This is a genomic window from Pseudomonas sp. REST10, from assembly GCF_029542605.1.
GTDB classification, from domain to species: domain Bacteria; phylum Pseudomonadota; class Gammaproteobacteria; order Pseudomonadales; family Pseudomonadaceae; genus Aquipseudomonas; species Aquipseudomonas khazarica.
In genome coordinates this window covers 3,385,919-3,443,304 of sequence record NZ_CP035677.1, presented here as the reverse complement: position 1 = coordinate 3,443,304, position 57,386 = coordinate 3,385,919, and the positions used below count along the sequence as shown (strand labels likewise).

The following is a 57,386-nucleotide window of genomic DNA, read 5'->3' as shown; positions in this document are numbered from 1 at the left end:
CTCTATCTCTAGATAAATCCTTTTAAATCAGCGTCTTGTATTTGATTTATCCGTTTGGCACGGCGCTTGCTGTAAAGCATGCAAAGAGCCAAGGGCACGTCGCCCACTCGGAGAATTACCATGGACAAGATGCTGTACGTCTCCATGACCGGAGCGCAGAACAACACCCTGGGTCTGCGCGCCCACGCCAACAACCTGGCCAACGTGTCCACCTCGGGTTTCCGTCGTGATTTCGAGCAGGCGCGTTCGATGCCGCTGTTCGGCGACACCTACCCGGCGCGCGTGTTCGCGATGAGCGAGCGCCCGGCGACCGATTTCCGCCCGGGTTCGCTGCAGGAGACCGGGCGCGACCTCGATGTCGCCATCGGTGGCAAGGGTTGGGTCGCCGTGCAGGCTCCGGATGGCAGCGAGGCCTACGTCCGTACCGCCAGTCTGAATATCGATGCCCTCGGTGTGCTGCGCACCGGCAACGGCTTGCCGGTGATGGGCAATGCCGGGCCGATTGCCGTGCCGCCGGAGCAGAAGGTGGAGATCGGTCAGGACGGCACCATCAGCATTCGCGCCCTTGGCGAAAACCCCAACGTGCTGGCCGAGGTCGACCGCATCAAGCTGGTCAATCCCGATCCGAAGAGCCTGGAGAAGGGCGCCGACGGTCTGATCCGGGTCAAGGGCCAGCCCGAAGTAGAGGCCGATGCCACGGTGCAGCTCACCTCCGGCTTCCTCGAGGCGAGCAACGTCAATGCCGTCGAAGAGATGACGGCGATCCTGTCCCTGTCCCGTCAGTTCGAGCTGTCGGTGAAGATGATGCGTACCGCCGAAGACAACGCCTCGGCCATGGCGCGGGTTTTGCAGATTAGCTAATTACCAGTACGCGGCGCCGTAAAACCGGCGTCCGAGGAGAAACGATATGCTTCCGGCACTTTGGGTCAGCAAGACCGGTCTGTCCGCCCAGGACATGAACCTGACCACCATTTCCAACAACCTGGCCAACGTCGCGACCACTGGCTTCAAACGCGATCGGGCCGAGTTCGAAGATCTGCTGTACCAGATTCGTCGTCAGCCGGGTGGCCAGTCCAGCCAGGACAGCGAACTGCCGTCCGGCCTGCAGCTCGGCACCGGTGTGCGCGTGGTCGGTACGCAGAAGATCTTCACCGCCGGTAGCCTGCAGACCACCGAGCAGCCGCTGGACCTGGCCGTGAATGGCCGTGGTTTCTTCCAGATCCTGCAGCCCGATGGCACTGTCTCCTACACCCGCGATGGCAGCTTTCACCTGAACTCCGATGGCCAGATCGTCACCTCCCAGGGCTTTGCCCTGGAGCCGGCCATCGTGCTGCCCAACGAAGTGCGCACCTTCACTGTCGGCGAGGACGGCACCGTGTCGGTCACCACGGCCGGCAACCCGCAGCCGCAGATCATCGGCAACATCCAGCTGGCTGACTTCGTCAACCCGGCGGGTCTCGAAGCCATCGGCAACAACCTGTTCCTGGAAACCGGTTCCAGCGGTGCGCCGCAGGTCGGCAACCCTGGCCTCAACGGTCTGGGCACCACCCTGCAGAACACCCTGGAAAACTCCAACGTCAGCGTGGTGGAAGAGCTGGTGAACATGATCACCACCCAGCGCGCCTACGAAATGAACTCCAAGGTGATTTCCACCGCCGATCAGATGCTGTCCTTCGTGACGCAGAACCTCTGATCAATCCTGATTCTGTTGTGAACGCCGCGAGGTAGTGGTTATGAACCGGCAAATACTCTGTTTCCCCCTGTTGGCTGGCCTGCTGCTCGGCAGCGGCTGCGTGGCGCCGACAGCCAAGCCGGATGATCCCTATTACGCGCCGGTACTGCCGCGCACGCCGTTGCCGGCGGCACAGAACAACGGTTCGATCTACCAGGCAGGATTCGAGAACGGCCTGTATGACGACCGCAAGGCGTTCCGCGTCGGCGACATCATCACCATCACCCTCAACGAGCGGACGCAGGCCAGCAAGAACGCCAACAGCTCGCTGCAGAAGGACAGCAGCGGCACCCTGGGCGTGCCCAATCTGTTCGGCATGGCGGTAGCACCGAAGAATCCGCTGAGCGGCCTCAGCGCCCTGGGCATGACCAACGACAAGCTGAGCCTGGATTCGAGCTGGGATTCGCAGCGCGCCAACACCGGCTCCGGCCAGGCAGGGCAGAGCAACAGCCTGTCCGGTTCGATCACCGTGACCGTCGCCGAAGTGCTGCCCAACGGCATCCTCGCCGTACGCGGCGAGAAGTGGATGACCCTCAATACCGGTGATGAGCTGGTGCGCATCTCCGGTCTGGTTCGCGCCGACGACATCGCCACCGACAACACCGTCGCCTCGACGCGGGTGGCGGATGCGCGCATCACCTATTCCGGCACCGGGGCCTTCGCCGACGCCAGTCAGCCTGGCTGGTTGAGCCGCTTCTTCATGAGCCCGCTGTGGCCGTTCTGACCCTGAGGGCGCGCAAATGAAAACCTGGTTGCCTCATCCTTCGTTCCTGGCGCTGAGCCGCCTGGCCCACTGGTATGCGCGATTCAGCGCGAGCGGTTCTGCGCGCAAGGCCTTCGCGGTCGACGCGGCGCGCAAGCCGGGCGGGCGCGTCCAGTCCTGCAGGGCGTCCAGCCGGCATGAGGGCGTTGCGGGCGGAGCCTGCCGCCGTCAGTTCGCCGTGGCCCATCGCGGCTACCGTCATCGCGGTGCCAACGACTGGCTGCTCCTGGCCACTCTGCTCGGCTGCATGCTGCTGAGCCTGCCGACCCAGGCCGAACGCCTGAAGGACCTGGCCTCGATTCAGGGCGTGCGCAGCAACCAGCTGATCGGCTACGGCCTGGTGGTGGGGCTCAACGGCAGTGGTGACCAGACTACCCAGACCCCGTTCACCGTGCAGACCTTTAACAACATGCTGGCGCAGTTCGGCATCAAGGTACCGGCCGGCGGCAACGTGCAGCTGAAGAACGTCGCCGCCGTGTCGGTGCATGCCGACCTGCCGCCGTTCGCCAAGCCGGGCCAGGTCATCGACATCACCATCTCGTCGATCGGCAACGCCAAGAGCCTGCGCGGCGGCAGCCTGCTGATGACCCCGCTCAAGGGCATCGACGGCAACGTCTATGCCATCGCTCAGGGCAACCTGGTGGTCGGGGGTTTCGATGCCAGCGGCGCCGATGGCTCGCGCATCACCGTCAACGTGCCGTCCGCCGGCCGCATCCCTGGCGGTGCCACCGTGGAACGCCCGGTGCCGAGCGGTTTCGATCAGGGCAACTACCTGACCCTGAACCTCAATCGCCCCGACTTCACCACGGCGAAGAACATCGTCGACCAGGTCAACAACCTGTTGGGCCCAGGCGTGGCACAGGCCATCGACGGCGGCTCGATCCGGGTCAGCGCGCCGCTCGACCCCAACCAGCGCGTCGACTACCTGTCGATTCTGGAGAATCTCGAGGTGGAGGCCGGGCAGGCCATCGCCAAGGTCATCATCAATTCGCGTACCGGCACCATCGTCATCGGCCAGAACGTCAAGGTTCAGCCGGCGGCCGTCACCCACGGCAGCCTGACGGTGACCATCACCGAAGACCCGATCGTCAGCCAGCCGGACGCGCTCTCGGGCGGCCAGACGGCGGTGGTGCCACGCTCGCGCGTGGGCGCCGAGGAGGAGGCCAAGCCGATGTTCAAGTTCGGTCCGGGTACCAGCCTCGACGAGATCGTGCGTGCGGTTAACCAGGTGGGCGCTGCGCCCTCCGATCTGATGGCCATCCTGGAGGCGCTCAAGCAAGCCGGCGCTCTGCAGGCCGACCTGATCGTGATCTGAGGAGGACTGCCGATATGGACTCTCGACTCTCGGCCGGCCTGCTCGGCAACGGCAAAAGCCCGATCGACAGCGGTGCCTTCACCGACCTGAACCGCCTGAACCAGTTCAAGGTCGGTGGCGACAGCGAGCAGAACATCCGCAAGGTCGCGCAGGAATTCGAATCGCTGTTCATGAACGAAATGCTCAAGGCCATGCGTTCGGCCAACGCCGCGTTCGGCGAGGGCAACTTCATGAACAGCAACGAGAGCAAGACCTATCAGGACATGTACGACCAGCAGCTGGCGGTGACGCTCTCCAAGGAAGGGCGTGGCATCGGCCTGGCCGACGTGCTGGTGCGGCAGATGTCGAAGATCAAGCAGCCGTCGAGCCGCCCCAATCCGTTCGCCCAGGTCGAACAGCCGGTGGCTGCGACGTCCGCCACGACGACTGACAAAACGGCAGACAAGGTGGCCAGCGCCGAAGGCTTCCGTGATGACGTGGCGCTGCTCAATCGCCGTCGTCTGGCCGTGCCCGGCAAACTGGCGGACCGCCTGCTGGCAGGCATCGTGCCGTCGGCCGGGGAGGGGGAGGGCAAGACCCTGTCCGGCAACGACTGGATTCCGGCGCAGAGCAGCGCCGCGCCCCGGGGCAAGGCCCTGAGCCTGGGCAACAGCGACGCCCTGACCGGCCGGCGTATCGCCCAGCCCCCGCTGGCGCCGGGCAAGGCGGCATTCAGTTCGCCGCAGGAGTTCGTCGCCACCATGCTGCCGATGGCCGAGGCCGCCGCCGAGAAGATCGGCGTGGACCCGCGCTACCTGGTGGCGCAGGCCGCGCTGGAAACCGGCTGGGGCAAATCCATCATTCGCACCGGCGATGGCCAGAGCAGCCACAACCTGTTCGGCATCAAGACCCACAACAGCTGGGATGGCGAGTCGGCGCGCGTGCTGACCACCGAGTACCAGGGCGGCAAGGCCGTGCGTGAAACCGCCAACTTCCGTGCCTACGACTCCTATGCGCAGAGCTTCGACGACTACGTCAGCTTCCTGCAGAATAACGGGCGCTACGAGAAGGCCCTGAGCAGCACCGACAACCCGGAGCGCTTCGTCAAGGAACTGCAGCAGGCCGGTTATGCCACGGATCCGCAGTACGCCCGCAAGATCTCCCAGATCGCGCGCAAGATGCAGACCTATCAGGCAATCGCCGCTGCCGACAGCGCCACCACAAGGACCTGAGGTTGACTCATGGCTGACCTACTCAACATAGGCCTGTCCGGGCTGGCAGCGAACAAGACGTCGCTGTCGGTGACGGGGCACAACATCGTCAACGTCAACACGCCCGGTTTCTCCCGCCAGGAAACCGTGCAGGCCACCCGCACGCCGCAGTTCAGCGGGGCGGGGTACATCGGCTCGGGCACCACGCTGGTCGATGTGCGGCGCATCTACAACGAGTTCCTCAATACGCAGGTGCGCAGCAGCACGGCGTTGAACAGCGACACCCAGGCCTACCTGAGTCAGATCAATCAGCTCGACTCGTTGCTCGCAGGCAGCACCACCGGTGTCACGCCGGGCCTGCAGAAGCTGTTCGCCGCGTTGCAGACGGCCGCCGAGGACCCCGCCAACATTCCGGCACGGCAGCTGGTACTGTCCGAAGCCGAGGGCCTGGCCAAGCGTTTCAACACGATCTACGACCGGCTGAACGAGCAGAACGCCTTCATCAACAAGCAGCTGTCCGCCGTGACCGATCAGGTCAATCAGCTGGCGACCTCGATCGCCGGTTACAACGACGCCATCGCCGTGGCGGCGTCCAACGGGCAGGCCCCGAACGACCTGCTCGACGCCCGTGAAGAAGCGGTGCGCAAGCTCTCCGAGTTCGTCGGCGTGACGGTGGTGCCGCAGGACGACAACACCTACAACCTGTTCATCGGCTCCGGCCAGCCGCTGGTGGTGGGCAGCAATGCCGCACGCCTGGAGGTGACGCCGGGGCAGAGCGACCCGTTGCGCAGTGAAATCCAGTTCGTCAGCGGCAACTCGCGGCAGAACGTCACTTCGCTGATCACCGGTGGCGAGATGGGCGGCCTGCTGCGCTATCGCCAGGACGTGCTGGACACCTCGCTGAACGCGGTCGGCCGCCTGGCGCTGTCGGTCACCGACCAGATCAACCGCCAGCTGGGCCAGGGCCTGGACCTCAACGGCGAGTTCGGCAACGAGCTGTTCAGGCCGCTCAACGATCCGCTGCTGCTCGCCCAGCGCAGCCTGGCCCGCGTCGGCAACAGCGACCCGACGGCCAATCTCAACGTCACCATCACCGACACCACGCAGCTGACCACCAGTGACTACGAGGTGCAGTTCACCAGCGCAACCGAGTACGTGGTGCGGCGTGTCTCCGATGGCACCCTGTTCCCGCCGACGCCGGCGACGTTCGATATCACCACCGTCCCGGCCCCGGAGGTCGATGGCTTCTCGCTCGGTGTGGCGGCGGGCACCTTCGCCGCGGGGGATCGCTTCTCCATCATGCCGACCCGCAATGCCGGCAGCCACATGCGTGCCGACATGAAGAACGCCGAAGAGCTGGCGTTCGCCTCGCCGCTCAAGGCCGAGACCAGCCCGGCCAATATCGGCACCGGCAAGATCACCCAACCGAGCCTGCTCACCGAGATCGACATCTACGATCCGGTCGCGCAGGCCGATCTGGAGACCAGCCTGCGCAATGCGCCGCCTCTGCGCATCGTGATGGGGGCGGGCGGTGGTGCGACCCAGAGCTACGACGTGGTCGACATCAACGGCAACGTGATCGACACCGGCAGCATCGTGCCGGGACAGAACAACACGGTCACCATCACCGTACCGGCCAACCCGCCGAACGTGCCCAGCACCTTCGATTACGAAGTCACCATCAGTGGCCGTCCCGAGGGCGGCGACAACTTCTCGGTGTCGTTCAACACCAATGGCGTGTCCGACAACCGCAACGCCCTGAAACTGACCGACCTGCAGAACAAGGCGGTGATCGGCATCAACCCGGCGGCGCCCGGCACGACCGGCGCAAGTTTCACCGACTCCTACGGTGATCTCGTCGAGCGTGTCGGTACCCTGACCAGCCAGGCGCGGGTCGACGGAGAGGCGACCGGTGCGATCCTCAAGCAGGCCACCGACAACCGCGATTCGGTCTCCGGGGTCAACCTCGACGAGGAGGCCGCCAAGCTGATCCAGTTCGAGCAGTACTACCAGGCGTCGGCGCAGATCATTCAAGTTGCGCGTAGCCTGTTCGATACCCTGATCAATACATTCTGATAGTCACCCTCCCGGCATCGAGAGGGTGTAGCCTGTTCAACTGACAGGCGTTGCAAGAGGCAAGCCCCATGGTCATGCGCATTTCATCCATCCAGGCGTTCAACAACGGCGTTTCCGGTCTGGGGCGCAACTATTCCAATGTGATCCGGACCCAGGAACAGATCAGCAGCGGCAACCGCATCCTCACGCCGGCGGACGATCCGGTCGCCTCGGTGCGCTTGCTGCAGCTGGAGCAGCAGCAGGCCGTGCTCAAGCAGTACAACGACAACCTGACGGCAGCGGAAAACAGCCTGGTGCAGGAAGAGACCACGCTCAACTCGGTCAACACCGTCATGCAGCGGGTGCGCGAACTGGCCGTGCGTGCCGGCGGCGGAAGCCTGTCGGCAGAGGATCGCCAGTCGATCGCCAAGGAGCTGGAGGAGCGCGAGGCCGAGTTGCTCAACCTGATGAACAGCCGCAACGCCCGTGGCGAATACCTGTTCAGCGGCAACCTGGGCAAGACCGAGCCGTTCGTCCGCAACCCGGACGGCACCTACTCCTACTTCGGTGACGAGGGCCAGCGCAGCCTGCAGGTCGCCAGCTCGACCAACGTCGCGATCAACGACAACGGCAAGCGTCTGTTCGAGAGCGTCACCAATGCCAACCGGGTGGCCAACACCGACGGGGTCAACAATCCGGCATTGCCGACGCCGCCGCTGCCGGCCACCAGCATTCCGGCGGTTCCCGCCGACGAGCAGCGCGTGTTCATCTCGCCGGGCCTGGTCGAGGACGACCGCGCCTTCAACTCCACCTTCCGCAGTGGCGAGCCCTATTCGCTGGCGTTCGTCAGCGGCAACGAATTCCGCATCTACGACGCTTCCGGGGCCGATGTCACGTCCGAGATTCCGGGCGGCGGCAAGATCGACCCGCTGGCCAACAGTGGTAACACGATCAACTTCCGTGGCATGCGCTTTCAGCTCGACGTGGTGCTGAAGGACGGCGACAACTCCATGGACCTGGACAACCTGCTGGCGGACATTCAACCGCCGGCAACGGCGGGTACGCCGGGCATCGGTACCCACAGCTTCACCCTGCAGTCGGCCGAGACCGAGTTCGCCGTGACCCGTTCCTCGACCAACGCCTCGGGTGCGGTGGTCTCGGGCGGCACCATCGTCAACCAGGCGACCTTCGACGCGCAATTTCCCACGGCCGGGGTGGTGGTGCGCTTCACCGATGCGACCAACTACGAGGTCTACGCCCAGCCGCTCGGGCCTGGCAGCCCGGTGCTGAGCACGGGTACCGCAGCGGGCCCCTATCCGTCGACCTTCAACGTCTATGGGGTCGACTTCAGCATTTCCGCCCCGGCCAACGCGGCGGGCGGCGATGAGTTCGGCGTGCAGCCGCAGTTCCAGGAGCAGCGCAGCATCCTCGACACCATTGCGCGCCTGCGCCAGACCCTGGAGTCCTCGCCGACCTCGCCGGCCGGCAACCTGGCGATCCGTGACGAGGTGGCCATTGCCCTGAAGAACCTCGACAACGGCATGGGCAACGTCGATGAGGTCCGCACCGAGATCGGTGCCCGGCGCAACCTGATCGAGACCACGCAGATCGACAACGAGGACGTCACCCTGGTGAACAAGTCCGTGCAGGCCGACCTGCGAGAGCTGGATTACGCCGAGGCGCTGTCGCGCCTGTCATTCCAGACCATCGTGCTCGAAGCCGCGCAGCAGAGCTACGTGAAGATTGCCGGTCTGAACCTGTTCAATCAGTTGCGTTAACTAGCCGCCTCCTCCCCAGTGCTGCTACGCTCCCGCCCCCTTCGGGCGGGACGGCCGTGGCGGTTCGCTTCACGTTTTCCCGTCATGTCTTGCTCCCCCCGTATCCTTCTGCAGTGCGGCATGCATTTTGCTCGAATGGTTCGTGGGAGTGGGGTAAGGTCAATGAATTGTCGGTCTGAGCGGACGACCTGGGCGAGTCTATGAAAACAGTCATTCTGGCCGGTGGGCTGGGCACGCGTATCAGCGAAGAGTCTCACCTGCGGCCCAAGCCGATGATCGAGATAGGCGGCAAGCCGATCATCTGGCACATCATGAAGATCTACTCCCACTACGGCATCAACGATTTCGTGATCTGCCTGGGCTACAAGGGTTACGTCATCAAGGAGTATTTCGCCAACTACTTCCTGCACATGTCGGACGTGACCTTCGACATGGCAGAGAACCAGATGCACATCCACAACCGGCATGCCGAGCCGTGGCGTGTAACCCTGGTCGACACCGGCGAGAGCACCGCCACGGGCGGTCGCCTGAAGCGTGTGCGTGATTACCTGGGCGATGAGACCTTCTGCCTGACCTACGGCGATGGCGTCGCCAACATCGACATTCCGCAACTGATCGATTTTCACCGTGGCCACGGCAAGCTCGCCACGGTGACGGCCGTACAACCGCCTGGCCGTTATGGTGCCCTGGATGTCCAGGGGCAGCAGGTGCGGGGCTTCCAGGAAAAGCCTCAGGGCGATGGCGGCTGGATCAATGGTGGCTTCTTCGTGCTCGAGCCGGGCGTGTTCGATTACATCGACGGCGACGACACCACCTGGGAGTACGAGCCGATGCGTCAGCTGTCCGAACAGGGGCAGCTGATGAGTCATCTGCATCGCGGCTTCTGGCAGCCGATGGATACGCTGCGCGATCGTGTGCTGCTCGAAGAGCGCTGGAAGAGCGGTCAGGCGGAGTGGCGTCTATGGTCGTGAGTACGGCGTTCTGGGCAGGCCGCCGGGTCCTGTTGACCGGGCACACCGGTTTCAAGGGCGGCTGGTTGGCGCTGTGGCTGCGGGAGCTGGGGGCAGAGGTCTGCGGTTATGCATTGCCGGCTCCCGACGGGCCTTCCCTGTGGCAGGTTGCGCAACTGCACGAGCAGGTGCCGGGGACCCTGGCCGACATCCGTGATACCCAGCGCGTGAGCGAGGCCGTTGCGACGTTCCGCCCGGAAATCGTCCTGCACCTGGCGGCTCAGCCGCTGGTGCGCGAATCCTACCGTGCGCCTGCCGAGACCTACGCGACCAATGTCATGGGCACGGTCAACCTGCTGGAGGCGGTGCGCCATTGCGACAGTGTGCGTGCAATGTTGGTGGTGACCAGCGACAAGTGCTACGAGAACCGTGAATGGCTCTGGCCGTACCGCGAAAGTGATGGCCTCGGTGGACATGACCTTTACAGCAGCAGCAAGGCCTGTGTGGAGCTGCTCTGCGCATCCTGGCGCGAGTCGTTCCTGCGTGAGTCGGGCATCGCGCTGGCCACGGCGCGGGCCGGCAATGTGATCGGCGGTGGCGATTGGTCGGCTGACCGTCTGCTGCCCGATATCCTGCGTGCCTGGCAGGCCGGGCAGTCACTGACGCTGCGCTACCCGCAGGCCGTGCGCCCCTGGCAGCACGTGCTCGAACCGCTGCACGGCTATCTGCGCCTGGCGCAGGCGCTGGTCGAGCAGGGCGATGCCGTGGCGGAGGCATGGAACTTCGGCCCCGACAACGAGGGGCTGGTCAGCGTCGGCGAACTGGTCGAGCGGCTGGCCCGGCGCTGGCCTGATGAGGCGCGCTGGTCGGTCGAGGCGAGTGAGCAACCGCACGAGGCTGGCCTGCTCGCGCTGGACTCCAGCCAGGCGCGTGTGCGTCTGGATTGGCGCCCGCGCTGGACCTTGCAGCAGGCCATCGAACGAACCCTCGACTGGCACCAGGCCTGGCAGGCCGGCGAGGACATGCAGTCATTCAGCCGTGCGCAGATCGCGGCCTATCAAGGCGAAACCCATGAGTGAACAGACGGCGCAGGCGCTGCGGCAGCAGATTGCCGAGCTGGTGGAACGCTATGCCGACCTGCAATTGGCTCCTGCTGCCTTCGAAGCCGGCCGCGATGCCGTGCCGCCGTCCGGCAAGGTGATCGGCGCGGGCGAGTTGAAAAACATGACCGAGGCCGTGCTGGATGGCTGGTTGACCACCGGGCGCTTCAACCAGGCCTTCGAGAAGCGCCTGGCCCGTTATCTGGGGCGGCGTGGTGTGCTGACCACCAACTCCGGCTCTTCGGCCAATTTGCTGGCGTTCTCCGCGTTGACCTCGCCACGTCTGGGCGACCGAGCGATCCGCAAGGGCGACGAAGTGATTGGCGTGGCCGCCGGTTTTCCTACCACGGTCAATCCCATCCTGCAGTTTGGTGCGGTACCCGTGTTCGTCGATATCGAGCTGGGCACCTACAACATCGATCCGGCTTTGATCGAAGCTGCCATCGGGCCGCGTACCAAGGCCATCATGCTTGCCCATACGCTGGGCAACCCGTTCAACCTCAAAGTCGTCCGCGAATTGTGCGACCGTTATGGCCTGTGGTTGATCGAAGATTGCTGCGATGCCCTCGGTGCAACCTACGAAGGGCGTCAGGTAGGCGGCTTCGGCGACCTGGGCACGCTGAGTTTCTATCCGGCCCACCACATCACCATGGGCGAGGGCGGGGCGGTGTTCACCGACTCGCCGCTGCTCAAGCGCATCGTCGAGTCGTTCCGCGACTGGGGACGTGACTGCTATTGTGCGCCAGGCGAGGACAACACCTGTGGCAAGCGCTTCTGCTGGCAGCTGGGTGAGCTGCCGGAAGGCTACGACCACAAGTACACCTACTCGCACCTGGGCTACAACCTGAAGATCACCGACATGCAGGCCGCCTGTGCCCTGGCGCAGATGGATCGCCTCGATGATTTCATTGCCGCACGCAAGCGCAACTTCGCCTGGCTCAGCGAGCGTCTGGCCGGCTGTGCCGAGCACCTGATCCTGCCGCACGCGACGCCAGGCAGCGATCCGTCATGGTTCGGCTTCCCGCTGACCCTGCGCGATGGTTGCGGCATCGAACGGGTCGGGTTGCTGCGCCATCTGGATGAGCAACGTGTAGGCACGCGCCTGCTGTTCGCTGGCAACCTGACGCGCCAGCCCTACATGCAAGGCCAGCAATACCGTGTGAGCGGTGAGCTGACAGTGACCGACAAGGTGATGCGTGACACCTTCTGGATCGGTCTCTGGCCAGGGCTCACCGAGGATCATCTGGAGCATGCCGCGCGCAGCCTGGAAACCTACGTGCGGAGGCTGCGCTGATGCGTGCCTATGTGCTCTGCGGTGGCTTCGGCACGCGCCTGCGCAGCGTGACCGATGCGCAGAAAGCGCTGGTGCCGGTGCACGGAGAGCCTTTCCTGGCACGCGTGCTGCGTCAGCTGGCACGCGCCGGTATCAGCGAGGCGGTGCTCTGCGCCCATTATCGAGCCGAGCAGGTGGCCGAGCAGCTCGCTGGCCTGGCGCGTGACGCAGGGCTGCCACTGACGCTGGTGGTCGAGTCCAGCCCGATGGGCACGGGGGGCGCGCTGCTCAACGCGTTGCGTGAGCAGCCTGCGCAGGGCCGCTACCTGGTGCTCAACGCCGATACCTTCGTCGATGTCGATGGCTACAGGCTGATGATGCAGGGACCCGGCAATGCGCTGCTGGGAGCACGTGTGGACGATCGCAGTCGTTACGGCAGCCTAGAAATCGACGCCGCTGGCCAGCTGCAGGCGTTGCTGGAGAAAGGTCGCGGAGGAGCGGGCCTGATCAACGCGGGCGTCTACGCTTTCACCTGCGATACCTTCGTCAGCGCTGCCGTGCGTGCGTGCTCGATGGAGCAGGAACTGCTGCCCGAGTTGCTGGCCCGAGAGGCCGTGAGTGTCATCGAGTACAGCGGTCGCTTCATCGATATCGGCACGCCGGAGTCGTTCGATCGCTACGCCAATGACTTTCGGATGGAGTCCTGATCATGAGCCTGCTCGTGCAAACCCTCAGCATCCACGAACGGCAGAGCATCCTCGACGCCATCGAATGCATCGAGGCTGGCGCTCTGCAGATATCCTTCGTGGTCGCTGATGACATGCGCTTGCTCGGCGTGGTGACCAACGGTGACGTACGTCGCCACCTGCTGCAAGGGGGCAGAACGGACGAGCAGGTGACCGCCTGCATGAATGAGGAATTCCACTCGGTGCAGGTTGGCGTGCCGCGGGAGGACCTGCTCAAGGCCTTCGACCTGGGCCACAACGCGCTGCCGGGGCTGGATGAGCATGGTCGCCTGGTGGAGGTGTATACCCGGCAGATGGCCGCCAGCGCCGAGGTGCCCGTGCTGGCGCGTGCTCGCGCGCCGGTGCGCATGAGCTTCTGCGGTGGCGGCGCGGACCTCACCTATTTCTTCATCGACCACTCGGCGGCGGTGCTCAGTTGCACCGTGGGGCTGTACGCCCATGCCACGCTGATCCCGCGCGACGATGGTCGGATCAGCATCTTCGCTGAAGACCTGAAGCGCGAAGAACACTACAGCTCCCTGGCCGAACTGCTGGCCGCAGGGGAGAAGAGCCTGCTGGCCACCATCATCGCAGTGATCAAACCCAAGTACGGATTCGACCTGTACCTGCGTTCGGATTTTCCAGTGGGGTCGGGGCTTGGCGGCTCTTCAGCGGCCACCACGGCAACCATCGCGGTGTTCAACGAGCTGCGCCAGGACCGCTGGAATACCTACGAGATCGCCGAGCTGGCGTTCCAGGCCGAGCGCTTGTGCTTTGGCATCGCCGGTGGCTGGCAGGATCAGTACGCCTCCGCCTTTGGTGGGTTCAACCTGATCGAGTTCGAGAATCAGCGCAACCTCGTCCATCCCATTCGGCTGGAGGACGCCATCCGCAACGAGCTGGAGTCCTGCCTGGTGCTGTGCGATACCGGCATCTCCCATGACTCCGGGCGCCTGCACCAGCTGCAGCGTGAGGAGATCGAAGCCGAGCTGTCGCAAACCGAGCTGCTCAGTGCCAGCGTCACCCTGTGTCGGCGCATGCACCACTTTCTCATTCGCGGCGAGCTCAGGGCGTTCGGCACTTGCCTGGACGAAGCCTGGCAGTTGAAAAAGCGTTTCTCCTCGGCCATCAGCGATGGCCGACTCGATGATATCTACGCAGCCGCTCTGGCCGCAGGGGCCTGTGGCGGCAAGCTGCTGGGTGCCGGCGGTGGCGGCTTCTTCCTGTTCTATGTGCAGCCCCAGCACCGCCAACGTGTGGTCGACGCCGTAGGCGCGTTGGGCTGTCAGACCCAGAACTTCCGCTTCGAATCGAGCGGTGTGACCTCATGGCGAACGAAAATTCAATGACCTCATTTCTGATCGACGGCTTCCCGTTGGGGGGCGATCGTGTCTACGTCATCGCCGAAGTCGGCAACAATCACAACGGCTCTTTGGAGCTGGCGCGGCGCCTCGTCGATGCCGCCATCGAGGCCGGTGCCGACTGCGTCAAGTTCCAGCTGCGCAACCGCGACGCCTTGTACCGCCGCAAGGCCGATGGCTCGCGCGCCGAGGACCTAGGCGTCGAGTACATCCAGGATCTGCTGGACAAGGTAGAGCTCAGCCTCGATGAACACCGCGAGGTGCGCGCCTATTGCGCGCAGAAGGGCATTACCTACCTGTGCACGCCCTGGGACGAGCCCAGTGTCGACGCGTTGGCCGGTTTCGACGTGGCGGCGCTGAAGATCGCTTCGGCAGATCTGTGCAATCCCTACCTGATCGCCAAGGCCGCCAGCCTGGGCAAACCCTTGATCCTGTCCACGGGCATGTCCTTCGAGCATGAGATCGTGCGGGCCATCGAGCAGCTCAAGGCGCTCGGTACGCCGTTCGCCTTGTTGCATTGCAACAGCGCCTATCCGGCTCCGGAGGCCGATATCCAGCTTGGCTATCTGCGGCGCCTGCAGGAATTGCACGGCCTGATTGGCTATTCCGGTCATGAGCGCGGCATCGCCATCACCCTGGGCGCAGTGGCGCTGGGTGCCAAGCTGGTGGAGCGGCACATCACCCTGGATCGGGGCATGGAAGGCCCGGACCATCTGGCCAGCCTGGAGCCGGGAGAATTCCGCCAGCTTGTCGAGGGCATTCGTCAACTGGAGCTGGCATTGCCCTGGCAGGGCCCGGGGCGCCATGCCAGTCAGGGGGAACTGCTGAACCGCGAGAATCTCGGCAAGAGCGTGATCGCGGCACGCGACATTACCCGTGGCACCGTCATGGACGCTTCGATGCTGCGTATTGCCAGCCCTGGCCAGGGCCTGCCACCGTATCGTTTGCCGGAACTGCTGGACAAACCGGCCGGGCGTGATATCGCCCAGGGCGATTTCCTCTTCGACAGTGACCTGAGCGAGCAGGCCCAGGAGCAACGCCTGGCGTTCGACCTGCCGATCCGCTGGGGTGTGCCGGTGCGCTATCACGACTTCCTCGACTACCGGCGGCGAATCAGTCCGGACCTGTTCGAATTCCACCTTTCCTACCGCGACCTCAGCCTCAAGCCGCAGCCGTTTCTCGCCGCAGTGGAGTGCTCACGGCTGGTGGTGCATGCCCCGGAACTGTTCGAGAACAGCGAGTTGCTGGACCTGGCTGCGGACGATCCGGCCTATCGCCAGCGCTCCATCGACAATTTGCAGCGGGTGGTGGATGCGACCCTGGAGATCGGCGAGTTCTTCCCTGACGCCGATGCGCGCCTGATCGTCGCCAATATCGGTGGTTTCTCCGCCGATGAGCCGCGTCCGCTGGCGATGCGTGCCGAGCTCTATGACCGTTTCCATGAGGCCTGCCGTCAGGTTGACTTCGCCGGCACCGAGCTGATCCCGCAGAACATGGCGCCGTTCCCCTGGCATTTCGGTGGCCAGCGTCACCAGAACATCTTCATGATGCCCGAAGAGCTGGCTGCGCAGGCTCGCGAGCATGACCTGCGCCTGTGCCTGGACCTGTCGCACCTGCAGATGACCTGCTTCCACTTCGACCTCGACTTCCAGCAAGCCCTGGCACTGTTGCTGCCGCATTCCGCGCACCTGCATGTGGCCGATGCCAAGGGCATCAACGGCGAAGGCGTGCTGATGGGCACCGGCGACATCGACTGGCCGGCCGCCTGGGCGCAGATCAAACGCCATCCCCATGTCAGCTTCATCCCCGAAGTCTGGCAGGGACACAAGGACCATGGCGCCGGCTTCTGGTCGGCCTTGCGTTATCTGGGCGCATTGGAGGTACGGTGAATACAGTCTATAGAGGCGATGCCGAGTCCCAGCTCGAACTCCTGCTGAGCGAGTCGCTGGAGTCGGTGCGTAAGCGTCAGCGCGAAACCCTGGGGCAGATCATCGGGGGAGAGCAGGCGCCCTTCGTGCTGTTCGGCGCCGGTGGTCTAGGTCGCCAGGTATTGCCCGTGCTGCAGGCGGCAGGTCTGTCGCCGCTGGCCTTTCTGGATAACAATCCAGCACTCTGGGGCAGCCGTATCGACGGTGTCGAGGTAGTGGGGCCGGCACAGTTGGCCGAGCGCATGGCGGGGCACTTGCCAGCCGTTGTCGCCAGTATCGGTGCCGTACGGGTTGGTACCTGCCACTTGGATCAATGGCGTGCTCCGTTACGCTCGCTAGGCTTCCAGCGCATTGCGCTGTTTGGTCACCTGGCCTGGCGTTTTCCGCAGTTGCTGCCCTATCAGTGTCTGGATTTGCCCGAGCGTGTGCTCGCGGAGGCAGACCGTATACGTGAAGCATTTCACTTGCTCGCCGATGAGGCGTCTCGACGCCTGTATGTAGCGCATGTTGCCTGGCGCCTTACCCTCGATTCCGAAGTCTTGCCGAGCGAGGACGGAGAGGCGATCTACTTCAGTGATCGTTTCAGCCGGCGCGACGACGCTGAAGTGCTCTACGACGTTGGAGCCTTCAATGGCGACTCTATCCTGGGGTACCTGGAAAGTGGCCGGCGCTATCGGGAGATCCACTCCTTCGAGCCCTCGACGGGGAACCTCAGCCAGTTGCAGGACACCATCGCCAGGCTTGCCGAGGCAGGCCATGGCAACCTGCATGCCCACCTGTTGGCGGTCGGCGATCATGAAGGCTCGATTGCCATCGACTCGGGTGGTGGGCATACGCTGCAGGTCGGTGAAGGCGATGAGATGGTACCGATGACCACGCTCGACGCACTGGCCGACAGCCTGCCCCCTCCAAGCCTTGTCAAGATGGACATTGAGGGTTTCGAGCCACAGTGCCTGGCTGGCGGTAGTCGATTGATCGCGCAGAAGCAGCCGATGCTGGCCGTGTGTGCTTATCACGAGCAGGATCATCTCTGGCGTCTCCTGCTGCAGATCCACTCGTATCGGGCCGACTATCGTTTCATGCTGGGTCAGCATCTTTATGACCGGGCCTGGGATATTGTGCTGTACGCCGTGCCGGAAAACCGCCTGCCAAGGGAGCCAAACGATGAGTGCTGAAACCCTTGAAAGCGAGCTGGAGAGGCTGCTCGCTGAACCCCTGAAGTCCGTGCGTGAGCGTCAAACCCATACACTGGAGCGCCTGGTAGGTGACCTAGAACGACCGTTTGCGCTGTTCGGTGCGAGCCATCTGGGGCGCAAGGCTCAAGCCGTGTTAAAGGAAATGGGCCTGGTACCCTGTGCCTTCATGGACAATAATCCGGCGCTGTGGGGAACCTCCATCGATTCGGTGCCGGTATACAGTCCCGCCCAGTTGGTCGAGCAATGGCAAGGGGCATTGCCGGCGGTTATCTGCACTATCTGGAGTGGGCATATCCACGATTGCATGGAGGACCGCCTGGCGCCTCTGCGCAGACTGGGATTCGAGCGCATTGCTCTGTTTGGCCACCTTGCCTGGCGCTATCCGCAGCCTTTACTACCGCATTACTGCATGGATCTGCCGGAGAAGGTGTTGCCCGAAGCTGATGCCATATGGCAGGCATTCGCCTTGCTGGGCGATGAGGCATCGCGTCGCTTGTTCGTTAATCATGTTGCCTGGCGTCTGCACCTGGATCACGATCTTTTGCCGGTTTCCTCGCCCTTGCAGATTTACTTTGACCCTCATTTCAGCACCGACTGCGCCGACGAGGTGGTATTTGACTTGGGGGCCTTTAACGGCGACACGCTGGAAGGTTACCTGGCCACGGGACGCGGCTATCGCGAGTATCACTGCTTCGAGCCTGTGGCGCGGAACTTTGCGGCGCTGCGCGACAGTCTGGAGCGCCAGGCCCGCCCTGGGCTCTACGCCCATCGTCTGGCTGTGGGCGACAGCAACGGTGAGGTGCTGATCGAGGCGGCCAACGGCCCTTCGTCACGGGTGGGATTGGGCGATGAGCGCGTGCCCATGACTACCCTGGACGATCTGACCAGCCAAGGACTACCACCGACCTTTATCAAGATCGATATAGAGGGTTTCGAGCCACAGTGTCTGGCAGGTGGCCGCCGCTTGATCGCCGAGCACCATCCGGTGATTGCGGTCAGCGTGTACCACGAGCAGAACCACCTGTGGCACATCCTCCTGCAACTGCACAGCTACTGGGATGGCTATCGCTTCAGCCTGTGTCCTCATGTCAGTGACGGCTGGGATCTGGTGCTCTACGCCGTACCTGCCGATCGCGTTCCCTCTTTCTCCCTTCGAGAGCAATGATTCATGCGTGTTGCCGACTACATCTTCGAATTCATCGCCAGTCAAGGTATCGGGCATGTGTTCTTCCTGCCGGGTGGCGGGGCGATGCACCTGAACAATGCCTTGCTGCGCCAGCCACGACTGACTGCGGTGAGCATGCTGCACGAGCAGGGTGCGGCCATCGCCTCCGAGGGCTATGCGCGAACTTCCGGCAAGTTCGGTGCTTGTCTGGTTACTTCTGGGCCCGGTGCAACCAACGCAATCACTGGCCTTGCCGGTGCCTGGTTCGAGTCGACCCCGGTACTGTTCGTTTCTGGTCAGGTCAAGCGTGCCGACCTCAAGGGCGACAGTGGCCTGCGTCAGCTCGGTACTCAGGAGCTGGATATCGTCAGTGTGGTCACGCCCCTGACCAAGTACGCTGTGTGCCTGCTCGATCCTCTGCGAGTACGCTACGAGCTGGAGAAGGCGTTGCACCTGATGCTCAGCGGGCGCAAAGGCCCGGTTTGGCTGGATGTCCCGCTGGATGTCCAGGCTACCGAGATTGACCCTGAACAACTGCAAGGGTACGAGATGCCGCACCATGTTGAGCCGACTGCTCCCGAGGCATCGGCATTGGCGCGATTGGCGCAGCGACTGCAGCAGGCGCAGCGTCCAGTGCTGCTGGTCGGTAATGGTGTTCATGGTGCAGGTGCTGAAGCGAGCCTGCGCCATTTGATCGAACAGCTTGGCATACCCACCCTGACGACCTGGATCGGCGCCGACCTGCTCGAGTATGACCATCCATACTATTTTGGTCGCAGCGGTACGGTGGCCCCGCGTGGCGCCAATTTCACGGTGCAAAATGCTGATTTGGTCCTGGCTATCGGCTGTCGCATGGACTTTTCCATCACAGGTTTCGATCGTAGCCAGTTTGCCCGTGAGGCTGACATCGTGGTCGTGGACATCGATCCGGCGGAAATCGCCAAGCTGGGCGAACTGCCCGACGAACGTTTCGTATGTGACGCCGGTGCCTTCATCGATGGTTTGCTCGCGCAGATGCCTGCCGAGCCGCTAGTTCTTGATGATTGGCTGGCGCGTTGCACGCAATGGAAGGCCCGCTATCCGGTGGTTCTGCCGGAGTATCGCGAGCCACGCGGCTTCGTCAACACCTACGTGTTCACCGAAACCCTGTGCGAAGCCCTGGATGAGGGAGAACTGCTCATTCCTGGTAGTTCCGGCGCGGCCATTGATACTTTTTGGTTGGCGGCCCGGCTCAAGCGTGGGCAGCGTTCGGTGGCAACGGGGGGGCTCGGCTCGATGGGCTATGGTCTGCCGGCGGCGCTGGGCGGTTGCCTGGGCGCTGGCGGCAAACGCACAGTTTCGGTCGACGGGGATGGTGGTTTCGTAATGAACATCCAGGAGTTGGAGGTGGTGCGTCGCCTGCAACTGCCGATCAAGTACTTCGTGCTGAACAACAACGGGTATGCCTCCATTCGTGCATCGCAGAGCGGCTACTTCAAGGAAACCATCGGCTGTGATCCTGCTTCGGGCATGAGCCTGCCGGATATCGTGGCGTTGGCTGGGGCCATGGGGGTTCGCAGTTTGCGAGTCAGTGACCAGGCTGCCCTGGCGGAGACTATCCGCGATGTGCTCGACAGTCCCGGGCCGGTGGTTTGTGAGGTGTTGGTAGAGCCTGATCAGCCCATTGGCCCGCGCGTGACTTCGCGTATCGGTGTCAACGGCAAGATGGTGTCCAGCCCGCTGGAAGACCTGTATCCGTTCCTCAATCGTGAAGAGTTGCAGGCGAACATGCTTGTACCGCTGATTCAGGAGTGAAGATGGATATTGACCATCTCACTGCCTATGCCGCTGCTGGTATTTTCACCAAGCAGGGCCGCCAGGGGCCACCCCTCGATGGCCACTATCAGGCTTTTCCTCGAGCGACTTGGGAGCAGGAACTGGCGATGCTCGGGACGCTACCGGGGATACGCGGCATTGAATGGATGTACGACCTGTATGGCGAAGGCGCGAATCCGCTGGAAAGTGAGTCTGGCCGGCAGCGGCTGAACGTTTGCCTGGCCCAGGCTGGCCTCAAGCTCCATTCCGTGTGTGCGGACTATTTCATGGATTGTCCATTGCTGCGCTGCACGTCTGCGCAGCGCAAACAGCGCTGCGAGCGTCTGGCCTGGTTGATCGATGCGTGTCCGCAAGTAGGCATTCGGCGCATCGTGCTGCCGTTGCTGGATGCGGCCAGCATCCGCACACCGCAAGAGAGGGCCACGGTCGTCGACTGTTTGCGTCAAATACTCCCTCTGGCGCAAAGACGGGGTGTGTATTTGAGTCTTGAGAGTGACCTGGCGCCACAACCTTTTCGTGAGCTGCTTCTGGAGCTCGATCATCCGATGGTCGGCGTCAACTACGACACGGGAAATAGTGCGGCGGCTGGCTTCGACCCACGCGAGGAGTTCGCGACCTATGGCGCCTGGATTCTCAGTGTGCATGTCAAGGATCGTCGACGTGGCGCAGCCACCGTCCCCCTGGGCGAGGGTGACACAGACTTCCCGCTATTGCGTGAATTGTTGCAGCAGTTCGACTATCGCGGCGATTTCGTCATGGAGGCGGCCAGGGGCGAGCCGGGGCAGGAAGCGATCTGGCAGACGTGCATGGCAGCACGTACCGCCAACTGGCTGCGTGGTGGCGCGTTAATCAATGAGGGGTTTTCGTGAAGGTTCTATTTTGCGGTCTTGGCAGCATCGGCCAACGCCACTTGCGCAACCTGAAACAACTGCTGGGTGATGAACTTCAGGTACATGCCTATCGGGTTCGTGGTCAGCGCATCAAGTTACGCGAAGGAGGCGTTGAAGAGGGCGCTGATCTGGAGCGTGATTACGCCATTACCGTCCACTCCAGTCTTGAGCAGGCTCTTGCCTGCAAACCGGATGCAGCGTTCATCTGCAACCCAAACGCTTTGCATGTTCCAGTCGCCTTGGCCTGTGCTCGCGCCGGTGTTGCAATCTTCATGGAGAAACCACTGGCGAGTGACCTGTCGGGCGTTGCCGAGCTGGATAGCTTGGTACGGGCGCAAGGGCTGTTGTTTCACGTGGGCTACAACTATCGCTACCACCCCGGCTTGCAACGCATCAAGACGCTGCTCGAAGCCGGTTTTTTCGGCCGCGTGCTGTCGGCTCGGGCCGAGATCGGCGAGCACCTGCCAGATTGGCACCGCTACGAGGACTACCGTGAGATGTATGCTTCGCGGGCCGACCAGGGTGGCGGTGTGATCCGCTCACAGATTCATGAAATGGATCTGATCTGCTGGTTTTTCGGCTTGCCGCGCAGCATCGTCTGTCATGGCGGCAAGTTGAGTGGTCTGGAGATCAATGTTGAGGACACCGCTTCGTCGTTGATGCGCTATGAAGGTGAACAGGGCCGTTTTCCCATCCTGCTTCATCAGGACTTCTTGCAGCGCCCCCCCGTGCGTACCTTCAAGGTAATCGGCGATGCTGGAGTTGCCGAAATCGATCTGCTTGCCAACAAACTGCGCGTGCATGATGCCCATGGCGTGCTGTGCGAGCAGGATGATTTCCCCGGTTTTAGTCGCAACGACATGTTCCTGGCGCAGACCCGGCAATTTCTGCATTGTCTGCGCCACGGTGAGCCTTCACCTATCGGGCTCCGTGACGGCTTGCAGAGTCTGCGGCTGGCTTTGGCGGCGCTGCGTTCGCTGGAGCGGCAGTGCGAAGTGTCATTGAGCGAGGTCGATATCCATGGCTAGTGTGGAGGCGCTGTTCCGCCTGGATGGCCGGGTGGCGGTCATTACCGGTGGTGGTGGGCTGCTTGGCTATCAGCATGCCGCAACTATCGCAGGCCTCGGGGGCGTGCCGATCCTGCTGGATATCGATGCCCAAGCGCTCGCGGCAAACGCAGCTCGCCTCGCTGAAGAGACCGGCCAGCAAATCCTGACTCTTGAGGCCGACATTACTGAGCTGGATGCCGTGATTGCGGCGGACGAACGCTTGCAGGCCCAACACGGTCGGGTGGACATTCTGATCAACAATGCTGCGCGTAACCCCAAGGTAGAGACGGCCGGCGACAAGGACTTTTCCCGTTTGGAGCACTTCCCCTGGGAGCAATGGCAGCTCGACCTGAATGTTGGTTTGGGCGGTGCCTTCAACTGCGCCAAAGTGTTCGGTGCGCGGATGGCACGGCAGGGTAGCGGGGTGATCGTCAATATCGCTTCCGATCTGGGGGTCATCGCGCCGGATCAGCGCCTGTATCGCGTGCCGGGGCGTGACTCCGAGCAGCAGCCGGTCAAGCCGGTCACCTACTCGGTGGTCAAGCATGGCCTGATCGGTCTGACCAAGTACTTGGCCACCTACTGGTGCGAACAGGGCGTGCGTTGCAATGCACTGTCGCCTGGCGGCGTCTATGCCGGGCAGAACGATGTGTTCGTCAGCAAATTGAGCCAACTGATTCCCCTCGGACGCATGGCTGACGCCGACGAGTACCGGGGCGCGATCGCCTTTCTTTGTTCGGATGCGTCCTCTTATATGAATGGCGCCAATCTGGTGGTGGATGGAGGTCGTAGCGCATGGTGAACCGCGACCTGATTGCTCGGCGTTGCATCTGTTGTGGTAGTGAGCAGTTGCAGTGTTCTCCCGCAGTGCTGATGCCTTTCGTCGCTCTGCGAGTGTTTGGCCATGAACCGGTGGAAATCACCGCAGACTGGGGATTGCGCGATTTGCGCCAGGGCATGGCTTATACCCTGTGCAACTCGTTGCAGTGTCAGGAGTGCGGGGCACTGTTCCTCGACTTTCGTTTTACCGATGAGCAAATGGCGGCGCTTTACCACAATTACCGCGACGAGCAATACAACGCCCAGCGTATTCGTTTCGAGCCGGGTTACGTCAACGTGATACCGCACTACCACCAGCGCGCCGCTTATCTGGATGAAGTGGAAGCCTGGTTGGCGCCACATCTGCCCGAGTCGCCGATGGTACTGGACTGGGGCGGCGACAGTGGTATCAACAGTCTGTTTCGCAACCATAATCGCTTGCTGCACATTCACGATATTTCCGGTGTTGGGCTGGTGCCTGGCGCCGAGCGCGTCGATCTTGAGCAGATCGACCAACATCGCTACGACCTCGTGACCTGTAGTCAGGTATTGGAGCACGTGTCGTATCCCCTGGAAGTGGTTCGGAGCATGCTGCCGGCCCTGAGCCCTAATACTCTGCTGTACCTGGAAGTGCCTCATGAGGCTCTGGTGCGTGAACACCCAGGAAGCCTGGAACTGGCGCCGCTCAAGCGTCACTGGCACGAACACGTCAACTTCTACAACGAGCTGGCCATGCGTCGTCTGCTGGAGCGCTTAGAACTGGTACTGGTCGATGTCCTGCGCCTGCCAGTGGATGTGGGCTGGAGCCAAGGTGAGGTGATGGGCGTACTGGCGAGGCGTGCCTGACATGGAACCAGTGGATATCCCGCGCCGTCATCCGGTGATCGCCGAGGACTTGGCGCTGATTCTTGCCCGGGAAGAGGATTGGCGGCGTTTTGCCGGTTGTCATGTGCTGGTCGCCGGTGCCACCAGTTTCTTGGCGGCCTACCTTGTGGAGTTCTTCGCATCGCTGAGTGAGCGCTGGCCGGAGCAGCCCGTCGTCATTCATGCCTTGGCGCGGTACCCGGAAAAAGTGCGAAAGCGTTTCCCGCACCTGATCGGGCAGAGCTGGTTTCGCCCGATCATCCAGGATGTCTGCGATCCTCTTCCTGCCCTGGAACGGGTGGACTTCATCGTACATGCGGCTGGTGCCGGCAGTCCCAAGCAGTACCTGAGCGACCCCATCGGCACCACCCGCTCCAACGTGCTGGGCGCGCTCAATCTGCTGGAGCTGGCCAGACAGCACTCGGCGCGTTTGTTGCTTATGAGCAGTGGTGCGGTCTACGGGCATGGCGAGAGCGACAGGCCGATCAGCGAGAGCGATTTCGGCAGGCTGGATCCGCTGGACATTTCTGCCTGCTACGGCGAAGGAAAACGGGTGGCCGAAACCCTATGCGCCGATTATTACCGCCAGCATGGTGTGGCCACCGTCATGGCGCGGATTTCCCACACCTACGGCCCAGGTATCGCTCTCGATGACGGGCGATCCTTCGCCGACTTCGTCGCCGATGCACTGGCAGGTCGCGACATCGTGCTCAACAGTGACGGTTCCGGTAGCCGCCCGTTCTGCTACGTTTCCGATGCCACCGCTGCCTTCCTGATCCTGTTGCTGCGCGGCGAGGGCGGTAACGCCTACAACGTTGGGCTTGATCAGGAAACCACCATCCTTGAACTGGCCAAGTTGATCGCGCGGCTGTCTCCCACTCCTGGCCTGAGGGTAAAACATCCGGCGCCGAGTCTGCAGCGACAGGCGCTCTTTCGCTCCGGTGGCCATTTCGACCTCGCCAAGATGGAGCAGCTAGGTTGGCGGCCGAGCATCCTGCCCGAAGCGGGCTTTGCCCGAACCCTGCGTTACTTCCTTCAGCCCTGAACGGGAACCCGATATGGAAAAGACCAAGCACAATCGCCTTCTTCTGGCCCGAGAAGGGTTCAAGGCCGGCGAGATCGACAAGTTCCAGTACGGCGAGTGGATCAACCAGGAGCATGCGGGGCTCTTCGATTATCCCGAGTTCCTTGCCGATACCGATGTGGCGGAAATTCGCATCACCGCCGAGGGGGTGTCGGTCAGCTCCGCCAGCCACGACATTGCCATGCTGGTGGATGCCGTGGATCTGCACGCTACACCCTACACGCTGCTGGATTTCGGCAGCTACGAGAGTGATGAAACCGCTTTCCTCAAGTCGGTGCTGCGCGATGGTGAGGTGTTCCTCGACATTGGAGCCAATCTTGGCTGGTATTCCTTGGCGCTAGGTCGGCACTGTCCTACCTCTCGCATCTACGCTTTCGAGCCGATCCCATCCACTGTCGAGATGCTCGAGAAGAACATTCGCCTCAATCGCCTGGGGAACATCGAGGTCATCCGCATGGGGTTGTTCAGCCAAGAGGACGAGCTGAACTTCCTTTTCGCCCCTGATGTGTCTGGAGCCACCTCGCTGAAACTGGCCGGGCAGTCCCGGGGGCGCGCCTCGATCCAGAATGTCGTCTGCCGAACCACCACCTTAGATGCCTTCTGCGCCAGCCGCGACATCGTCCCCGCGCTGCTGAAGATCGATGTGGAGGGGGCGGAACTGATGGTGGTTCAGGGTGGCGAGAAGATCCTGGAGACTACGCCGATCATCCTGATGGAGCTGTTGCGCAAGTGGTCACGGGCGTTCGGCTACCATCCCAATGACGTGTTTGCCCTGCTGGAACGCTATGGCTACTGCGCATGGGTCTTCGTGGAGGGGGGCAGGCTTCAGGCTTGTCCTCAGGTCACCGAGGAAACCGTCCAGACCAACTACATATTCATGCATCCGCAGAAGCACGCGGAGACGATTGCCCAGTGGCAGCGTCCTGTCCGATAGAGGTTCGATCCATGTTCACGCCCACGGCCATGAAGTACGGCCTGATTACCAATGTCATGACCTTCGGACATCTGACCAGTGGCAGTCGGAGCAATCTTGGGGACGACATCCAGACCCATGCGGTCGAGCATCTGTATGCCACCATGGGCATCGCGCCCGAACAGATAGTGCGTCTGAACCGCTATGACTTCCACCGATACGATGGTCGCCACGGCTATATCCTGATGCCGATGTGCGGCTACTTCACCTTGGGCAACGCGCAGAGCCCGTTGCCACTGTCGCCTTATATCATTCCTGTCTACTTCAGCTTTGGCCTGTCCAGCGACGTGGACGACCCTGCCGACCTGGAGCATTTCCGCCATCACGAACCGATCGGCACCCGCGATGAGCGGGTTATGCAGATGTTCCGCGAGCGGGGCATTGCTGCCTTCGTCTCGGGTTGCCTGACCATTACTTTCCCCCGTCGTGAGCGCGCTCCCGAGGATGGCAAGGTGTTTCTCGTTGACGTGCCCGATGAGTTGCTGGAATACCTGCCTGCGGAGTTGTCGGATAAGGTCGAGCGGGTCACTCATATCCTCCCCTACGAACGCATTCCCTCCGACCAGGAGGAGGCCGATCGGCTCGATGCATTGGCCCGTAATCTATGCAGACGTTACGCCGAAGAAGGGGCGCTGGTGGTGACCAGTCGCCTGCACTGCGCGGCCCCCTGCATCGCGATGGGGGTTCCGACCATCGTCGTGGCTCACAACATCAGCGATCGCTTCGCCTGGCTGGATCGCTTCGTGAAAATCCATACGCGGGAAACCTTCGCCGAAATCGACTGGAATCCCGGCGTGCTCGATCTCGAAGACCTCAAGCAGCAGATCCGCAACGCCGCTGCCAGGCAGATAGAACTCGCGCATGAGCGCTGGGCGCCCTGGGCCGAGATCAGTGCGTTCTACGAGGCGCGCGAACGTAGCCGCTACAATCATCTGATGGAACAGGCGCTGCGCCGCTTGCTGGCGGATGACCCGGCTCCCCTGCGTTTCGCCTTCTGGGGAGCCAATACGCACGGCGTGCGTTTGAGCCGCACGCTACGGGAGTTGCGACCAGGCAGCGAGCTGGTGGTGGTGGTGGATGAGTACCTGCAGGCCGACAGCTTCTGTGGCGTGCCTGTGGTGCGCTCGGACGCGCTGGCAGGATTGCGACGAGACGGCGTCTATGTGTTCATTACCACGTTCGCGGGGCGTGACTATGCCGAGCGGCACTTGCAGGAGGCGGGGGTAGAGCATGGGTGCCTGTTCGATGATCAGCTCACCTTCCATGCGCTCTCGTAAGCCTTGAGGCCATCGGGGACAATCGACCTGGGTCGTCCGGGAATGCTCTGGCCGAAGGTGTCCGGTCCACGGCAAGGTCGCCGGAGCCAAAGCCCTGCCAGGGCGCAAAACAATGACAGGGGACATAATGCAGAATGATGTGATGGTCGGAGGTCGTTGCCTCGACGAGCCTTGGCGGGTGGGTGTCGCTGGTGTTGCCGGTGATGATCCGGAGCAACTTTTCTTCCTCGACGAGTCATTCTGGCAGCCTTTGCTGCGCGAGCTGCCCTGGCAGCAACTCAAGGCCTATGGCGATAGCCATGGGCTGATTTTCGAGCGGCTCGTTCCCGAGCAGGAGATAGCGTGTGACGCGCTGTTGCTCGTCCCAGGCGTCCAGGCGGGATCGCCCCTGTCTGCCGGAAATCGGCAGGCGCGTCGTTACCTTCTGTTGCGCGGCCAGCAGCCACGGTTTGCTGTCGAGCAGGAGGCTTCGTTCGCACGCATCTTTCTTCCGCGTGGCGAGCCTTTCACCGATGGTCAGCTGGTTTGCCTGAATCAACCGCTGAAGCTGCCGCTGGCGTCAGCGCAGCCAGGGCAGTGGAGAGTCTGTACGGATATGCCCGAGGTGCCGGGACTGCTCTCTCCGCAGTGGCGCGAATGCCTGGAAGCAGGGCAGGTGCCAGTACACCGGGGCGACTGGGACGTTCCTGCGTGGGTACCGCCAGGGATTTACGTCGATGGGCGTGATTGTCCGGGCGAGACCGATATCGAAGCCCGCTGTGCCGCCCAGGTCGACGCTGCAGCGGCAGCGCTGCAGGCGTTCTGCTCTGACAAGGGCAGCTATCCATATTCCGCCGAATGCTGGATCGCCGCGCTGACTGCTGCGATCGCGGGTGATGCCGCTGCCGTTCGCAATCAACGGCCGTTGCTCAGTGTCATCATCCCGGCCTACAACTACGGGCGTTTTCTGAAGCAGACGATCTCCTCCGTCCTGGATCAGGGGTATGACGATATCGAGATCCTGGTGCTCGATAACGCCTCGACCGACGGTACAGCGGAGGTCGTCAAGTCGTTCGCTGGCGAACCTTGCGTACGCTACTTGCGCAACTCACGCAACGTAGGTCCCAGTTACAACGTTCTCAATGGCATCCAGCTCGCTCAGGGGCGTTATCTGTCGATTCTGATGGCGGATGACTACTACAACCCGGGCTATCTGGCACGTCTGCTCCCGCGTTTGCTGAAAAAGCCCGAGGCAGTGGTCGGCTACACCGCAATCCGTTGGGTGAATGAACAGGGCGCGTCCTTCGTCGCGCCCAGACACCCGGGGTACTGGCATGAAGACTATGACGGTGGCCGCAATGAGGTAGCGGAACTGCTGATTCATGACAATTACATTCCGCCTTCGGCGGCATTGATCCAGCGCGAGCCCTTCCTGCAGGTTTGGCGCAGAGACCCGAGGCTCAATGGTGCCGGTGACTGGCTTTCGATGTTGCAAGTAGCGGAGAGGCATCCTGACTTCATCTTTCTGAGCGAGCCTGGCGTCACCTACCGGGCCCACTCGGCGCAGCTTTCTACCGAGTTCTACTCTTCAAGTGCCCCGCTGTCCGACCATATCCGTTTGGTGGAAGGCGTTTTCGAGCGTGGTGCCGAGGACCGGTTGCGAGGTCGGGAACGTGATGTCGCGGCGCATCTGCGCCGCCGGCTTGCCCTTTACCCGAGCGAACAGACGTCGCAGTTGGGCGAACGTGTGCGGCTTCTGTGCGAGCGTCTTGAGGCGCGTGCGCTGCTAGACGAGCGCGCGCTGTTCTCCATCATCCTCACCACCTACAACCGCGCCGATCTGCTCAAGGATGCCCTGGCCAGCGTCGGCAGCCAGACGCTGCGCGATTTCGAAGTCATCCTGGTCAACGACAACGGCGAGCCGGTCGAGCAGCTGCTGGCGACCTGCGACTTTCCCGTCACCTATATCCGCCAGGGGCGCAACCAGGGGCTGTCGGCGGCACGCAACGCGGGGCTTGCGCTGGCGCGTGGGCGTTACATCGTCTATCTCGACGACGACGACATCTATCTGCCCAACCACCTGGCCGTGCTGGCCGAGGCCTTCGAGCAGCATCCGGGGAGCGTCATCTATACCGGGGTCGAGTACGTCAACGAGAAGCTGGAGGACGGGCAGCGCATCGAGCTGGAGCGCGGCCAGCCGTTCAAGCACGAGACGTTCGACCGCGACCGGCTGTTCGTGCAGAATTACATCCCGGTGAACACCTGGGCGCATCCGCGCGCGATGCTCGCCACGGTCGGTGAGTTCGACACCGATCTCGCCGCATTCGAAGACTGGGACATGCTGTTGCGCCTGGCCACGCGCTACCCGTTCGTGCATGTCCCCACCGTTACCAGTGAGGTGCATACACGGGCGCCTGGCGCCGGTGGCGATCACATGCTGGGACGTGAGCGCAAGAACTTCCCGGCACTCTACCGAGAGCTCTATGGCCGTTATGTCGGCTCCTGCAGTGACGGCTTGCAGCGTGATCGCGAGAAGATGCTGCGCAGCCTCGGCGAGCCGGTCAGGAGCGACCTGGCGCAGTGGCTGGCCGAACGCCTGCCAACGGTCAGCGAGAACCGCCAGATCGGCGAGTACCTGCAGCATCATCAGGGCGGGCCGCTGATCGGTGTGGTGGTGGTCGATGCGGAGGGTCAGTCCGAAGCGTTGATGGTGACGCTCAAGAGCCTGATCGGCGAGCACTGCCTGTATGCGACATTGCGCATTCTGGTGATCACCCCAGCGGACGTGCCGGCCACCTCGGCGGCGGACAAGCTGCATTTCCTGCGCATGACCGACGAGCCCCTGGCCGCACAGGTCAATCGCGCGGTCGAGGCGAGTGACTGCCAGTGGTTCATGCTGGCGAGCGCGGGCGACGAGTTCACCCAGAGCGGGTTGATGGTGGCGGGGCTGGAACTGGCCCGCAATACGGACTGCCGTGCGGTTTACGGTGACCAGTTGCAGCGCCTGCCGGACGGCAGCCTGGGTGGGGCTTTCCTGCCGGGGTTCAATCTCGATCTGCTGCTCAGCTTCCCCATGGTGATGGCGCGCCACTGGTTGTATCGTCGCGATCTGTTCCTGGCCTGTGGCGGCTTCGACGCGGCGTTCCCCGAGGCCTTCGAGTTCGAGCTACTGACCCGGCTCATCGAGCAGGAGGGCCTGGCCGGGCTGGGCCATATCGATGAGCCGTTGCTGATCACTTATGCCCCGGCGCTGCGTGACAACCCGGACGAGCGTCGGGTGATCGAGCGCCATCTGGGCAATCGCGGATATGAGGCCAAGGTGCTGCCGGGCCTGCCGGGCCGCTATCGGGTTCACTACGGCCATGCGGCCACGCCGCTGGTGTCGATCATCCTCGGCACGGACGTGCCGCTGGCCGCCCTGCAGCGTTGTATCGAGAGCCTGCTGGAGAAGACCGCTTACGCTCGCTACGAAGTGCTGCTGGCCGATGCCGGCAGCCACCCGGATGTCAGTGCCTGGCTGAGTGAAGTGGCGGCGCTTGGCGATGACAAGGTCCGGGTGATCGCAGGAGGCAGTGGGTTGGCGCAGAATCGGGCGGCGGAGCAGGCGAGGGGAGAGTACCTGCTGCTGCTTTGCGGTGACGCCGCCATCGTCAACGCCGATTGGCTCGACGAATTGCTCAACCATGCCCAGCGTCCCGAAGTAGGGGTGGTGGGCGGCAAGCTGCTGACGCCTGGCGGGCGTATCGCCCAGGCCGGCCTGCTGCTCGGGCTCAATGGTCCGGCAACGCCTGCCTTCGCGGGCGAGTCCATGGAGGCTGCGGGGTACCTGCATCGTCTCCAGGTCGATCAGAACTACAGCGCCGTTGGCGAAGCCTGCCTGATGGTTCGCGCGGAGCTCTTTCAGCAGCTGGGTGGCCTGGATGCACAGCTGACCGCCTTCCGCGATGTGGACCTGTGCCTGCGGGTTCGTGCGGCAGGCTACCTGACGGTGTGGGCCGCGAATGCGATCGTGCTGCATGAGGCCGAGCAGGTGCGAGCAGGTGCCGCTGCGGAGGATCAGCTGTACGAGCGTTATCTGCCGCAGCTGGCCAACGATCCGGCCTACAACCGCAACCTGGCGTTGAGCGGGCGTGGTTTCGATCTGGAGAGCGACGTGTCGCTCACCTGGCGCCCCTTGAGCTGGCGGCCCTCGCCCGTGGTGCTGGCGCATCCGGCCGATCCCTGGGGGTGTGGCCACTACCGGGTGATCCAGCCGTTGGCGGCGCTCAAGGCGCAAGGTCTGGCCGATGGCACCCTGTCCATGGGGCTGCTCTCGGTGACCGACTTCGAACGCTACGACCCTGACGTCGTGGTGCTGCAGCGGCAGATCGGCGACGAGCGCCTGGAGGCCATGCGTCGCATCCAGCGGTTCTCGCGTGCATTCAAGATCTACGAGCTGGACGACTACCTGCCCAACCTGCCGCTCAAGAGCGTGCACCGCGCGCACATGCCGCGTGACATCCTCAAGTCGCTGCGTCGCGGGCTGGAGTTCGTCGATCGCTTCGTGGTCTCCACGGCGCCGCTGGCCGAGGCATTCGCCGGGCTGCATGGCGATATCCGGGTGATCGAGAATCGTCTGCCGGTGAAATGGTGGAAGGGCTTGGAGAGCCAGCGCCGGCGTGGACGCAAGCCGCGTGTCGGCTGGGCGGGCGGGGTCAGCCATACCGGTGACCTGGACCTGATCGTCGATGTCGTGCGCGAACTGGCGGGTGAGGTCGAGTGGGTGTTCATGGGCATGTGCCCGGACGTGATCCGGCCCTACGTTAATGAAATCCACGCGGGTGTCGATATCGAGTCTTACCCGGCTGCTCTGGCTGGTCTGGATCTGGACCTGGCCCTGGCGCCCGTGGAGCAGAACCTGTTCAACGAGTGCAAGAGCAATCTGCGTCTCCTCGAATATGGCGCCTGTGGTTTCCCGGTGGTGTGCAGCGACCTGGTGTGCTACCGCGGCGACCTGCCGGTGACCCGGGTGAAGAATCGCTTCCGTGACTGGGTCGACGCCATCCGCATGCACATCAACGATCTCGATGCGGCAGCGGTTGCGGGGGATCGCTTGCGTGACGCGGTCTACCGCGACTGGATGCTCGATGGAGAGAATCTGCAGCGTTGGCGCCAGGCCTGGACACCTGATTGATGCGCAAATGGGCCGTCGGACCCCTCGCTTGGTCCGACGGTTTTCAGTCAACGCCGGCCTTTGGCTATCAAGGGTCGGTTAAGTGACTGAGTAGAAAGAATAAAAAAAAGCTGAAAATTGTCTCTAAAGCTCCTTAGGCAAGCGCCGATAAAGAGATCGAATGCGAACTCTCTGGGCGTCTGAGCATGCAGGCCCGAGCTCGCAGGCTCAGACAAACGGTTCTACGGTCATCTGGAGGCAATACCATGGCCCTTACAGTCAACACCAACGTTGCGTCCCTCAACACTCAACGTAACCTGAACAGCTCGTCCAAAGGCCTGGATACTTCCCTCCAGCGCCTGTCCACCGGCTATCGCATCAACAGCGCCAAAGACGACGCTGCCGGCCTGCAGATCGCCAACCGCCTGACCAGCCAGATCACCGGCCTGGGCGTCGCGACCCGTAACGCCAACGACGGTATCTCCCTGGCGCAGACCGCTGAAGGTGCTCTGCAGCAGTCCACCGGCATCCTGCAGCGTATGCGTGACCTGGCGCTGCAATCCGCCAACGGCTCCAACGGCGCTACCGAACGTGCTGCACTGCAGGGCGAAGTCGCCCAGCTGCAACAGGAACTGAACCGTATCGCCGACACCACCAGCTTCGGTGGTCGCAAGATCCTCGACGGCAGCTTCGGTTCGCAGAGCTTCCAGGTCGGTGCCAACGCCTACGAAACCATCAGCGTTTCCATTGGCTCGGCCGCTACCGATCGCATCGGTATCAACCGCTTCACCACCGACGGTGGTGCCGCTCAGGCCATCGCTTCCGGTGCCGCGTTCAGCGCCACCTCGGGCAGCGCCTACGGCAGCTCCTCGTTCAACATCAACTCCAAGCTGTCCGACGGCAACGTCGCCATCTCGGGCGCGGCCAGCGGTGCCGCCAGCGAAGTGGCTCGCGCTGTCAACGCGAAGAGCGATGAAACCGGCGTGACCGCCAACGCACGTACCGTTGCCGAACTGGGTGGTATCACCGTTTCGGGTACCGTGTCCTTCGACCTCACCGGCCTGACCAGCAAATCGCTGTCCACCGATGCTGTCAGCATCTCGGCAGTGGTGACTGACCTGACCGACCTGTCTTCCCTGGCGGATGCGATCAACCGTGAAACCGGCAAAACCGGCATCTCGGCTGTATCCAAGGGCGACACCATCGAACTGGTCAGCGCTCGCGGTGATGCGATCCAGGTCTCCAACTACGCGGGCTCTGGCGGCGCGACTCTGCAGGCCAAGAGCTTCGACGGCGAGACTACCGTCGGCACTGCAGCTACCATCGCTGTTGGCGGCGGTGCGCGGGCTGATGGCCAGGTGCAGCTGGAAGCAGCCGACGCCTTCCAGGTTAGCGGTCTGACCGGTGGTCTGGGTACTGACGGCTTCAGTGAGCTCGATGCGGTGAACACGATCGATATCAGTACCGCGACGGGGGCTCAGGATGCACTGGGTATCATCAACGGTGCGATCTCCAACATCGACAGCCAGCGTGCTCAGCTCGGTGCCGTGCAGAACCGCTTCGAGAACACCATCTCGAACCTGCAGAACATCGCTGAGAACTCCTCCGCTGCTCGTAGCCGGATTCGTGACACCGACTTCGCTGCCGAAACTTCGGAACTGACCAAGAATCAGATCCTGCAGCAGGCCGGTACCGCAATCCTGGCTCAGGCCAACCAGTTGCCGCAGGCAGTACTCAGCCTGCTGGGTTAAGGCCAAAGGCGCTAGACTACGGGGGGAAGGGCTAGGCTCTTTCCCCCGTTACCTCATTGTGAGGAGAAATTTATGGACGTCAGCTCAATCAAGCCTCAGGTCAGCTCCACGGTTGTCCGCGATGGTGGCGTCTCCAACGCTGCTGATTCACGCCCGAAACAGGGTCTTGCCGGTGTCGCTGCGGCTAGCGTGACTGACGAACAGTCAACCGCTCGCCCCGTACCACCCGCTCAGGATGTCAGTCGTGAGCAGGTCGAGGACGCGGTGGCGACCATCCAGGAATTCGTCCAGTCGGTCCGTCGCAATATCAACTTCGCGGTGGACGATGGTTCCGGACGAGTCGTGGTCAAGGTGACGGATTCGGGCTCCGGTGATGTCATCCGGCAGATTCCGTCCGAGGAAGCGCTCAAACTGGCAGAGAATCTGTCGGAGGTGCGCAGTCTGTTATTCAAGGCCGAGGCATAGCGTCATGTCTTGGCATGAGTTTTGACTGTATTCCCTTATCGATAGGATGCAGTCGAATTTTTGACGAGGTACAGGATCATGGTAGGTATCACGGGAATCGGTTCGGGGATTGACATCGACTCAATCGTCAAGACTCTGGTCAATGCCGAAAAAGCACCGAAAACCAACCAGCTTGACCTTCTCGAGAAGCAGACCACCACGCGCATCTCTGCACTCGGCAGCCTGACTGGCGCCTTGAATACCTTCAAGACGGCGATCGATGCGCTCAACAAACCCGCCTTGTTCGAGTCTCGCACGGCCAGTTCGTCGAGCAGCAGTGTGCTCAAGGCAACCGCCACCACTACTGCCTCGGCGGGCACCTACAGTGTTCAGGTCCAGCAGCTGGCGGCCAGCAGCAAGGTCGCGCTGCAGTCAGTGTCTGCGTCCGGCAGCACGCCGGCCACGTTCAATAGCGGCACGCTGGAGATCTCGGCGGGCACCAGCAGTATCAGCGTCGACATTACCGAGGCCAACAACACCTTGGCCGGTATGCGCGATGCCATCAACGAGGCCGGCAAGACTAGCGGCATCAGCGCGGCCATCATCACCGATGACTCGGGCTCGCGCCTGGTGCTCAGCTCGACCAAGACCGGCGCGGGCAACGATATCCAGGTGGCGGTCACCGAGGATGGTGTTACCACCGGCAGTAACGCGCTGACCAGCCAGGCCTTTACGCCGACGGTCGATCCCGACAACGCCGATGCGTTTCTCAAACCCAGCTCCGATACTGGGGCGGGCGGCGTAATCACTCAGGCCAAGTCCGCCAAGCTGACCATCGACGGTCTGCAACTGGTGCGCAACAGCAACAAGATCGAGGATGCGCTCGAGGGCGTGACGATCGATCTGGTTTCGGCCCAGAGCGCTACCGACCTGACCGATGGCAAGACCATCAGCCTCACGGTGGGGGTCGACAAGGCCAGTGTCAAAAGCAACCTGCAGAAATTCGTCGACGCCTACAACGCCCTGATTTCGTCGTCTGCGCAGTTGACCGCAGTCGTCGAGGTAGAGGGCTCCGATCCGGTGGCAGGGCCGCTGGTGGGGGACTCCACGGTGCGTAGCGTGATGTCCGGGCTGCGCAACGAAATCGTGAAGATGACCGGTGGCAGCGAGGACAGCGTCAAGGCGCTGGCCAGTCTCGGCATCACCACCGACGAAGATGGCAAGCTGTCTATCGACGACACCCTGCTGACGACCGCGCTCGACAGCAATTTCGACCAGGTCGGCAGTTATCTCACGGGCGAAGACGGTCTGATGGGGCGCCTGTCGGACTTCGTTTCGGGCTATGTGGCGACCGATGGCGTGCTGAAGCAGCGTGACAGCGCCCTGCGTGGCACCTTGCAGAACATCGACAAGCAGCGCGAGTCGCTGGACAAGCGTGTGGAGAGCCTGCAAACGCGCCTCTACGCTCAATACAACGCCATGGATTCCCTGGTGGGGCAGCTCTCGCGAACCAGTGAAAGCCTGGGCAGCATGCTGGCCAACCTGCCTGGTTTCGTGAAGAAGGACAGCTAAACGATGAGCAAGAATCCGATTGATGCCTACAAGCAGGTCAAGACCAGCCAGGAGGTATCGCCTTACCGCACGGTGCAGCTGTTGCTCGAAGGCGCGCTGCAGCGCGTGATGCTGGCCAAGCAGGCCCTGGCCGAAGGCGATACCGAGATCCGCGGCATGGCCGTGGGCAGCACCATCACCATCCTGGGCGTGCTGCAGGCTGCGCTGGACAAGGAGCTGGGCGGGGAAATCGCCGAGAACCTGGATGCGCTCTATGACTACATGACGCGCCGTCTGGCAGGTGTCGCCCTGGATGACACGCCGCGTACCCTCGATGAAGTACAGGCGCTGCTGGGTGACATCAAGGGTGCCTGGGATGCCATCGGCCCGGAAGTCGAGCCCGCCCCGGCAAGTTGAGATTGCGGCTAAAGCTTTTCTCGCCAGCGCCGATACCTTAGGTATCAGCCCATCGGTAGAGCGAGAGCAACTATGAACGCAATGGCGGCCCTCAGGCAGTATCAGACCGTCAACAACCAGGCCCAGGCTGCGGAAGCCAGCCCTCATCGTCTGATCCAGATGTTGATGGAAGGTGGCCTGTCTCGTATTGCCCAGGCGCGCGGCGCCATGGAGCGTGGCCAGACCTCCCTGAAGGGCGAGCTGATCGGCAAGAGCATTGCCATCATCTCGGGGCTGCGCGAAAGTCTCGATCATCAACAGGGTGGCGAGCTGGCGGGTAATCTCGACAACCTGTACGAGTACATGATTTCCCGTTTGACCGAGGCCAACGTCAGCAATGAGCCCGAGCTCCTCGAAGAGGTGTCGGGATTGCTGCGCAATGTCAAACAGGGTTGGGATGCCATCGCCCAGTAGTGGCCGGCATCGGAGGAGAAGCGAATGAGTTCATCCGTTCAGCGTTTGCAGGCGACCGGCTCGGCCATGCGTGACGCCCTGGCCAAGCAGGACTGGGCCGCCATCGGCGAGCTTGACCTGCAATGCCGCATGGCGGTCGATGCGGCGATGATCGACAGCCGCGACGAAGAGGAGCTGCGCGTCAGCATGGAAAACCTGCTCGCCCTGTACCGTGAGCTGGTTGCCGTCTGTCAGGCGGAGCAGCGCCGTCTCGCGGGTGAGCTGGTGCAGCTCAATCAGTCCCACCAGGGCGCCAAGGTCTATCAGCTTTTCGGTTGATTTCCCGGTGTTACCGAGTTTAACCAGCAGGTTCGACTCGGTTCGCCTCTTTCCGCTTTTCCTGCCCCTCTCTGTTTCATCGGTTGCCACTACCCGGCTTCGCCGGCAAGTGCTTAGCTAGAGCCAGGCGCGAGTGAAAAAAGTTACGTCATAAAATTGACTGGCTTCAATTTTTTGACTTTACTAGTGGCCAATTGCCGGATCGCGCCGGGCATCTGGCGCGTCGTTCCCTACACTCTTCGGGTCAGACAAACACAAGATGTGGCGTGAAACCAAAATCCTGTTGATCGATGACAACGCTGCGCGTCGTCATGAGTTGGCGATCATCCTGAATTTCCTCGGTGAAGAGCACCTGGCCTGTACGAGCCTGGATTGGCGCAGCGCCGTTGCGGACCTCGACTCCAGTCGTGAGGTGCTCAGCGTGTTGCTGGGTGACGTCGAGGCCAAGGGCGGCGCGCTCGAGCTAACCAAGCAGATCGTCGGCTGGGACGAGTTCCTGCCGTTGCTGACGGTCGGGGAATCGTCGATCGGCGAGTGGCCGGAGGACCTGCGCAGGCGCGTGCTGGCCAGCCTGGAAACCCCGTTGAGCTACAACAAGCTGCTCGACTCCCTGCATCGCGCCCAGGTCTACCGGGAAATGTACGACCAGGCCCGTGATCGCGGGCGTCAGCGCGAGCCCAACCTGTTCCGCAGCCTGGTCGGCACCAGTCGCGCCATTCAGCAGGTGCGGCAGATGATGCAGCAGGTCGCCGATACCGAAGCGAGCGTGCTGATCCTGGGCGAATCGGGTACCGGCAAGGAGGTGGTGGCGCGCAACCTGCACTACCACTCCAAGCGCCGTGAGGCCCCTTTCGTGCCGGTCAACTGCGGGGCCATTCCGGCCGAGTTGCTGGAGAGCGAGCTGTTCGGCCATGAAAAGGGGGCGTTCACTGGCGCCATCACCAGCCGGGCAGGGCGCTTCGAGTTGGCCAACGGCGGTACCCTGTTCCTCGACGAGATCGGCGACATGCCGCTGCCGATGCAGGTCAAGCTGCTGCGCGTGCTGCAGGAGCGCACCTTCGAGCGTGTGGGCAGCAACAAGACCCAGACTGCCGATGTGCGCATCATCGCGGCCACGCACAAGAATCTGGAGAAGATGATCGAGGATGGCAGTTTCCGTGAGGATCTGTACTACCGCCTCAACGTCTTCCCCATCGAGATGGCACCGCTGCGCGAGCGCATCGAAGACATCCCGCTGCTGATGAACGAGCTGATCTCGCGCATGGAGCACGAGAAGCGTGGCTCGATCCGCTTCAACTCGGCGGCCATCATGTCGCTGTGTCGCCATGACTGGGCGGGCAACGTGCGCGAGCTGGCCAACCTGGTCGAGCGCATGGCGATCATGCATCCCTATGGCGTGATCGGCGTCGGTGAGCTGCCGAAGAAGTTTCGTCACGTGGATGACGAGGACGAGCAACTGGCCGCCACCCTGCGCGATGAAATGGAAGAGCGCGCCGCGATCATGGCCGGGTTGCCGGGGCTCGACACGCCGGCCATGCTGCCGCCCGAGGGCCTGGACCTGAAGGACTACCTCGGCAACCTCGAGCAGGGGTTGATCCAGCAGGCGCTGGATGATGCCGGCGGCGTCGTCGCGCGGGCGGCCGAGCGCCTGCGCATTCGTCGTACCACGCTGGTGGAGAAGATGCGCAAGTACGGCATGAGTCGTCGTGAAGAGGAAGGTCAGGACGACGACTGAGGCGTCATCGATACGTCCATTGATGCGGACGTTTCATCCAATAAAGCCGGGGCTTTGACACAGCACCCGGCTTTATTTTTCAAGTTATTGAAAAATAAGAACAAAAAAATAGGCACAGGGATTGCTAGGTCTCCTGCATCTGACCGTCTTCTGACGGTGCGTCATGCGAGAGAAGCAGATGGAAGCCAACCGCCGTCCCACCGAATCCACCGAGCCCAGCCTGTCGGCGCCGCTCGAGCAGGCCAGTCGTGCCGGTCTGGAGCAGGCCTTTGCCCTGTTCAACCAGATGTCCAGCCAGCTCAGCGAGTCGTACAGCCTGCTCGAGGCGCGGGTCAACGAGCTGAAGGGCCAGCTGGCATTGGTCAGCGCCCAGCGCATGCAGGAACTGGCAGAGAAAGAGCGCCTGGCGCATCGCCTGCAGAGCCTGCTCGACCTGCTGCCGGGTGGCGTGATCGTGATCGATGGGCAGGGCGTGGTGCGCGAGGCCAACCCCGTGGCCCGGGCGCTGCTGGGACAGCCCCTGGTCGGCATGCTCTGGCGCCAGGTGATCGCGCGCAACTTCGCCCCGCGTGAAGACGATGGCCACGAGATTTCCATGCGCGATGGCCGACGCCTGTCGATCGCCACGCGGTCGTTGCACGGCGAGCCAGGTCAGCTGGTGCTGCTGACCGACCTGACAGAAACCCGTCGCCTGCAGGATCAGCTTTCCCGTCACGAGCGGCTCTCCGCGCTGGGGCGCATGGTGGCCTCGCTGGCGCATCAGATTCGTACACCGCTGTCCGCCGCACTGCTGTATGCCAGTCACCTGAACGAGCAGGTCCTGCCCGCCGAGCAGCAGCAGCGCTTCGCCGGGCGTCTCAAGGAGCGTCTGCACGAGCTGGAGAACCAGGTACGTGACATGCTGATCTTCGCCCGCGGTGAGTTGCCGCTGCCGGATCGTCTGTCGCCTGCCGAGCTGTTCGCTGCCCTGCGCGCGGCCGCCGAGGCCCACGTCGGCGACATGGCGGTCCGCTGGCAGTGCGACGTCCGCGAGGGCGAGCTGCTGTGCAATCGCGACACCCTGGTCGGCACGGTGCTCAACCTGATCGACAACGCTATCCAGGCCGCTGGGCGCGATGCCCGTCTGAAGATCCATCTGTATCGTCGCGATGGCCAGTTGCGCCTGTGCGTCAGCGACAACGGCCCGGGCATGTCACGCGAAACCCTGGCGCGCCTGGGTGAACCCTTCTTTACCACCAAGACCACCGGAACCGGCCTGGGGCTGGCGGTGGTCAAGGCCGTGGCGCGTGCCCACCAGGGCCAGCTGCTGCTGCAATCGCGTGCGGGTTGTGGAACCTGCGCCATCGTTTCCCTGCCGCTGCTCAACGCGGCACCTCATTCGAAACAGGAGTAACCCATGGCTGCCAAAGTCCTGCTGGTTGAAGACGATCGCGCCCTGCGCGAAGCCCTGGCCGATACCCTGTGCCTGGGCGGGCACGACTATCGTGCGGTCGATTGCGCCGAAGCGGCGCTGGTTGCACTGACCGAGGAGCCGTTCGGCCTGGTGGTCAGCGACGTCAACATGCCGGGGATGGACGGGCATCAGTTGCTGGCGCAGATCCGCACTCGCCACCCGCAGCTGCCGGTGCTGTTGATGACCGCGTTCGGCGCGGTGGAGCGTGCGGTCGATGCGATCCGTCAGGGTGCCGCCGATTACCTGGTCAAGCCCTTCGAACCGCGCACCCTGCTGGAACTGGTCGCCAAGCATGCGCTGGGCAAGCTGCCGGCCGGCGATCGTGACGGTCCGGTGGCGCTTGAACCGGCCAGCGTGCAGCTGCTCGAGCTGGCGGCCCGCGTCGCGCAGAGCGATTCGACGGTGATGATCACCGGCGAGTCCGGCACCGGCAAGGAAGTACTGGCGCGCTACATCCATCAGCAGTCGCCGCGCGGCAATGGCCCGTTCATCGCGATCAACTGCGCGGCGATTCCCGACAACATGCTCGAGGCCACCCTGTTCGGTCACGAGAAGGGCGCCTTCACCGGCGCCGTCACGGCCCAGCCAGGCAAGTTCGAGCTGGCGGATGGCGGCACCATCCTGCTCGACGAGATTTCCGAGATGCCGCTGGGGCTGCAGGCGAAGCTGCTGCGCGTGCTGCAGGAGCGCGAAGTGGAGCGGGTCGGGGCGCGCAAGCCCGTCAGCCTGGATATTCGCGTGCTGGCGACCAGCAACCGCGATCTGGCCGGCGAAGTGGCGGCGGGGCGTTTCCGTGAGGACCTCTACTATCGCCTGTCGGTGTTCCCGCTGGCCTGGCGTCCGCTGCGCGAGCGACCTGCCGACATCCTGCCGCTCGCCGAGCGGTTGCTGGCCAAGCACGTCAAAAAAATGAATCAGTCTCCGGTACGTCTCTCCGAATCGGCGGCGCAGAGCCTGGTGCAGCATCAATGGCCCGGCAACGTGCGGGAATTGGACAACGCCATCCAGCGCGCCCTGATCCTGCAGCAAGGCGGGGTGATCCAGGCGCAGGACCTGTGCCTGAACGCATCCATCGGCCAGTCCGTGCAGAGCGCCGCGCCGCGCCTGGCCGTGGTGCCCAGTGCGCCGGCGGCCGTGGTCCCGGCGGACGAAGCGCTGGGCAGCGGTGACGGCGGTGCGCTGGGGGAAGACCTGCGGCGTCGCGAATTCCAGGTCATCATCGACACCCTGCGTGCCGAGCGTGGTCGCCGCAAGGAGGCTGCCGAGCGCCTGGGCATCAGCCCGCGCACGCTGCGTTACAAGCTGGCGCAGATGCGTGATGCTGGCATGGATGTCGAGGCCTATCTCTACGCCAGTTGATCCCGCCCTGGTAAAGCCGCGTTCGCCATCGCCTGGCTCTTCATGCAGGAGCCCATTCATTCGCGATTCCGGCGGGCGCGGTGCTGTCTTTTTTCGCGGATAGATCCGCTCCTGCCGGCCGTACCTCCCCGTCGCCCGCTCTTGCTCTTGCTTGAAGCTGCTCTCTTGGCACCCTTGTTGCAGATACCCCTGCAAAGCACCGCTAGCGTCAAAAAGCGGGCAGTGGAGGATGTCATGAGTCAGGGTGTTGAATTCAATCGCTTGATGCTGGAAATGCGTGCCATGCAGGCCGAGGCCATGGCCCGGCAGAAGCCTGCTGTCAGCGAGCCAGTGGCCGGGGCGCCGAGCTTCTCGGAAATGCTTGGCCAGGCGGTGAACAAGGTCAACGAAACCCAGCAGGCTTCCAACAAGCTGGCTACCGCTTTCGAGATGGGCCAGAGCGGGGTCGACCTGACCGACGTGATGATCGCCTCGCAGAAAGCCAGCGTATCCTTCCAGGCCATGACCCAGGTGCGTAACAAGCTGGTCCAGGCTTATCAAGACATCATGCAGATGCCGGTCTGAGGGTTGATTCATGGCTGAAGCAGCAGTAGCAAACGTCCCGGCCAAGGCTGACGCAGGCGAGCCCAAGAAGCCGCTGCTGGGTCTTAGCTTCCTGGAAAACCTCGCGGAAATGTCGGTGCTGCGCCAGCTCGGCCTGCTGGTCGGCCTGGCCGCCAGCGTGGCGATCGGCTTTGCCGTGGTGCTCTGGTCGCAGCAGCCGGACTATCGTCCGCTGTACGGCAGCCTGAACGGGATGGACGCCACCCAGGTGGTCGACACGCTGGCGGCGTCCGGCATCGACTACACCATCGAACCCAATTCCGGCGCCCTGCTGGTCAAGGCCGACGATCTGGCGCGTGCGCGCATGCGCCTTGCCGCCGCCGGAGTGGCGCCGACCGACACCAGTGTCGGCTTCGAGATTCTCGACCGTGAGCAGGGCCTGGGCACCAGCCAGTTCATGGAAGCGACCCGTTACCGTCGTGGCCTCGAGGGCGAACTGGCGCGCACCGTGGCCAGCCTCAACAACGTCAAGGCTGCGCGCGTGCACCTGGCCATGCCCAAGGCCTCGGTGTTCGTGCGTGACGAGCGCAAGCCTTCCGCCTCGGTTCTGGTGGAGCTGTACCCGGGCCGCGCGCTGGAGCCCAGCCAGGTCATGGCCATCGTCAACCTGGTCGCCACCAGCGTGCCGGAACTGGACAAGGGCCAGGTCACCGTGGTCGACCAGAAGGGCAATCTGCTCTCCGACCAGCAGGAGCTGTCCGAGCTGACCATGGCGGGCAAGCAGTTCGACTACACCCGTCGCATGGAAACGCTGTTCACCCAGCGCGTGCACAACATCCTGCAGCCGGTGCTGGGCACCGGGCGCTACAAGGCCGAAGTGTCTGCCGACGTGGATTTCAGTGCGGTCGAGTCCACCTCCGAGATGTTCAACCCGGACCAGCCGGCCCTGCGCAGCGAACAGCAGGTCAACGAACAGCGCCAGAGCAGCCTGCCGCCGCAGGGTGTGCCGGGCGCACTGTCCAATCAGCCGCCGGGTCCGGCTGCCGCGCCGCAGCAGGCCGCTGCCGCCGCTGCACCTGCCGGGCCGGTAGCCGCCGGGCAGCCGCTGGTGGATGCCAATGGCCAGCAGATCACCGATCCGGCCACCGGCCAGCCGATGCTGGCGCCTTACCCGGCGGACAAGCGCGAGCAGTCCACGCGCAATTTCGAGCTGGATCGTTCGGTCAGCTACACCAAGCAGCAGCAGGGGCGCCTGCGTCGCCTGTCGGTCGCGGTGGTGGTGGATGACCAGGTGCGTGTCGACCCGGCGACGGGCGAGACCACCCGCGTTCCGTGGAGTGCCGACGACCTGGCGCGTTTCACCCGTCTCGTGCAGGACTCGGTCGGCTTCGATGCCAGCCGCGGGGACAGCGTCAGCGTGATCAATACCGCGTTCACCGCGTCCATCGGCGAAGAGATTCCGGATATCCCGTTCTACACCCAGCCCTGGTTCTGGGACATCGTCAAGCAGGTGCTCGGCGTACTGTTCATCCTGGTCCTGGTATTCGGCGTGCTGCGCCCGGTGCTGAACAACATCACCGGCGGCGGCAAGGGCGGCGAGCAGGGCAAGGGCGGCGACGTGGAACTGGGCGAGATGGCCGGGCTGGATGGCGAGCTGTCCGACGACCGTGTCAGCCTGGGCGGGCCGCAGAGCATAATGCTCCCCAGTCCCAGTGAGGGGTATGATGCACAACTGAACGCCATCAAGAGCCTGGTGGCGGAAGATCCGGGCCGCGTTGCCCAGGTAGTGAAAGAGTGGATCAACGCCGATGAGTGACAATCGTACCGCTACCAAGCTGACCAAGGTCGACAAGGCCGCGATCCTGCTGCTGTCGCTGGGTGAGACCGATGCCGCGCAGGTGCTGCGCCATCTCGGGCCCAAGGAAGTGCAGCGCGTCGGCGTGGCCATGGCCGGCATGCGCAACATCCACCGCGAGCAGGTCGAGCAGGTGATGGGCGAGTTCGTCGAGATCGTCGGCGACCAGACCAGCCTGGGCGTCGGTTCCGACGGCTACATCCGCAAGATGCTCACCGCGGCACTGGGCGAGGACAAGGCCGGCAACCTGATCGACCGCATCCTGCTCGGCGGCAGCACCAGTGGTCTGGACAGCCTCAAGTGGATGGAGCCGCGTGCGGTGGCGGACGTGATCCGCTACGAGCACCCGCAGATCCAGGCCATCGTCGTCGCCTACCTCGACCCGGACCAGGCCGGCGAAGTGCTCAGCCACTTCGATCACAAGGTGCGCCTGGACATCATCCTGCGCGTGTCCTCGCTCAACACCGTGCAGCCCTCGGCGCTCAAGGAACTCAACCAGATTCTCGAGAAGCAGTTCTCCGGCAGCGCCAACACCTCGCGCGCCACCATGGGCGGGGTCAAGCGTGCGGCGGACATCATGAACTTCCTCGACAGCTCGGTGGAAGGCCAGCTGATGGACTCGATCCGCGAGGTGGACGAAGATCTGTCGACGCAGATCGAGGACCTCATGTTCGTGTTCGACAACCTGGCGGACGTCGACGACCGTGGCATCCAGGCGCTGATGCGCGAGGTGTCGTCCGAGGTGCTGGTACTGGCGCTCAAGGGCGCCGACGATGCGATCAAGGAAAAGGTCTTCAAGAACATGTCCAAGCGCGCCGCGGAACTGCTGCGCGACGACCTGGAGGCCAAGGGGCCGGTGCGCGTCAGCGACGTCGAAGCGGCGCAGAAGGAAATCCTCACCATCGCTCGCCGTATGGCCGAAGCCGGCGAGATCGTGCTCGGCGGCAAGGGCGGCGAGGAAATGGTCTAAGCCATGTCGGTGACCAAGGAGCCGGAGAGCGAGCTGATTCGTGCCAAGGATCTTGGCACGTTCGACCGTTGGGCATTGCCCAGTTTCGACCCGCCCGGAGACGCGCAGGCCGAAGCCGAACCAGCCGTCGAAGAGCCGGCGCCGGCTGCTGAAGCGGAGGTGGACGAGGCGGCACAGGTCGAGGAGGTGGCGCTCGAGGATGTCAAACCCCTGACGCTCGACGAGGTGGAGGCGATCCGCCAGGACGCCTACAACGAAGGGTTCGCCACCGGCGAGAAGGACGGTTTTCATGCCGGCCAGCTCAAGGCCAAGCAGGAGGCGGACGCCGCCCTGGCGCTCAAGCTCGATGGCCTCGAGAAACTCATGCAACAGTTGCTGGAGCCGATCGCCGAGCAGGACCAGCAGGTTGAAGTCGCCCTGGTGCGCCTGGTCAGCCACATGGTGCGCGAGGTGATCCAGCGCGAGCTGAACACCGATTCCAGCCAGATTCGCCAGGTGTTGCGCGAGGCGCTCAAGCTGCTGCCGATGGGCGCGGACAACATCCGTATCCAGATCAACCCGCAGGACTTCGAGACGATCAAGGCCCTGCGCGAGCGCCATGAAGAAGACTGGCGCATTCTCGAGGACGACGGCCTGCTGCCTGGCGGCTGCCGCATCGAGTCCGAGCACAGCCAGATCGACGCCAGCGTCGAAACGCGCATGGCACAGGCGCTCAAGCAGCTGTTCGAGCAACAGCGTGCACAGGCGACCCAGCCGCCCGAGGCGGACATCAACCTGGATCTGGATAACCCCGATGCGCCTTGACCGGGTGAGCTTCGCGCGGCGCCTGGAGGGCTACAGCGACGCTATCAACCTGCCCAGCCAGCCGATCCTCGAAGGCCGCCTGCTGCGCATGGTCGGCCTGACGCTGGAGGCCGAGGGGCTGCGCTCGGCAATCGGCAGCCGCTGCCTGGTGATCAACGATGACAGCTATCACCCGGTGCAGGTCGAGGCCGAGGTCATGGGCTTCTCCGGCGGCAAGATCTACCTGATGCCGGTCGGCAGTCTGGCCGGCATCGCGCCGGGCGCACGTGTCGTGCCGCTGCCGGATGCGGGCCGCCTGCCGATGGGCATGTCGATGCTCGGCCGGGTGCTCGATGGCGCCGGCAGGGCCCTGGACGGCAAGGGCGGCATGAAGGCCGAGGACTGGGTGCCGATGGATGGCCCCATGATCAACCCGCTCAACCGTGACCCCATCAGCCAGCCGCTGGATGTCGGCATCCGCACCATCAACGGCCTGCTGACCGTCGGGCGTGGCCAGCGCCTGGGCCTGTTCGCCGGTACCGGCGTGGGCAAGTCGGTGTTGCTCGGGATGATGACCCGCTTCACCGAAGCCGAGATCATCGTCGTCGGCCTGATCGGCGAGCGTGGGCGCGAGGTGAAGGAATTCATCGACGAAATCCTCGGTGAGGAGGGGCTCAAGCGTTCCGTCGTGGTCGCCTCGCCTGCCGACGATGCGCCGCTGATGCGCCTGCGTGCGGCGCAGTACTGCACGCGTATCGCCGAGTACTTTCGCGACAAGGGCAAGAACGTGCTGCTGCTGATGGATTCGCTGACCCGCTATGCCCAGGCCCAGCGGGAGATCGCCCTGGCCATCGGCGAGCCGCCCGCGACCAAGGGCTATCCGCCGTCGGTGTTCGCCAAGCTGCCCAAGCTGGTCGAGCGCGCCGGCAATGCCGAGGCTGGTGGTGGTTCGATCACCGCGTTCTATACCGTGCTGAGCGAAGGCGATGACCAGCAGGACCCCATCGCCGATGCGGCGCGCGGCGTGCTCGACGGGCACTTCGTCCTGTCCCGCCGGCTGGCCGAGGAGGGGCATTATCCGGCCATCGACATCGAGTCCTCCATCAGCCGGGTCATGCCGCAGGTGGTGCCCGCCGAGCAGCTCAAGCAGGCGCAACGCTTCAAGCAGCTGTGGTCGCGCTTCCAGCAGAGCCGCGACCTGATCAGCGTCGGTGCCTACGTCCCCGGTGGCGACGCCGATACCGACCTGGCCATCGCGCGGCAGCCGCAGATGGCCCAGTACCTGCGTCAGGGGCTCGGCGAGAGCGTCGGCATGGCGCAGAGTCGCGAACAGCTGGCCGGTGTGCTGGGGCAGTGACGGGGCAAGACATGGGGTCTGAGCTGGCGCTGCGCTGCCTGGACGCTGCCGCAGGGGGGGCTGCGGCATGAGCCTGAGTCGAGCCAAGCGCCTGCAGCCGGTGGTCGACATGGCGGAGAAGGCCGAGCGCGAGGCCGCCCGCCAGCTGGGACACTGCCGGGGCCTGGTCGGCCAGGCCGAAGCCAAGCTGGGCGAGCTGGAGCGCTTTCGTGGCGATTACCAGCAGCAGTGGATCAGCGAAGGCAGCAAGGGCGTCTCCGGGCAGTGGCTGATGAACTACCAGCGCTTTCTCTCGCAGCTGGAGACGGCCGTCGGGCAGCAGCAGCAGAGTCTCGAATGGCACCGCGCCAACATGGAGAAGGCTCGGGCGCTCTGGCAGCAGCGCTACGCGCGGCTGGAAGGGCTGCGCAAGCTGGTCCAGCGCTATATCGACGAGGCGCGTCTGGCCGAGGATCGACGCGAGCAGAAGCTGCTCGATGAGCTGGCGCAGCGCCTGATCGATCGCGGCGAACCCTGAACGGAGTTGTTTCGGCGCCGGGCAGGTGCTACACCTTGAGACGTGAACCACCTTATCTGGCAGAGTCTCGACAAAGGAGTAGACATGGCCATTACCTCGCAACCGTCCGCGGACGGGCAAGAGCTGACCATCGTGATTCGAGGACGCTTCGACTTCGCCTCCCACCAGGAATTCCGTGACGCCTACGAGCGCGTCAACATCACGCCCAAGCGCTATCAGGTCGACCTGCGCGACACCAGCTACCTGGACAGCTCGGCGCTGGGCATGCTCCTGCTGCTGCGCGACCATGCCGGTGGCGATGCTGCGGAGATCCGCCTGCTCAACTGCAGTAGCGACGTTCGCAAGATCCTCGCTATTTCCAACTTCGAGCAGTTGTTCCAGATCACCTGAGCATGCCTGATCGTCTGTCGATCCTGATTGCCGAGGACAACGCGGCCGATCGCATGCTGCTGTCGACCATCGTCAGTCGCCAGGGGCATCGCGTGACGACCGCCAGCAATGGCCTCGAGGCGGTCGCCCTGTTCGAGCTGGAACGTCCGCACCTGGTGCTGATGGACGCGCTGATGCCGGTGATGGATGGCTTCGAGGCGGCCCGGCGGATCAAGCAGAAGACCGGCGAGGCGCTGGTTCCGATCATCTTTCTCACCTCGCTGACCGAGGGCGAGGCGCTGGTTCGCTGCCTGGAGGCCGGTGGCGACGATTTTCTCGCCAAGCCCTACAACCGGGTGATTCTGGAAGCCAAGATCGGCGCCATGGATCGCCTGCGCCGCCTGCACGACACGGTGCTGCAGCAGCGCGACCTGATCGCCCGGCACAACGAGCACCTGCTGCGCGAGCAGCACGTGGCCAAGGCGGTGTTCGACAAGGTGGCGCATTCCGGCTGCCTGGCCGCGCCGAACATACGCTACCTGCAATCACCCTACGCGCTGTTCAACGGTGACCTGCTGCTGGCGGCCTACAAGCCGTCGGGCGGCATGCACGTGATGCTCGGCGACTTCACCGGTCACGGATTGCCGGCGGCCATCGGTGCGATGCCACTGGCCGAGGTGTTCTATGGCATGACCGCCAAGGGTCATGCGCTCGCCGAGATCCTTCGCGAGATCAACGCCAAGCTCAAGCGCATCCTGCCAGTGGGGGTGTTCTGTTGCGCCACCATGCTCAACATCAGCAGCAAGCGCGGTCTGCTGGAAGTGTGGAACGGCGGCTTGCCCGACGGCTACCTGCTGCATGCCGATGGCCGGCCGCGGCAGCCCCTGGTATCGCGCCACCTGCCGCTGGGCATTCTCGACCCCGCCGCGTTCAGCGATCGTTGCGAGGTCTATCCGCTGGAGCCGGGCGATCGGGTCTTCCTGCTCAGCGATGGCGTGCTGGAGGCCTGCGATCAGCAGGGCGAGCTGTTCGGCGAGCAGCGCCTGCTGGAGCTGCTGGACGCCAACCGCCAGCCACCGGCGTTGTTCGAGGAAATCCAGCGGGCGCTGGTGGCGTTTCGTGGCGAGCAGCAGGACGACGTCAGCATGGTTCAGGTCGGGATGCCCGAGGATGACGGGCGCCCCCGGCCGCTGGCGTTCGCCGACAGTGGCTTGAGCAGTGCGCAGGACTGGTCCGCGACTTTCGAGTTTCGGGCGCACAGCCTGCGGCATTTCAACCCCTTGCCGTACCTGTTGCAGCTGCTGCTCGACGTGCAGGCGCTGAGGCCGCGTGGTGGCGAGCTGTACACCGTGCTCGCCGAGCTCTACTCCAACGCGCTGGAGCATGGCGTGATGGGCCTGGACTCCTCGTTGAAGCGCGATGCCAGCGGTTTCGCCGAATACTACCGCGAGCGCCGCCTGCGCCTGGGCGCGCTGCAGGATGGCTACGTGCGTTTTCACCTGCAGATGCTGCCCGAAGGGGCCGGCGGTCGGCTGATCATCCGGGTCGAGGACAGCGGACCGGGATTCGACCCCGACGAGGTCGATGCGGCCGGTGATGAAGCCCTGTGTGGGCGCGGTCTGGGCCTGGTTCGCCAGCTCAGTGATGGTTTTGGCCTTTGCGCGGATGGCCGGGGCGTCAGCGTGGAGTTTTGCTGGTCTGCTGAGGCATAATGCCAGGCCTGTCGTTCAGGGAGTGACCCGTTGTCCGATATCCATCTCGACGATGCCGTCCTGGCAGCCCTGCAGGACGTTATGGAAGCCGAATATCCGGCGTTGCTCGATACCTTCGTGGCTGACTCCGAGGAGCGCGTGCGCCTGCTGCGCGAGGCCGAGGCGCAGGGCGACCCGCAGGGGCTGCGCCTGGCTGCGCACAGCTTCAAGGGCAGCTGCAGCAACATGGGCGCGGTGATGCTGTCCGGCCTGTGCAAGGAGCTCGAAGACGCCGGGCGGCGCGAGGCGATGGAGCTGGCGCCGGCCTTGATCGAGCAGATCGAGCGCGAGTTCGCCATCGTCCGCATCCTGCTCAAATCCGAGCGCCAGCGTTATCGCGTCTAGGCGATTGCACGAGTTGGCCCGTCCTTTGCTCTGATACCGTCACGACCCATTAGACGGAGAGCGTCCATGTCCGCGTTGCCCGATCTGCGCCTGCAGGCCACGCCTGAGGTTAAGAGCAAAGCGAAGCAGCCGGCTAAAGCGCCGGAGCCCAGCAAGAACGGTGCTTCTAGCTTTGCCGAGGTGTATGCCAAGGAGCGCCAGGCCAAGCCTGGCGAGCGTGCTGGCAATGCCGAGAAGCCCAAGCAAGAACAGAGCAGCGGCCCGGCTACGGCCGAGGCCGACGCTGCCACGGCTGCCGCTGAGCAGCCGGAGGTTGCCGCCTCCGGCAATTCCTTGCCGAGTGAGGAAACCGGGGAGGAGGAACTCGACCCGTTGCTGGCGATGGCCCTGGGCGGCATGCAGCCGCAAACCGAGGAGGCCGCGCTCCCCGATGAGGAGCTGGAGCCTGCGGCGCTGGTGATCACCGGTGCCGCTGCTGCCGCTGGCGAAGAGGCCGGGCCGGTGACGGAGGAAGAGGGGCTCGACCCGCTGGCGCTGCTCGATTCGCAGCCGGAGGAGCTGGCGGTCAAGCCTACGCCGGTGCAGGAGGCTGTCAGCAAGAGCACCAAGACCGTGGCCAGTGCCGATTTCGCCGCCGCCATGGCCGCCATGGGCAAGGGCGAGGAGTCGACCACGACAACTGACGAGTCTACCCTGGACCTGCCGCTGGAGAGCCTGGCCAAGGATGTCCAGGACAGCCTGAAGGACAGCGTCCAGCCCAATCGTCCGGATCAGTTCGTCAGCAAGCTAAGTGCGCTGACCCAGGCCCTCAACCAGCAGACCAATGCTGCGCAGCGTCTGCCGCTGGTGCCCGGCCAGCCGGTGGCCATGCAGCAGGCCGGCTGGAGCGAGGCGGTGGTCGATCGGGTCATGTGGCTGTCCAGCCAGAACCTCAAGTCTGCCGAGATCCAGCTCGACCCGGCGGACCTGGGGCGCCTCGAAGTGCGGGTGCACATGACTCAGGACCAGGCCCAGGTCACCTTCGCCAGCCCCAACGCCGGTGTGCGTGACGCGCTGGAGGGGCAGATGCATCGCTTGCGCGAGATGTTCGCGCAACAGGGCATGAACCTGGCCGATGCCAACGTTTCCGACCAGTCGCTGAACCGTGGCTGGCAGGGGCAAGGCCAGGGCGAGGGCGGGCGTGGCGGTTCCGGCGCGCGCGATGGCCTGTTTGGCGGTGACGAGGGGCAGGCCGTCGGTCATCAGGAAATCCGCAGCGATCGCCTGAGCAGTGGTCGGGGGCTCGTCGACTACTACGCGTGATGCGTAGCCGAAACTCTGCGGTCCTGGCCCGCTGCGCGGCATCGGCGGCCGCCTGGCGTGAGCGAAACGAGCGCCACGCCACAAGCCGCCGGCTCCGATGTTCGGTGTGACTCCGCTAGACTTGCAATCGCCCGGGTAGCCATTCAGGCAACCCGGGCGATTGCATTTGAGGTGACAGCAAGAGGCTGGCGCTGTTAAATCCGCAGCCCGGAGTTAGACAAGCCTGCTCATATGCTGGCATAACACTTGCTCTTAACCCTTTGAATGCGGACAAAACTCCGACAAGTGACGGATTATTGGCATGGCTAAGAAAGAAGCGGCACCTGCGGCCGAGGGACAACCCGCCGGCAAGAGCAAGCTCAAACTCATCATTCTCATCGTGGTGGGCCTGTTGCTGGCTGTCGGCCTGTCCGTTGGCGGTACCTGGTTCATTCTCAGCAAGGGCGACAAGTCCGAGGAGCATGCGGCCAGCGAAGCCGAGGCGCCTGCCGCCCCGGGGCACCAGCCGGCGCTGTATCAGGACCTGATGCCGGCCTTCGTCGTCAACTTCAACTACCAGGGGCGCACCCGCTACCTGCAGCTCAGCATGGCGCTGATGGGGCGCGACGCTGCCGGGATGGAGAAGCTCAAGGTGCACATGCCGGTGCTGCGCAACCAGTTGGTGATGCTGCTCGCCGGTCAGGATTTCGCCGCGCTGCAGACGCCGCTGGGCAAGGAGATGCTCCTGCAGCAGGCGCTGGCCAGCGTACAGGAGCTGGCCCAGAAGGAAACCGGCAGCACTGTGGTCGAGCAGGTGCTGTTCACCAATTTCGTGTTGCAGTAGCGGGAGCCGAACATGGCCGTGCAAGACCTGCTTTCCCAGGACGAGATCGATGCGCTGCTGCATGGCGTCGACGACGGGTTGGTCGAGACCGAAGACTCCGCCGATCCGACGAGCGTCAAGCAGTATGACCTGACCAGTCAGGACCGTATCGTCCGTGGGCGCATGCCGACCCTGGAGATGATCAACGAGCGCTTCGCCCGTTACACCCGCATCAGCATGTTCAACCTGCTGCGGCGCTCCGCCGACGTCGCCGTGGGTGGCGTGCAGGTGATGAAGTTCGGTGAGTACGTGCATTCGCTGTACGTGCCGACCAGCCTCAACCTGGTGAAGATGAAGCCGCTGCGTGGCACCGGGCTGTTCATCCTCGATGCCAAGCTGGTGTTCAAGCTGGTGGACAACTTCTTCGGCGGCGACGGTCGCCACGCCAAGATCGAAGGGCGCGAGTTCACCCCGACGGAACTGCGCGTGGTGCGCATGGTGCTGGATCAGGCCTTCGTCGATCTGCGCGAAGCCTGGCATGCGGTGATGGATATCAACTTCGAGTACGTCAACTCGGAGGTCAACCCGGCGCTGGCCAACATCGTCAGCCCCAGCGAGGTGGTGGTGGTCTCCACCTTCCACATCGAACTGGATGGCGGTGGCGGCGACCTGCACATCACCATGCCGTATTCGATGATCGAGCCGATCCGCGAGATGCTCGACGCCGGCTTCCAGTCCGATGTCGACGATCAGGACGAGCGCTGGATCAAGGCCCTGCGCGAAGACATCCTCGATGTCAGCGTGCCCCTGTCCGCGACGGTGGCGCGTCGTCAGCTGAAGCTGCGCGACATCCTGCACATGCAGCCGGGAGACGTGATCCCGGTGGAGCTGCCGGACAACGTGATCATGCGCGCCAATGGCGTGCCGACCTTCAAGGTCAAGCTGGGGGCCCACAAGGGCAACCTGGCCTTGCAGGTGCTGGACCCGATCGAACGCCAGCGCTGAAGCGCCGGCAACCCTGTGGGCCGGTTGGCCCGATGCGAACGAATAGCTGAAGCCAGGCGAGGAAAGACGATGGCAGACGAAGAAAACACTTCCCCCGAGGAACAGGCACTGGCCGACGAGTGGGCCGCTGCGCTGGCCGAGGCCGGTGAAGACGCCGGGCAGGACGACATCGACGCCATGCTGGCCGGGCAGGAGGCCGCACAACCTGCGCAGCCCGCCGCGCCGCGTGCGCCGATGGAGGAGTTCGGCAGCGCACCGCCGTCGCCCAACCTGCCGGTCAACCTGGAAGGGCCCAACCTGGATGTGATCCTGGATATTCCGGTGTCCATCTCCATGGAGGTCGGCAACACCGACATCACCATCCGCAACCTGCTGCAGCTCAACCAGGGTTCGGTGATCGAGCTCGATCGCCTGGCCGGCGAGCCGCTGGACGTGCTGGTCAACGGTACGCTGATCGCCCATGGCGAAGTGGTCGTGGTCAACGAGAAGTTCGGCATCCGCCTGACCGACGTGATCAGCCCCAGCGAACGCATCAAGAAGCTGCGCTGACATGAGCCGAATCCTTGCGTTGCTGTTGGCGCTGCCTGGCGCCGTTGTCGCCGCCGAGCCTGCCGGCAAGGCCGCGACGCCGATGGCCAGCAGCGATGTGGCCGGCCAGCTCGGCCAGTTGCTGCTGGGGCTGTTGCTGGTCATCGGCCTGATCTTCCTGCTGGCCTGGCTGCTGCGCCGTGTGCAGCAGCTGGCACCGCGTGGTGGCCAGGTGATCAAGCTGCTGGCGACCCAGCCGCTCGGGCCGCGCGATCGCCTGGTGCTGGTGCAGGTGGGCAACGAGCAGATCCTCCTGGGCCTGTCCGCCGGGCGCATCGCGCCGCTGCATGTGCTCAAGGAGCCGGTGCACCTGGGCGATGCCGAGGCCGCCACCCCCGAGTTCGCCCAGCGCCTGATGGAGCTGTTGGGCAAGGATCAGAAGGATAAATCCTGATGCTGCGTCTGTTGCTGGTGCTGGTGCTTAGCCTGGCCACTTCGCTGGCGTTCGCCGAGGATCCGCCCACGGGCAATAGCCTGATCCAGCAGGGCAGCAGCCCGCTGTCGATCCCGGCCATCACCCTGTCCACGGACGCGGACGGCCAGCAGGAGTACTCGGTCAGCCTGCAGATCCTGCTGATCATGACCGCGCTGAGCTTCATCCCGGCGTTCGTCATGCTGATGACCAGCTTCACCCGGATCATCATCGTGTTCTCCATCCTGCGGCAGGCGCTCGGCCTGCAGCAGACGCCCTCGAACCAGATTCTGGTGGGGTTGGCGCTGTTTCTCACGATGTTCATCATGGCCCCGGTGTTCGACCGCATCAACAGCGACGCCCTGCAGCCCTATCTCAACGAGGAGATCGTCGCCCAGGAGGCGCTGACGCGTGCCGAGGGGCCGATCCGCGACTTCATGCTGGCGCAGACCCGCGAGAGCGATCTGGAGCTGTTCGTGCGCCTGTCCAAGCGTACCGACCTGGCCGGTGTCGAGGACGTGCCGCTGACCATCCTGGTGCCGGCCTTCGTGACGTCCGAGCTGAAGACGGCCTTCCAGATCGGCTTCATGATCTTCATTCCGTTCCTGATCATCGACATGGTGGTCGCCAGTATCCTCATGGCCATGGGCATGATGATGCTGTCGCCGCTGATCATCTCGCTGCCGTTCAAGATCATGCTGTTCGTGCTGGTCGATGGCTGGGCGCTGATCATGGGCACCCTGGCCGCCAGCTTCGGCACCTTATAGCGAGGCGCACATGACCCCCGAGATTGCGGTTGACCTGTTTCGCGAAGCGCTCTGGCTGATCGTCCTGATCGTCGGCCTGGCGGTGGTGCCGAGCCTGGTGGTCGGCCTGATCGTGGCGATGTTCCAGGCCGCCACGCAGATCAACGAACAGACCCTGAGTTTCCTGCCGCGCCTGATGGTGATGCTGATCACCCTGATCTGGGCCGGTCCCTGGTTGGTGAGTCAGCTGATGGAGTACACCCAGACGCTGATTCAGAACATTCCCTACCTGATCGGTTGAGGGCAGGGGGCGATGCTGGAGTTGAGCAATGCGCAGATCAGCGGCTGGGTCGGCCAGTTCCTGCTGCCGTTGTTCCGTATCGCGGCGATGCTGATGGTGATGCCGATCATCGGTACGCAGCTGGTGCCGACCCGCGTGCGCCTGTACCTGGCGCTGGCCATCAGCGTGGTGCTGGTGCCGACCCTGCCGCCGATGCCGCAGGTGGACGCATTGAGCCTGCGCAGTCTGCTGCTGATCGTCGAGCAGGTGCTGATCGGTGCCATGCTGGGCTTCGTCCTGCAGCTGTTCTTCCACCTCTTCATCGTCGCAGGGCAGATCATCGCCATGCAGATGGGCCTGGGTTTCGCCTCGATGGTCGACCCAACCAACGGCGTCTCGGTGCCGATGCTCGGGCAGTTCATGCTGATGCTGGTGACCCTGCTGTTCCTGGCGATCAACGGGCACCTGGTGGCGCTGGAGGTGCTGGCCGAGAGCTTCGTCACCTTGCCTTACGGGCAGGGGCTGATGGTCGATCACTACTGGACCCTGGCGGGCAAGCTCGGCTGGGTCATCGGTGCCGGGCTGCTGCTGACGCTGCCGGCGGTCACCGCCCTGCTGGTGATCAACCTGGCCTTTGGCGTGATGACCCGCGCCGCGCCGCAGCTGAATATCTTCTCCATCGGTTTCCCGTTGACCCTGGCCATGGGCCTGGTGATCTTCTGGGTCAGCCTTTCCGACTTTGGCAGCCTGTTCCAGGCGCTGGCCAGCGACGCCCTGCAGCAGCTGGGCGAATTCGCCGAAACGCGATGAGGAGTCCGCATGGCTGAAAGCGAAAGCGGCGCCGACAAGAGCGAGGAACCCACAGGCAAGCGGCTCGAGGAGTCGCGGAAAAAAGGCCAGATCGCTCGTTCCAAGGAGCTCAACACGCTGGCGGTGACGCTCACCGGCACCGTGGCGCTGATCAGCTTCGGCGCCTACATGGGCAACACCCTGATAGGGGTGATGCGCGGCAACTTCAGCCTGCCGCGCGACGTGCTGATGAACGAAGGCAGCATGGCCCTGCACCTGCTGGCCTCCGGCAAGGCCGCCCTGGTGGCGGTGCAGCCGTTCTTCATCGCCTTGCTGATCGCCTCGGTGGTCGGCCCGATCGCGCTGGGCGGCTGGCTGTTCTCCGCCGAGGCCCTGCAGCCCAAGGCCAGCCGGATGAATCCGCTGGCCGGGCTCAAGCGTATGTTCTCCGTACAGGCGCTGGTCGAGCTGCTCAAGGCGCTGGCCAAGTTCCTGGTGATCCTGGCCGTGGCGCTGCTGGTGTTGTCGGTCGACCAGGACGACCTGCTGTCGATTGCCAACGAGCCGCTCGAGCCGGCGATCCTGCACAGCCTCAAGGTCGTCGGCTGGAGCGCTTTCTGGCTGTCCTGCGGGCTGATCCTGATCGCGGCGGTGGATGTGCCGTTCCAGCTCTGGAGTCACAAGCAGAAGCTGATGATGACCAAGCAGGAAGTGCGTGACGAGTACAAGGACACCGAAGGCAAGCCCGAGGTCAAGGGCCGCATCCGCCAGTTGCAGCGGGAAATGGCCGAGCGGCGGATGATGCAGTCGGTGCCGCAGGCCGACGTGGTGATCACCAACCCGACCCACTTCGCGGTGGCGCTGAAGTACGACCCGGAAAAGGGTGGGGCGCCGATGTTGCTGGCCAAGGGTGGCGACTTCCTGGCGCTGAAGATTCGTGAAATCGCCCAGGAGCACCAGGTGATGGTGCTGGAGTCGCCGGCACTGGCGCGGGCGGTGTACTACTCCACCGAGCTGGACCAGGAGATTCCTGCCGGTCTGTACCTGGCGGTGGCCCA

The 57,386-nt window shown here is 63.6% G+C and carries 52 protein-coding genes (1 of these 52 cut by a window edge); 51 read left to right on the top strand and 1 reads right to left on the bottom strand.

Annotated elements, in window-relative coordinates; translation table 11 throughout:
• Positions 1-120 precede the first annotated feature (120 nt).
• The 23 genes from EWH21_RS16270 (at position 121) to EWH21_RS16160 (ending at position 27,302) form a co-directional block, all read left to right on the top strand.
• Positions 121-861: a flagellar basal body rod protein FlgF gene (locus tag EWH21_RS16270; protein WP_277698832.1), complete on the top strand. Its 741-nt coding sequence runs from the start codon at positions 121-123 to the stop codon at positions 859-861.
• Between the two features lie 46 nt (positions 862-907).
• Complete coding sequence (gene flgG / locus EWH21_RS16265) at positions 908-1,693, top strand: flagellar basal-body rod protein FlgG (protein ID WP_037050359.1); 786 nt, start codon at positions 908-910, stop codon at positions 1,691-1,693.
• A gap of 40 nt (positions 1,694-1,733) precedes the next feature.
• Entirely contained in the window at positions 1,734-2,456 is a 723-nt protein-coding gene (gene flgH / locus EWH21_RS16260) for a flagellar basal body L-ring protein FlgH (RefSeq protein ID WP_037050361.1), read from the top strand.
• Positions 2,457-2,742: 286 nt separating this feature from the next.
• The gene (locus EWH21_RS16255) at positions 2,743-3,810 is read left to right on the top strand and encodes a flagellar basal body P-ring protein FlgI (RefSeq protein WP_037050585.1); all 1,068 of its coding nucleotides are present in this window, start codon (positions 2,743-2,745) and stop codon (positions 3,808-3,810) included.
• A 14-nt stretch (positions 3,811-3,824) separates the two neighbouring features.
• A complete protein-coding gene (flgJ, locus tag EWH21_RS16250) occupies positions 3,825-5,021 on the top strand; it encodes a flagellar assembly peptidoglycan hydrolase FlgJ (protein WP_277698831.1) in 1,197 nt (398 codons plus the stop codon).
• 9 nt (positions 5,022-5,030) lie between these two features.
• Positions 5,031-7,076, top strand: a complete 2,046-nt coding sequence (gene flgK, locus EWH21_RS16245; protein ID WP_037050366.1) for a flagellar hook-associated protein FlgK — start codon at positions 5,031-5,033, stop codon at positions 7,074-7,076.
• A gap of 68 nt (positions 7,077-7,144) precedes the next feature.
• Positions 7,145-8,833 (top strand): flagellar hook-associated protein 3, encoded by a 1,689-nt coding sequence (locus EWH21_RS16240; protein ID WP_037050368.1) that lies wholly within the window; start codon positions 7,145-7,147, stop codon positions 8,831-8,833.
• 200 nt (positions 8,834-9,033) lie between these two features.
• Entirely contained in the window at positions 9,034-9,804 is a 771-nt protein-coding gene (rfbF, locus tag EWH21_RS16235; protein WP_152489117.1) for a glucose-1-phosphate cytidylyltransferase, read from the top strand.
• A complete protein-coding gene (rfbG, locus tag EWH21_RS16230; protein ID WP_277698830.1) occupies positions 9,795-10,862 on the top strand; it encodes a CDP-glucose 4,6-dehydratase in 1,068 nt (355 codons plus the stop codon). Before rfbF ends, rfbG begins: the two co-directional genes overlap by 10 nt.
• Complete coding sequence (gene rfbH / locus EWH21_RS16225; RefSeq protein WP_277698829.1) at positions 10,855-12,177, top strand: lipopolysaccharide biosynthesis protein RfbH; 1,323 nt, start codon at positions 10,855-10,857, stop codon at positions 12,175-12,177. The genes rfbG and rfbH overlap by 8 nt, the downstream gene beginning before the upstream one ends.
• Entirely contained in the window at positions 12,177-12,863 is a 687-nt protein-coding gene (locus EWH21_RS16220) for a sugar phosphate nucleotidyltransferase (RefSeq protein ID WP_152489114.1), read from the top strand. The genes rfbH and EWH21_RS16220 overlap by 1 nt, the downstream gene beginning before the upstream one ends.
• Positions 12,864-12,865: 2 nt before the next feature.
• Positions 12,866-14,230 carry a CBS domain-containing protein gene (locus tag EWH21_RS16215; protein ID WP_152489113.1) on the top strand — a complete coding sequence of 455 codons (1,365 nt, stop codon included), beginning with the start codon at positions 12,866-12,868 and terminating at the stop codon, positions 14,228-14,230.
• Positions 14,227-16,131, top strand: coding sequence for an N-acetylneuraminate synthase family protein (locus EWH21_RS16210; RefSeq protein WP_152489112.1), 1,905 nt, complete (start codon positions 14,227-14,229; stop codon positions 16,129-16,131). Before EWH21_RS16215 ends, EWH21_RS16210 begins: the two co-directional genes overlap by 4 nt.
• Positions 16,128-17,345 carry an FkbM family methyltransferase gene (locus EWH21_RS16205; RefSeq protein WP_152489111.1) on the top strand — a complete coding sequence of 406 codons (1,218 nt, stop codon included), beginning with the start codon at positions 16,128-16,130 and terminating at the stop codon, positions 17,343-17,345. Before EWH21_RS16210 ends, EWH21_RS16205 begins: the two co-directional genes overlap by 4 nt.
• Positions 17,335-18,531 carry an FkbM family methyltransferase gene (locus tag EWH21_RS16200; protein ID WP_172979165.1) on the top strand — a complete coding sequence of 399 codons (1,197 nt, stop codon included), beginning with the start codon at positions 17,335-17,337 and terminating at the stop codon, positions 18,529-18,531. The genes EWH21_RS16205 and EWH21_RS16200 overlap by 11 nt, the downstream gene beginning before the upstream one ends.
• Before the next feature lie 3 nt (positions 18,532-18,534).
• Positions 18,535-20,325: a thiamine pyrophosphate-binding protein gene (locus tag EWH21_RS16195; protein WP_152489109.1), complete on the top strand. Its 1,791-nt coding sequence runs from the start codon at positions 18,535-18,537 to the stop codon at positions 20,323-20,325.
• Between the two features lie 2 nt (positions 20,326-20,327).
• Entirely contained in the window at positions 20,328-21,215 is an 888-nt protein-coding gene (locus EWH21_RS16190) for a sugar phosphate isomerase/epimerase family protein (protein WP_277698828.1), read from the top strand.
• A complete protein-coding gene (locus tag EWH21_RS16185) occupies positions 21,212-22,264 on the top strand; it encodes a Gfo/Idh/MocA family oxidoreductase (protein WP_277698827.1) in 1,053 nt (350 codons plus the stop codon). Before EWH21_RS16190 ends, EWH21_RS16185 begins: the two co-directional genes overlap by 4 nt.
• A complete protein-coding gene (locus tag EWH21_RS16180; protein WP_152489106.1) occupies positions 22,257-23,087 on the top strand; it encodes an SDR family oxidoreductase in 831 nt (276 codons plus the stop codon). Before EWH21_RS16185 ends, EWH21_RS16180 begins: the two co-directional genes overlap by 8 nt.
• A complete protein-coding gene (locus EWH21_RS16175) occupies positions 23,081-23,950 on the top strand; it encodes a methyltransferase domain-containing protein (RefSeq protein WP_277698826.1) in 870 nt (289 codons plus the stop codon). Before EWH21_RS16180 ends, EWH21_RS16175 begins: the two co-directional genes overlap by 7 nt.
• Position 23,951: 1 nt before the next feature.
• A complete protein-coding gene (locus EWH21_RS16170; protein ID WP_152489104.1) occupies positions 23,952-25,013 on the top strand; it encodes an NAD-dependent epimerase/dehydratase family protein in 1,062 nt (353 codons plus the stop codon).
• A gap of 13 nt (positions 25,014-25,026) precedes the next feature.
• Positions 25,027-25,986, top strand: coding sequence for an FkbM family methyltransferase (locus tag EWH21_RS16165; protein WP_277698825.1), 960 nt, complete (start codon positions 25,027-25,029; stop codon positions 25,984-25,986).
• 11 nt (positions 25,987-25,997) lie between these two features.
• Positions 25,998-27,302: a polysaccharide pyruvyl transferase family protein gene (locus tag EWH21_RS16160; protein ID WP_277698824.1), complete on the top strand. Its 1,305-nt coding sequence runs from the start codon at positions 25,998-26,000 to the stop codon at positions 27,300-27,302.
• Positions 27,303-27,537: 235 nt separating this feature from the next.
• Here EWH21_RS16160 and EWH21_RS16155 read toward each other — a convergent pair whose 3' ends face one another.
• The gene (locus EWH21_RS16155; RefSeq protein ID WP_277698823.1) at positions 27,538-27,840 is read right to left on the bottom strand and encodes a hypothetical protein; all 303 of its coding nucleotides are present in this window, start codon (positions 27,838-27,840) and stop codon (positions 27,538-27,540) included.
• A gap of 57 nt (positions 27,841-27,897) precedes the next feature.
• On the opposite strand from EWH21_RS16155, the gene EWH21_RS16150 reads away from it, so the two are divergent.
• The 28 genes from EWH21_RS16150 to flhB all read left to right on the top strand — a co-directional run.
• Positions 27,898-32,454: a glycosyltransferase gene (locus EWH21_RS16150; RefSeq protein WP_277698822.1), complete on the top strand. Its 4,557-nt coding sequence runs from the start codon at positions 27,898-27,900 to the stop codon at positions 32,452-32,454.
• 245 nt (positions 32,455-32,699) lie between these two features.
• On the top strand, positions 32,700-34,184 hold the full coding sequence (locus EWH21_RS16145; protein ID WP_152489100.1) for a flagellin: 1,485 nt from the start codon (positions 32,700-32,702) through the stop codon (positions 34,182-34,184).
• A gap of 72 nt (positions 34,185-34,256) precedes the next feature.
• On the top strand, positions 34,257-34,649 hold the full coding sequence (locus tag EWH21_RS16140; RefSeq protein WP_037050398.1) for a flagellar protein FlaG: 393 nt from the start codon (positions 34,257-34,259) through the stop codon (positions 34,647-34,649).
• A gap of 78 nt (positions 34,650-34,727) precedes the next feature.
• Positions 34,728-36,200, top strand: a complete 1,473-nt coding sequence (gene fliD / locus EWH21_RS16135; protein ID WP_277698821.1) for a flagellar filament capping protein FliD — start codon at positions 34,728-34,730, stop codon at positions 36,198-36,200.
• Positions 36,201-36,203: 3 nt separating this feature from the next.
• On the top strand, positions 36,204-36,596 hold the full coding sequence (gene fliS / locus EWH21_RS16130) for a flagellar export chaperone FliS (RefSeq protein ID WP_047586157.1): 393 nt from the start codon (positions 36,204-36,206) through the stop codon (positions 36,594-36,596).
• Between the two features lie 72 nt (positions 36,597-36,668).
• Positions 36,669-37,049: a flagellar export chaperone FliS gene (fliS, locus tag EWH21_RS16125; protein WP_037050404.1), complete on the top strand. Its 381-nt coding sequence runs from the start codon at positions 36,669-36,671 to the stop codon at positions 37,047-37,049.
• Positions 37,050-37,073: 24 nt separating this feature from the next.
• Positions 37,074-37,367, top strand: coding sequence for a flagellar protein FliT (locus EWH21_RS16120; RefSeq protein WP_037050406.1), 294 nt, complete (start codon positions 37,074-37,076; stop codon positions 37,365-37,367).
• Between the two features lie 259 nt (positions 37,368-37,626).
• Positions 37,627-39,102, top strand: coding sequence for a sigma-54 dependent transcriptional regulator (locus EWH21_RS16115; RefSeq protein ID WP_037050409.1), 1,476 nt, complete (start codon positions 37,627-37,629; stop codon positions 39,100-39,102).
• A 178-nt stretch (positions 39,103-39,280) separates the two neighbouring features.
• Positions 39,281-40,495 (top strand): ATP-binding protein, encoded by a 1,215-nt coding sequence (locus EWH21_RS16110; protein WP_277698819.1) that lies wholly within the window; start codon positions 39,281-39,283, stop codon positions 40,493-40,495.
• Between the two features lie 3 nt (positions 40,496-40,498).
• Positions 40,499-41,914, top strand: a complete 1,416-nt coding sequence (fleR, locus tag EWH21_RS16105) for a sigma-54-dependent response regulator transcription factor FleR (RefSeq protein WP_277698818.1) — start codon at positions 40,499-40,501, stop codon at positions 41,912-41,914.
• A 234-nt stretch (positions 41,915-42,148) separates the two neighbouring features.
• Positions 42,149-42,478, top strand: a complete 330-nt coding sequence (fliE, locus tag EWH21_RS16100) for a flagellar hook-basal body complex protein FliE (protein ID WP_037050415.1) — start codon at positions 42,149-42,151, stop codon at positions 42,476-42,478.
• Between the two features lie 10 nt (positions 42,479-42,488).
• Positions 42,489-44,273, top strand: a complete 1,785-nt coding sequence (fliF, locus tag EWH21_RS16095) for a flagellar basal-body MS-ring/collar protein FliF (protein ID WP_037050418.1) — start codon at positions 42,489-42,491, stop codon at positions 44,271-44,273.
• Positions 44,266-45,282 carry a flagellar motor switch protein FliG gene (gene fliG / locus EWH21_RS16090; RefSeq protein WP_037050420.1) on the top strand — a complete coding sequence of 339 codons (1,017 nt, stop codon included), beginning with the start codon at positions 44,266-44,268 and terminating at the stop codon, positions 45,280-45,282. Before fliF ends, fliG begins: the two co-directional genes overlap by 8 nt.
• Before the next feature lie 9 nt (positions 45,283-45,291).
• Positions 45,292-46,086, top strand: coding sequence for a flagellar assembly protein FliH (gene fliH, locus EWH21_RS16085; protein WP_277700627.1), 795 nt, complete (start codon positions 45,292-45,294; stop codon positions 46,084-46,086).
• Positions 46,076-47,422, top strand: coding sequence for a flagellar protein export ATPase FliI (gene fliI / locus EWH21_RS16080; RefSeq protein WP_134675532.1), 1,347 nt, complete (start codon positions 46,076-46,078; stop codon positions 47,420-47,422). Before fliH ends, fliI begins: the two co-directional genes overlap by 11 nt.
• Positions 47,423-47,489: 67 nt before the next feature.
• Positions 47,490-47,939, top strand: a complete 450-nt coding sequence (gene fliJ / locus EWH21_RS16075; protein WP_037050425.1) for a flagellar export protein FliJ — start codon at positions 47,490-47,492, stop codon at positions 47,937-47,939.
• Between the two features lie 84 nt (positions 47,940-48,023).
• Positions 48,024-48,329, top strand: a complete 306-nt coding sequence (locus EWH21_RS16070) for an STAS domain-containing protein (RefSeq protein WP_037050427.1) — start codon at positions 48,024-48,026, stop codon at positions 48,327-48,329.
• A 2-nt stretch (positions 48,330-48,331) separates the two neighbouring features.
• On the top strand, positions 48,332-50,020 hold the full coding sequence (locus EWH21_RS16065) for a fused response regulator/phosphatase (RefSeq protein WP_277698817.1): 1,689 nt from the start codon (positions 48,332-48,334) through the stop codon (positions 50,018-50,020).
• A gap of 30 nt (positions 50,021-50,050) precedes the next feature.
• On the top strand, positions 50,051-50,404 hold the full coding sequence (locus EWH21_RS16060) for an Hpt domain-containing protein (RefSeq protein ID WP_037050433.1): 354 nt from the start codon (positions 50,051-50,053) through the stop codon (positions 50,402-50,404).
• Positions 50,405-50,470: 66 nt separating this feature from the next.
• Positions 50,471-51,706: a flagellar hook-length control protein FliK gene (locus EWH21_RS16055; protein ID WP_277698816.1), complete on the top strand. Its 1,236-nt coding sequence runs from the start codon at positions 50,471-50,473 to the stop codon at positions 51,704-51,706.
• Positions 51,707-52,007: 301 nt separating this feature from the next.
• Positions 52,008-52,529: a flagellar basal body-associated protein FliL gene (gene fliL, locus EWH21_RS16050; protein ID WP_037050438.1), complete on the top strand. Its 522-nt coding sequence runs from the start codon at positions 52,008-52,010 to the stop codon at positions 52,527-52,529.
• Positions 52,530-52,541: 12 nt separating this feature from the next.
• Positions 52,542-53,513, top strand: a complete 972-nt coding sequence (fliM, locus tag EWH21_RS16045; RefSeq protein ID WP_037050440.1) for a flagellar motor switch protein FliM — start codon at positions 52,542-52,544, stop codon at positions 53,511-53,513.
• A gap of 69 nt (positions 53,514-53,582) precedes the next feature.
• Positions 53,583-54,062, top strand: coding sequence for a flagellar motor switch protein FliN (fliN, locus tag EWH21_RS16040; protein ID WP_037050443.1), 480 nt, complete (start codon positions 53,583-53,585; stop codon positions 54,060-54,062).
• A gap of 1 nt (position 54,063) precedes the next feature.
• On the top strand, positions 54,064-54,495 hold the full coding sequence (fliO, locus tag EWH21_RS16035; protein WP_277698815.1) for a flagellar biosynthetic protein FliO: 432 nt from the start codon (positions 54,064-54,066) through the stop codon (positions 54,493-54,495).
• A complete protein-coding gene (gene fliP, locus EWH21_RS16030; protein ID WP_037050447.1) occupies positions 54,495-55,280 on the top strand; it encodes a flagellar type III secretion system pore protein FliP in 786 nt (261 codons plus the stop codon). Before fliO ends, fliP begins: the two co-directional genes overlap by 1 nt.
• Before the next feature lie 10 nt (positions 55,281-55,290).
• Complete coding sequence (gene fliQ / locus EWH21_RS16025; RefSeq protein ID WP_037050449.1) at positions 55,291-55,560, top strand: flagellar biosynthesis protein FliQ; 270 nt, start codon at positions 55,291-55,293, stop codon at positions 55,558-55,560.
• Between the two features lie 12 nt (positions 55,561-55,572).
• On the top strand, positions 55,573-56,349 hold the full coding sequence (gene fliR / locus EWH21_RS16020; protein ID WP_277698814.1) for a flagellar biosynthetic protein FliR: 777 nt from the start codon (positions 55,573-55,575) through the stop codon (positions 56,347-56,349).
• Between the two features lie 9 nt (positions 56,350-56,358).
• A protein-coding gene (gene flhB / locus EWH21_RS16015) for a flagellar biosynthesis protein FlhB (protein ID WP_037050454.1) crosses the window boundary here: on the top strand, positions 56,359-57,386 show its 5' portion. The gene runs 109 nt beyond the window's last position; 1,028 of the gene's 1,137 nt are visible here — the first part of the coding sequence; the start codon lies at positions 56,359-56,361; its stop codon lies beyond the right edge, outside the window.

What these genes read in the sequence shown, in the direction of transcription:
- EWH21_RS16270 (WP_277698832.1), top strand. Translation starts at nt 121, where the DNA reads ATGGACAAGATGCTGTACGTCTCCATGACCGGAGCGCAGAACAACACC.
- flgG (WP_037050359.1), top strand. Translation starts at nt 908, where the DNA reads ATGCTTCCGGCACTTTGGGTCAGCAAGACCGGTCTGTCCGCCCAGGAC.
- flgH (WP_037050361.1), top strand. Translation starts at nt 1,734, where the DNA reads ATGAACCGGCAAATACTCTGTTTCCCCCTGTTGGCTGGCCTGCTGCTC.
- EWH21_RS16255 (WP_037050585.1), top strand. Translation starts at nt 2,743, where the DNA reads ATGCTGCTGAGCCTGCCGACCCAGGCCGAACGCCTGAAGGACCTGGCC.
- flgJ (WP_277698831.1), top strand. Translation starts at nt 3,825, where the DNA reads ATGGACTCTCGACTCTCGGCCGGCCTGCTCGGCAACGGCAAAAGCCCG.
- flgK (WP_037050366.1), top strand. Translation starts at nt 5,031, where the DNA reads ATGGCTGACCTACTCAACATAGGCCTGTCCGGGCTGGCAGCGAACAAG.
- EWH21_RS16240 (WP_037050368.1), top strand. Translation starts at nt 7,145, where the DNA reads ATGGTCATGCGCATTTCATCCATCCAGGCGTTCAACAACGGCGTTTCC.
- rfbF (WP_152489117.1), top strand. Translation starts at nt 9,034, where the DNA reads ATGAAAACAGTCATTCTGGCCGGTGGGCTGGGCACGCGTATCAGCGAA.
- rfbG (WP_277698830.1), top strand. Translation starts at nt 9,795, where the DNA reads ATGGTCGTGAGTACGGCGTTCTGGGCAGGCCGCCGGGTCCTGTTGACC.
- rfbH (WP_277698829.1), top strand. Translation starts at nt 10,855, where the DNA reads ATGAGTGAACAGACGGCGCAGGCGCTGCGGCAGCAGATTGCCGAGCTG.
- EWH21_RS16220 (WP_152489114.1), top strand. Translation starts at nt 12,177, where the DNA reads ATGCGTGCCTATGTGCTCTGCGGTGGCTTCGGCACGCGCCTGCGCAGC.
- EWH21_RS16215 (WP_152489113.1), top strand. Translation starts at nt 12,866, where the DNA reads ATGAGCCTGCTCGTGCAAACCCTCAGCATCCACGAACGGCAGAGCATC.
- EWH21_RS16210 (WP_152489112.1), top strand. Translation starts at nt 14,227, where the DNA reads ATGACCTCATTTCTGATCGACGGCTTCCCGTTGGGGGGCGATCGTGTC.
- EWH21_RS16200 (WP_172979165.1), top strand. Translation starts at nt 17,335, where the DNA reads ATGAGTGCTGAAACCCTTGAAAGCGAGCTGGAGAGGCTGCTCGCTGAA.
- EWH21_RS16195 (WP_152489109.1), top strand. Translation starts at nt 18,535, where the DNA reads ATGCGTGTTGCCGACTACATCTTCGAATTCATCGCCAGTCAAGGTATC.
- EWH21_RS16190 (WP_277698828.1), top strand. Translation starts at nt 20,328, where the DNA reads ATGGATATTGACCATCTCACTGCCTATGCCGCTGCTGGTATTTTCACC.
- EWH21_RS16180 (WP_152489106.1), top strand. Translation starts at nt 22,257, where the DNA reads ATGGCTAGTGTGGAGGCGCTGTTCCGCCTGGATGGCCGGGTGGCGGTC.
- EWH21_RS16175 (WP_277698826.1), top strand. Translation starts at nt 23,081, where the DNA reads ATGGTGAACCGCGACCTGATTGCTCGGCGTTGCATCTGTTGTGGTAGT.
- EWH21_RS16170 (WP_152489104.1), top strand. Translation starts at nt 23,952, where the DNA reads ATGGAACCAGTGGATATCCCGCGCCGTCATCCGGTGATCGCCGAGGAC.
- EWH21_RS16165 (WP_277698825.1), top strand. Translation starts at nt 25,027, where the DNA reads ATGGAAAAGACCAAGCACAATCGCCTTCTTCTGGCCCGAGAAGGGTTC.
- EWH21_RS16160 (WP_277698824.1), top strand. Translation starts at nt 25,998, where the DNA reads ATGTTCACGCCCACGGCCATGAAGTACGGCCTGATTACCAATGTCATG.
- EWH21_RS16150 (WP_277698822.1), top strand. Translation starts at nt 27,898, where the DNA reads ATGCCCGAGGTGCCGGGACTGCTCTCTCCGCAGTGGCGCGAATGCCTG.
- EWH21_RS16145 (WP_152489100.1), top strand. Translation starts at nt 32,700, where the DNA reads ATGGCCCTTACAGTCAACACCAACGTTGCGTCCCTCAACACTCAACGT.
- EWH21_RS16140 (WP_037050398.1), top strand. Translation starts at nt 34,257, where the DNA reads ATGGACGTCAGCTCAATCAAGCCTCAGGTCAGCTCCACGGTTGTCCGC.
- fliD (WP_277698821.1), top strand. Translation starts at nt 34,728, where the DNA reads ATGGTAGGTATCACGGGAATCGGTTCGGGGATTGACATCGACTCAATC.
- fliS (WP_047586157.1), top strand. Translation starts at nt 36,204, where the DNA reads ATGAGCAAGAATCCGATTGATGCCTACAAGCAGGTCAAGACCAGCCAG.
- fliS (WP_037050404.1), top strand. Translation starts at nt 36,669, where the DNA reads ATGAACGCAATGGCGGCCCTCAGGCAGTATCAGACCGTCAACAACCAG.
- EWH21_RS16120 (WP_037050406.1), top strand. Translation starts at nt 37,074, where the DNA reads ATGAGTTCATCCGTTCAGCGTTTGCAGGCGACCGGCTCGGCCATGCGT.
- EWH21_RS16115 (WP_037050409.1), top strand. Translation starts at nt 37,627, where the DNA reads ATGTGGCGTGAAACCAAAATCCTGTTGATCGATGACAACGCTGCGCGT.
- EWH21_RS16110 (WP_277698819.1), top strand. Translation starts at nt 39,281, where the DNA reads ATGGAAGCCAACCGCCGTCCCACCGAATCCACCGAGCCCAGCCTGTCG.
- fleR (WP_277698818.1), top strand. Translation starts at nt 40,499, where the DNA reads ATGGCTGCCAAAGTCCTGCTGGTTGAAGACGATCGCGCCCTGCGCGAA.
- fliE (WP_037050415.1), top strand. Translation starts at nt 42,149, where the DNA reads ATGAGTCAGGGTGTTGAATTCAATCGCTTGATGCTGGAAATGCGTGCC.
- fliF (WP_037050418.1), top strand. Translation starts at nt 42,489, where the DNA reads ATGGCTGAAGCAGCAGTAGCAAACGTCCCGGCCAAGGCTGACGCAGGC.
- fliG (WP_037050420.1), top strand. Translation starts at nt 44,266, where the DNA reads ATGAGTGACAATCGTACCGCTACCAAGCTGACCAAGGTCGACAAGGCC.
- fliI (WP_134675532.1), top strand. Translation starts at nt 46,076, where the DNA reads ATGCGCCTTGACCGGGTGAGCTTCGCGCGGCGCCTGGAGGGCTACAGC.
- fliJ (WP_037050425.1), top strand. Translation starts at nt 47,490, where the DNA reads ATGAGCCTGAGTCGAGCCAAGCGCCTGCAGCCGGTGGTCGACATGGCG.
- EWH21_RS16070 (WP_037050427.1), top strand. Translation starts at nt 48,024, where the DNA reads ATGGCCATTACCTCGCAACCGTCCGCGGACGGGCAAGAGCTGACCATC.
- EWH21_RS16065 (WP_277698817.1), top strand. Translation starts at nt 48,332, where the DNA reads ATGCCTGATCGTCTGTCGATCCTGATTGCCGAGGACAACGCGGCCGAT.
- EWH21_RS16055 (WP_277698816.1), top strand. Translation starts at nt 50,471, where the DNA reads ATGTCCGCGTTGCCCGATCTGCGCCTGCAGGCCACGCCTGAGGTTAAG.
- fliL (WP_037050438.1), top strand. Translation starts at nt 52,008, where the DNA reads ATGGCTAAGAAAGAAGCGGCACCTGCGGCCGAGGGACAACCCGCCGGC.
- fliM (WP_037050440.1), top strand. Translation starts at nt 52,542, where the DNA reads ATGGCCGTGCAAGACCTGCTTTCCCAGGACGAGATCGATGCGCTGCTG.
- fliN (WP_037050443.1), top strand. Translation starts at nt 53,583, where the DNA reads ATGGCAGACGAAGAAAACACTTCCCCCGAGGAACAGGCACTGGCCGAC.
- fliO (WP_277698815.1), top strand. Translation starts at nt 54,064, where the DNA reads ATGAGCCGAATCCTTGCGTTGCTGTTGGCGCTGCCTGGCGCCGTTGTC.
- fliP (WP_037050447.1), top strand. Translation starts at nt 54,495, where the DNA reads ATGCTGCGTCTGTTGCTGGTGCTGGTGCTTAGCCTGGCCACTTCGCTG.
- fliQ (WP_037050449.1), top strand. Translation starts at nt 55,291, where the DNA reads ATGACCCCCGAGATTGCGGTTGACCTGTTTCGCGAAGCGCTCTGGCTG.
- fliR (WP_277698814.1), top strand. Translation starts at nt 55,573, where the DNA reads ATGCTGGAGTTGAGCAATGCGCAGATCAGCGGCTGGGTCGGCCAGTTC.